This window comes from Pseudomonas sp. TE3786, assembly GCF_054057335.1.
The window spans coordinates 113,301-159,346 of the sequence record NZ_JBSRZF010000011.1 but is presented as its reverse complement, the minus strand read 5'-3'; the positions used below and the strand labels follow the sequence as shown (position 1 = coordinate 159,346).

The window sequence follows — 46,046 nt, the reverse complement described above, 5'->3', positions numbered from 1 at the left end:
CGCGTTGTGGGCGGGGCCGCGCCGGGTTTTTTTAAAACACCACCGCCCCGGGGGCCCCCCCCCGCTCCTACGGGGTCTGCCAGTGCCGGTTAACCGAGGTTCTTGCCCAGCAGCGCGTGATACAGCTCCGTGTCACCGAGTACCCCAACCACCCGATTCTCATCGTGCAGCACCAGCTTGTGGCCGGTCTGGTAACGGATCTGCAGCGCATCACGCATGCCGATGTTGGAGTCCACCAGGGTTGGGCGGCGGGTCAGGCCTTCCACCGCATCACCGGGTGCCCAGTTCTGCAGGGTGATGGCTTGCGCGCCCTGGCGGGCACCTTTGAACAGGTTGCCGTCGGCCAGGCCCAACCAGGAGTCGTTGCCGGGGTCCAGGCACACTTCGCCATTTACCCGCGTGCATTTATCCAGGGTGCGCATCAGGCTGCGGCCACACAACACGTTGAGCGGGTTGGTGTGGGCGACGAAGGTGCGCACGTATTCATCGGCCGGGTTGAGCACGATCTCTTCGGGCTTGCTGTACTGGATGATGCGGCCGTCTTTCATGATCGCAATGCGGCTACCCAGCTTCAGCGCTTCGTCGAGGTCGTGGCTGACGAACACGATGGTTTTGCTCAGCTTGCGTTGCAGCTCCAGCAGCTCGTCCTGCAGGCCCTGGCGGATCAGCGGGTCGAGGGCCGAGAAGGGTTCGTCCATCAGCAGAATGTCGGCGTCCATCGCCAGTGCGCGGGCCAGGCCCACACGCTGCTGCATGCCGCCGGAAAGCTCGTCCGGGCGTTTGTTGCGCCATTGGGTAAGGCCCACCAATTCGATCTTGTCGTTGACCAGCTTGGTGCGCTCGGCACTTGGGCGGCCCTGCATTTCCAGGCCGAAGCTGATGTTTTCGCGCACGGTCAGCCAGGGCATCAGGGCGAATTTCTGGAACACCATGGCAATGCGTTTGGTGCGCATGGCCTTGAGGGTCGCCGCCGAGCAGTTGGCGATATCCACTTCCTGGCCTTCATGTTCGATCAGCAGTCGCCCCCGGCTTACCGTGTTGAGGCCATTGATGCAGCGCAGCAGGCTGGATTTGCCTGAGCCGGAGAGGCCCATCATCACGCAGATCTCGCCGCGCTCGATGTCCAGGCTGGCTTTTTCCACGCCGACCACCAGACCGGTCTTTTTCAGAATCTGGTCGCGGGTCAGGCCCTGGTCCAGTAGCGCCAAGGCTTCCTTGGGGTACTTGGAGAAGATCACGTCGACATTTTCGAAACGAATCATGCTCATTGTTCAACCCTCACTTTCGCTTCGGGTTGTTTGCACACCCGGTCGAGGATGATGGCCAACAGCACAATGGCCAGGCCGGCTTCGAAGCCGAGTGCGATGTCGGCGGTGTTCAGTGCGTTGACCACCGGTTTGCCCAGGCCATCGGCGCCCACCAGCGCAGCGATCACCACCATCGACAGCGACAGCATGATGCACTGGGTGATACCGGCGGCAATGCTCGGCATGGCGTATGGCAGTTCGATGCGCGTCAGCAGTTGTCGGCGCGAGCAGCCAAAGGCCTTGCCGGCGTCCAGCAGTTCATTGGGTACATCGCGGATGCCCAGGTAGGTCAGGCGAATCGGCGCAGCCACCGCGAACACCACGGTGGAGATCAGCCCCGGCACAACGCCCAGGCCGAACAGGGTCAGGGTAGGAATCAGGTACACGAAGGTCGGTACGGTTTGCATCAGGTCGAGGATCGGTTGCATCACCGTGTAAAAGTGCGGGCGGTGCGCAGCCATGATGCCCAGCGGCACGCCAATCAACACGCAGATAAAGGTGGCGAACAGCACCTGCGCCAGGGTTTCCATGGTTTCCTGCCAGTAGCCCAGGTTGAGGATCAGCAGAAACGACAGCACGCAGAACAGGGTCAGGCCCCACTTGCGTTGAATCAGGTGAGTGAGCAAACCGAACAGGCCGATCAGTACCAGCGGATTGAAAAAGGTCAGGCCATTGGTCACCCCATGGATCATGAATTCCAGGGCCGAGGCGATGGCATCGAAGTACGCGGCGCCATGCTGGGTCAGCCACTCTACGAATTCGGCGATCTTCTCGCCCAGAGGGAGTTTTTCAAAAGTCGGCATGGTAGTGAATGTCCACATGCGAGGGGATAGGTACAGCCTGCCGGGCGCACCGCAGGCTTGGCTGCAGGCACCCGGTTACTGCTTGAACGGGCTTACTTGGCGAGGGCGGCTTTGGCAGTGTCGACGCCTGGTTTGCCGTCGATGCTGGTGACCCCGGCCAGCCAGGTGTCGAGCACTTGCGGGTTGGCTTTCAGCCAGGCTTTGGCGGCATCACGCGGCTTCTGGTTTTCGTTGAGCACGGCGTCCATCAGGTGGTTTTCCATCTCCAGAGTGAAGGAGAGGTTGGTCAACAACTTGCCGACGTTGCTGCATTCCTGCACATAGCCTTTGCGCACGTTGGTGAGCACGGTGGCCTGGCCGTAGTTGGGGCCGAAGTACTCGTCGCCGCCGGTCAGGTACTTCATTTTGTTGCGGGTGTTCATCGGGTGCGGTTCCCAGCCGAGGAACACCATAAATTCATTTTTGCGGCTGGAGCGTTTCAGCTGCGAGAGCATCGCCGCTTCACTGGACTCGACCACTTTGAAACCCTTCAGGCCGAAGGCGTCCTTGTCGATCATGCTCTGGATCAGGCGGTTGCCGTCGTTGCCGGGCTCGATGCCGTAGATCTTGCCGTCGAGCTTGTCTTTGAATTTGGCGATGTCGGCGAAGTCTTTCAGGCCGGCGTCATAGGCGTAGTCCGGTACCGCCAGGGTGTACTTGGCACCTTCGAGGTTGGCGCGCACGGTTTCCACGGTGCCGGCATCACGGTAGGCCTTGATGTCGTTTTCCATGGTCGGCATCCAGTTGCCGAGGAATACGTCGAGGTCTTTGCCAGCGGCCAGGGATTTGTAGGTCACCGGTACCGAGATCATGGTGGTCTTGGTTTTGTACCCCAGCGACTCCAGCACTTCGCTGGTGACGGCGGTGGTGACGGTGATGTCGGTCCAACCCACATCGGAGAAACGCACGGTGCTGCAAGAGGCTGGTTCGGCCGCGTTCGCCAGCAGCGGGAGGCCCAGCGACGCGACCAACAGCAAGGGGGTGAAAACTTTCATGGGACTGACTCCTTATGATTTTGTTTTGGCAGTGCAGTGCTGAACGAGAGTTGCCGCTTCTTGTGGTGCCCTTGGCGTGCAGCCCCGGTTGAGCGCGCTATACAGCGCTGCCGGTAGAGAGCCTAGCGGTCGTGTCGAGAACGATCATGGAACAGGGCAAAACAAACGAATACAGGGGGCGTCGCAACCAGTGCAGAGGGCGTCGTATCTGGCACCAGTGAGGTCGTTTACGACCTACCCGACGCTTTTCGTTGCCCCCTGCTGACCCCCCTATGGCATTGACGACACCCTGCACAGGTTCCCAGCTGGGTTTTCCTATCACAGGTCTAGCTTGCTTTTGACGATGGCCAGCGCCGGCTGCCCTTCGTGGGTGGTCACCCCCTGCAGCCAGGCGTCGAGCAACTGCGGGTGCGCCTGGATCCAGTTCTTCGCGGTCTGGCGCGGGTTGAGGCTCTGGTTGAGCACGCCATCCATGAGTTCGTTTTCCATCGACAGTTGGAACTCCAGGTTGCCCAGCAGCTTGCCGACGTTGCCGCATTCCTGGGCGTAGCCTTTGCGCGTATTGGTATAGACGGTGGCACCGCCGTAGTCGGGGCCGAAGTAATCGTCGCCGCCTTCCAGGTATTTCATTTTGTAGTGGGTGTTCATCGGGTGCGGTTCCCAGCCGAGGAACACGATCCACTGATTGAGGTGGCCGGCACGCTCGACGCTGGCGAGCATCTTCGCCTCGTTGCTTTCCACCAACTTGAATTTGCCGATGCCGTAGGCGTTCTCTTTGATCATCTTGTTGATCAGCGCATTTCCGTCGTTGCCCGGTTCGATGCCGTAGATCCTGCCGTCCAGCTTGTCCTGGAACTTGGCCAGGTCCTTAAAGCTTTTCAGGCCGCTGTCGTACACATAGTCCGGCACCGCCAGGGTGTATTTGGCACCATGCAGGTTGGCCCGCAGGGTTTCCACACTGCCGGATTCGCGGTACGCCTTGATGTCGTTTTCCATACTCGGCATCCAGTTGCCGAGGAACACATCGAGCTGCTTGTCCTGCAGCGACTTGTAGGTTTGCGGCACGGACATACGCTTCACGCTGGTCACATAACCGAGGTTGCCCAACAGCAGGCGAGTGACGGCGGTGGTCACGGTGATATCGGTCCAGCCGACATCGGCGAAGCGCACCAGCTTGCAGCTTTCCGGTTCTGCGGCAGTGGCCAATACCGGCGTTGTCAGGCTCAGGGCCAGGCAAACAGAGGTCACGAGTTTCATCAAGACGCGTTCCTTAGCTGAGAGGTCAGCGCTGGGCTGCAGCGCTTAGAGAGTCAGTAGCCATGTAGGCAGCCCATACACTCGCAGGAAGCATGCCGGGCGCGGCGACTATGCGCGTGGAGCGTGATAGCAACCACGCCGGAGGTCGTGTTTGGCGTTGCCGAGGTCGTATTCAGCGCACTCCGGTCGCGTGCGGATGTGAGGGGCTGCAAGGGCGACGTTGGTGGATATGACCGGGTCGGTGTGGGACCCCGTGCGGGCCGCTAAAAGGCTGATCATCCGCGCATTCGCGGGGGCTCTCCCGCCCTGTACCGGATGAGGAAAACAACATGGCCATCAGCGTCTTCGACCTATTCAAAATAGGCATCGGCCCGTCCAGCTCACACACCGTCGGCCCCATGCGCGCCGCGGCGCTGTTCGTTCAGGGGCTGCGGGAACGCGGCGAGTTGCAACAGGTACGCCGTGTGGAAGTGCGCCTGTACGGCTCGCTGTCGGCCACCGGTATCGGGCACGGCAGCGACAGCGCGGTGATCATGGGCCTGATGGGCAATTGGCCGGACGCCATCGACCCGGCGCACATCGCCCCGCGTATCGCCGCTCTGCATGACAGCCAGTGCCTGCTGCTTGATGGGCATTTCGAAGTGCCGTTCCAGTGGCAGCGCGACATGCTGCTGCTGGAGGAAAACCTGCCTTACCACCCCAACGCCATGACCCTGATAGCCGAGGGTGAGAGCGGGGAGCTGCACCGCGATACCTACTACTCGGTCGGCGGTGGTTTTGTGGTGGATGCCGAGCAAGCGGCCAGTGGGGTGCTGGACCAGGATCACACCCAGTTGCCCTACGACTTTTCCAGCGCCGAAGAACTGCTGAGCCTGTGCAAGACGCACAACCTGCGGGTGTCGGAACTGATGATGGCCAACGAAAAGGCCTGGCGCAGTGAGGCCGAGATTCGCCAGGGCCTGATGCGCCTGTGGCAGGCGATGCGCGACTGCGTCGACAACGGCCTCAAGCACGAAGGCATTCTGCCTGGCGGGCTTAACGTCAAACGCCGAGCCGCCAAGCTGCACCGCAGTCTGCAGGAACTGGGCAAACCCAATGTGATCGGCTCGACCCTCAGCGGCATGGAATGGGTCAACCTGTTTGCCCTGGCAGTGAACGAAGAAAACGCTGCCGGCGGACGCATGGTTACCGCGCCCACCAATGGCGCGGCCGGCATCATTCCTGCGGTATTGCATTACTACGTGCGCTTCAGCCCGGCGGTGACCGAAGCGGACGTCTGCGAATACTTTCTGGCTGCTGCGGCCATCGGCATTCTGTGCAAGAAAAACGCCTCTATCTCCGGTGCCGAAGTGGGCTGCCAGGGCGAAGTCGGTTCGGCCTGCGCCATGGCGGCGGCGGGCCTGGCGGAGATTCTAGGTGCCACTCCGGGGCAGCTGGAAAACGCCGCAGAAATCGGCCTGGAACATAACCTCGGCCTGACCTGCGACCCGGTGGGCGGCCTGGTGCAGGTGCCGTGTATCGAGCGCAACGCGATTGCCGCGGTGAAGGCCATCAACGCCGCGCAGATGGCCCTGCGCGGCGACGGCGAACACTTTATTTCGCTGGACCGGGTGATCCGCACCATGCGTGACACCGGCGCGGATATGCACGACAAGTACAAAGAAACTTCGCGCGGTGGCTTGGCGGTCAGCGCTATCGAATGTTGAGGTCTCAACGGTCCTCATTCCTGTAGGACCGAGGTGAAGCTGCACAGTTTTTGATCGCTACCGACGACGCGCGCCATCTTTTGGCGCGGCCTGTTCTACCAGTGACAGTTTCCGAAAGCGCCGCCGGAGCGCTCTTCAAAGTGCTACGAAACTGCTCAGTCACTCCAGGCTACGGGCCTTGGCACTTCCGTTCTGACCTTATAAGCGGTGGCGATTTAGAGCCTTAGCGACGTCGTTTTTGGTTTTTTTTGAATGCGCGTTCAATTTAGGCATGGGCTTTGCGTTAGCCCCTGCCATAGCCCGGCGCTGTGATTCACAGGTGGGCGATAAAAATAAAGAGCTTCGACTGAAGCCACACCTGCGTGAGGAGATACCGTGATGTCGCCGTTCAACCAAGGGGCTCAACCCCAGAACCGTGCTCCACAATCCATTGGCTTTCTGCTGCTGGATAATTTCACTCTGATTTCCCTGGCTTCGGCCGTCGAGCCGCTGCGCATGGCCAACCAGCTGTCGGGCCGCGAACTCTATCGTTGGACCACCATGACCCTGGACGGCAACCAGGTATGGGCCAGCGATGGTCTGCAGATCACCCCGGATTGCGCCGCCGCGAAAGCGCCGGCCCTGGATATGGTGATTGTCTGCGGCGGCATCGGCATTCAGCGCAGTGTTACCCGCGAACACGTTCTGTGGCTGCAAACCCAGGCGCGCCAGTCGCGCAAGCTGGGTGCCGTGTGTACCGGTAGCTGGGCCCTGGCCTGTGCCGGTTTGCTCGATGGTTTCGATTGCAGCGTGCACTGGGAATGCCTGGCGGCGATGCAGGAAGCCTTCCCGCGGGTGGTGATGAGCACCCGCCTGTTCACCCTCGACCGTAACCGTTTCACCAGCTCCGGCGGCACCGCGCCCCTGGACATGATGCTGCACGTTATTTCCCGCGAGCATGGCCGCGAGCTGTCGGCGGCGATTTCGGAAATGTTCGTCTACGAGCGCATCCGCAATGAGCAGGATCACCAGCGCGTGCCGCTCAAGCACATGCTTGGCACCAACCAGCCGAAGCTGCAGGAAATCGTGGTGTTGATGGAGGCCAATCTGGAAGAGCCGATCGACCTCGACGAGCTGGCGGTATACGTCAACGTGTCCCGTCGTCAGCTGGAGCGGCTGTTCCAGAAATACCTGCACTGCTCGCCATCGCGCTACTACCTGAAACTGCGCCTGGTGCGGGCACGGCAGCTGCTCAAGCAGACGCCGATGTCGATCATCGAAGTGGCCTCGGTGTGCGGTTTTGTGTCCACCCCGCACTTCTCCAAGTGCTACCGCGAGTACTTCGGCATTCCACCGCGTGATGAGCGCATGGGCTCCAACACGGCCCAGCAAGTGGCCCTGATGCCGATTCCGCAGGCGTTGGTATTGGCTTCTACGCCGGGGGCGATGTCGGCGTTGAGTCAGGCGCGCAGCGAATCCACTTTCGCCAGCGTTCGGCTTTAAGGGCTATCGCGGCTAAAGCCGCTCCTACGGACTGCACTGCCCGTAGGAGCGGCTTTAGCCGCGAAGTGCTTTATCAACCGCCATGGCTCTCGTTGTACTGCGCCAGCGCCGGCAGCAAATGCCGCGAAATGGCTTCACGCACGGCCGGCAACATCACCGCGCCGCTGGCGAGCATCTGTTCCACCATCTTGCGTAACGCCAACGCCCGCAGGGCATCGAGCCCCAGCACGGCCTGCTCGCACGCCTGTTCCGGCGAGGCGTCAGGGGCCACGACAAAACCCAGGGTTTGCAGGCGTTCGCGCAGGTCGTCCTGGTCGATCAGGTCAGCGTGCATCATGGCCGTGGTCCTTGTACGGGGGAGAGGTGAATCGATTCTGGGGAGGGCTGAGGGCGGCGACAAGCGACATGGCTGTTATATGCATGAGCAGGTCGTTTTCAAGCAATTATCGGTCGTTCGCAATCGGCACAATGGCCGCCAGAGCGTCAGCCTTGATTGGCACTTGTCGAGCTGTTTGGTTGGGTTTGGTCACCCGGGCAAAGTAGTCGGTTCGGCTTGGACTCTCCCTGTTAGAAGCATATTGCCCCTCCACGCTGTGTCGGCTTTGCGGAGGGGCTTTTTTTTGCGTGTAAGAAAGCGACCGGCTGCGCGTCGGCGTTGCTCTAGCTCGCTCGATCTGGATCTTTGGTGCGGCTGAAATCAAAAAGCTCGCGGCTAAAGCCCCTCCCACTGGGAATTGCGATCCATTGTGGGAGGGGCTTTAGCCGCGAAGCTTTTTGATCTTCTTCCCCCGACACCGCTGCTTTGACGCTTTCGACAATTCCCCTGTCGTTTTTGCGCGATAGCGGCAAACCCCCAAGGAATATGCTGGCTCAAAGCGCCGGCAAACGATTCGGCGCGACTCGCTACGAGAAGGGGACAGCCTGATGAGCCCAGCCGAATTGCACGCCGACAGCATCGTTATCGACGGTCTGATCATCGCCAAGTGGAACCGTGAGCTGTTCGAGGACATGCGCAAAGGCGGCCTGACCATGGCCAACTGCACCGTCTCGGTATGGGAAGGCTTCCAGGCCACGGTCAACAGCATCGCTTCCAGCCAGAAGCTGATGCGCGAAAACGCCGACCTGGTAATGCCGGTGCGCACCACCGCCGACATCCGTAAAGCCAAGGAGCAGGGCAAGACCGGCATCCTCTTCGGCTTCCAGAATGCCCATGCCTTCGAAGACCAGATCGGCTACGTGGAGATCTTCAAGCAGCTGGGCGTGGGCATTGTGCAGATGTGCTACAACACCCAGAACCTGGTGGGCACCGGTTGCTACGAGCGTGACGGTGGCCTGTCGGGTTTCGGTCGCGAGATCGTTGCCGAAATGAACCGCGTCGGCATCATGTGCGACCTCTCCCATGTCGGTTCCAAAACCTCCGAAGAAGTCATCCTCGAATCGAAAAAACCGGTGTGCTACTCCCACTGCCTGCCGTCCGGGCTCAAAGAGCACCCGCGCAACAAGTCCGATGACGAACTCAAGTTCATTGCCGACCATGGCGGGTTCGTTGGCGTGACCATGTTTGCGCCGTTCCTGGCCAAGGGCATCGACTCCACCATCGACGACTACGCCGAAGCCATCGAATACGTGATGAACATCGTTGGCGAAGACGCCATCGGTATTGGCACCGACTTCACCCAGGGCCATGGCCAGGACTTCTTCGAATACCTGACCCACGACAAGGGCTACGCCCGCCGCCTCACCAGCTTCGGCAAGATCATCAACCCACTGGGCATCCGCACCGTGGGCGAATTTCCCAACCTCACCGAAACCCTGCTCAAGCGCGGCCATAGCGAGCGCGTGGTGCGCAAGATCATGGGCGAGAACTGGGTAAGTGTTCTCGCCGACGTCTGGGGCGAATGATGAATACCTCCGCAGCCTACTGCGCCCGCCGATAGCTGCGGCGTGTCCTCGCGTTAAGCGAGCCGTACCTCGGTACTGTCTCGCTTAACGCTCCGGGCCTCCTTGCTCTCGACGTGCTCGCTACGGCTGCGAAGGCATTCATCGCGACTTTTTATCAGGGCAAAACCTGGCGGTTTTGCAGAAGCGAATCACGTTATTTCTGGAGCTTTACCCATGGCCAAAATCGCGCCCCAACTGCCTATCGAAGTCGACAGTGAAACCGGTGTCTGGACCAGCGATGCGTTGCCGATGCTGTATGTGCCGCGGCACTTCTTTGTCAACAACCATATGGGCATCGAGGAGGTGCTGGGCGCCGACGCCTATGCCGAGATTCTCTACAAGGCCGGCTACAAATCGGCCTGGCACTGGTGCGAGAAAGAGGCCGAATGCCACGGCATCGAAGGCGTGGCGGTGTTCGAACACTATATGAAGCGCTTGAGCCAACGCGGCTGGGGGCTGTTCAAGATCCAGGACATCGACCTGGGAAAAGGCACCGCCAGCGTCAAGCTCGAACACTCCTGTTTTGTGTACGTGTACGGCAAGGTTGGCCGCAAGGTGGATTACATGTTCACCGGCTGGTTTGCCGGTGCCATGGACCAGATTCTTGCCGCCAGCGGCAGCAGCCTGCGTACCGTCGCCGAGCAGCTGTATGGCGGCTCGGAAGAGGGGCATGACGATGGGTTGTTCATCGTAAAACCGCTGTAAGTCGCAAAAAAAGAATCTACCCGTTTACCTGTTTTACCCGTCCAGCCGTTTATCCCGTAGGAGCGGCTTTAGCCGCGATGCTGTTGATCTTCAACGATCGCCTAAAGGCTATCGCGGCTGAAGCCGCTCCTACGGTTAGACGGTACGGGGTCCGGGGAACGCATAAAAAGGTCGCCCTTCCGTGAGGTTGCCGTAATGGCTTTTGAATCCATGTTCCAGCCGATCCAGATCGGCAAACTGACCATCCGCAACCGCGTGCTCAGCACTGCGCACGCCGAGGTGTATGCCACCGACGGCGGCATGACCACCGAGCGCTATATCAAGTACTACGAAGAGAAAGCCAAGGGCGGTATCGGCCTGGCGATCTGTGGTGGCTCTTCCGTGGTGGCGATCGACAGCCCGCAGGAGTGGTGGAGTTCGGTGAACCTCTCCACCGACCGCATCATTCCGCACTTCCAGAATCTGGCCGATGCCATGCACAAGCATGGTGCCAAGATCATGATCCAGATTACCCACATGGGCCGCCGCTCGCGCTGGGACGGCTTCAACTGGCCGACCCTGATGTCGCCGTCGGGCATCCGTGAACCGGTACACCGCGCCACCTGCAAGACCATCGAGGTGGAGGAAATCTGGCGTGTCATTGGCAACTACGCACAAGCTGCCAGACGCGCAAAGGAAGGCGGTCTGGACGGTATCGAACTGTCGGCCGTGCACCAGCATATGGTCGACCAGTTCTGGAGCCCGCGGGTCAACAAACGCACCGATGAATGGGGTGGCACCTTCGAAGGGCGGATGAAGTTCGGCCTGGAAGTGCTCAAGGCGATTCGCCAGGAAGTCGGCCCGGACTTTTGCGTGGGCATGCGTATCTGTGGTGACGAATTTCACCCGGATGGCTTGAGCCACGAGGACATGAAGCAGATCGCCAAGTACTACGACGACACCGGGATGATCGACTTTATCGGTGTGGTGGGATCGGGTTGCGACACCCACAACACCCTGGCCAACGTGATCCCCAATATGAGCTACCCGCCGGAGCCATTCCTGCACCTGGCGGCGGGCATCAAGGAAGTGGTCAAGGTACCGGTGCTGCACGCGCAGAACATCAAGGACCCGAACCAGGCCACGCGGATTCTCGACGGCGGCTATGTGGATATGGTCGGCATGACCCGCGCCCATATCGCCGACCCGCATTTCATCGCCAAGATCAAAATGGGCCAGGTCGACCAGATCAAGCAGTGCGTCGGCGCCAACTATTGCATCGACCGCCAGTATCAAGGGCTGGACGTGCTGTGTATCCAGAATGCCGCCACCTCCCGTGAATATATGGGCGTGCCGCATATCATCGAAAAAACCACCGGCGTGAAGCGCAAAGTGGTGGTGGTCGGTGGTGGTCCGGCCGGGATGGAGGCTGCTCGGGTTGCCGCCGAGCGTGGCCACGACGTGACCTTGTTCGAGAAAAAAGATGCATTGGGCGGGCAGATCACCACTGCCTCAAAAGCGCCGCAGCGCGACCAGATTGCCGGTATCACCCGCTGGTATCAGCTGGAACTGGCCCGTCTGAAAATCGACCTGCGCCTGGGCACCGGTGCCGATGTGGCGACCATCCAGGACCTGCGCCCGGACGTGATCGTGCTGGCCAACGGCGGTCATCCGTTCCTGGAGCAAAACGAACACTGGGGCGCGGCTGAAGGCCTGGTGGTCAGCAGTTGGGATGTGCTCGACGGCAAAGTGGCACCGGCGAAAAACGTGCTGGTGTACGACACCATCTGCGAATTCACCGGTATGTCGGTGGCCGACTTTATGGCCGACAAAGGCTCGCAGGTGGAAATCGTCACCGACGACACCAAGCCCGGCGTGGCCATGGGCGGTACCTCCTTCCCCACCTACTACCGCAGCATGTACCCCAAAGAAGTGATCATGACCGGCGACATGATGCTGGAGAAGGTCTACCGCGAAGGCGACAAGTTGGTGGCCGTGCTGGAGAACGAATACACCGGTGCCAAAGAAGAGCGGGTGGTCGATCAGGTGGTGGTGGAGAACGGCGTACGCCCGGATGAAAGCCTGTACTACGCGTTGAAAGAAGGTTCGCGCAACAAGGGCCAGATCGATGTCGAGGCGTTGTTTGCGATCAAGCCGCAGCCCTGCCTGAGCGAAGCCGGTGCGGGTTACCTGCTGTTTCGCATCGGCGACTGCGTGGCCCAGCGCAATACCCACGCGGCGATCTACGACGCCTTGCGCCTGTGCAAAGACTTCTGATGTAGCTCAGCACCCGCCCTGGAAACCGGGCGGGTTGGCGCCGTTTTCCGGTCCCGCGAAGGAGACCAACGATGTTGAACACCTTGTTGCCCATTCTGTTGTTCGCGGCACTGCTGTTGGCCGTTATCGGCGCGGGCAAACGCTTTTTTATGTGGCGTCGCGGGCGTCCGGCCCAGGTCGATTGGCTGGGTGGTCTGCTGGCCATGCCCAAGCGTTATATGGTCGATCTGCACCATGTGGTGGCCCGCGACAAATACATCGCCAACACCCACGTGGCCACCGCCGGCGGCTTTGTGCTGGCCGCGGTGCTGGCGGTGCTGGTGCATGGTTTCGGCCTGCATAACCGCATTCTTGGTTTTGCCTTGCTGGGTGCCAGTGCGCTGATGTTTGTCGGTGCGCTGTTTGTCGCCAAGCGCCGCCTCGACCCGCCGTCACGGCTATCGAAAGGCCCGTGGATGCGCCTGCCGAAAAGCTTGCTGATGTTCTCCGCCAGCTTCTTTATCGCCACTCTGCCGGTGGCCGGAATTCTTCCTGAAGGCTTTGGTGGCTGGGTTCTGGCGCTGGTGCTGGGTATCGGCGTGGCCTGGGGCGTGTCCGAGTTGTTCTTCGGCATGACCTGGGGCGGGCCAATGAAGCACGCCTTTGCCGGTGCCCTGCACCTGGCCTGGCACCGCCGCGCTGAACGGTTTGGCGGTGGCCGCTCCACGGGCCTCAAGGCCCTGGACCTGAGCAACCCCAATGCGCCACTGGGCGTGGAAAAACCCAGCGACTTTACCTGGAACCAACTGCTCGGCTTCGACGCCTGCGTGCAGTGCGGTAAATGCGAGGCCGCGTGCCCGGCCTTTGCCGCCGGCCAGCCGCTGAACCCGAAAAAGTTGATTCAGGACATGGTGGTCGGTCTGGCCGGCGGCACCGATGCCAAGTTTGCTGGTAGCCCCTACCCATCCCTTGACGGCGGCGGAAAACCGCTCGGCGAACACCGCGGCGGCCCGCACCAGCCTATCGTCAACGGCCTGGTGGACGCTGAAACCCTGTGGTCCTGCACCACCTGCCGCGCCTGCGTGGAGGAGTGCCCGATGATGATCGAGCACGTCGATGCCATCGTCGATATGCGCCGCCACCTGACCCTGGAAAAAGGCGCTACGCCAAACAAGGGCGCGGAGGTGCTGGATAACCTGATCGCCACCGACAACCCCGGCGGCTTCAACCCAGGCGGTCGGTTGAACTGGGCGGCGGATTTGAACCTCCCGCTGCTCAATGAAAAGAACACCACCGACCTGCTGTTCTGGGTCGGCGACGGTGCCTTCGATATGCGCAACCAGCGCACCCTGCGCGCCTTTGTCAAAGTGCTGAAAGCGGCGAATGTCGACTTCGCCGTTCTGGGCCTGGAAGAGCGCGACAGCGGCGACGTGGCGCGCCGTCTGGGCGATGAAGCGACCTTCCAGAGCCTGGCCACCCGCAATATCGCCACCCTCGGCAAATACAGCTTCAACCGCATCGTCAGCTGCGACCCGCACAGCTTCCACGTGCTGAAAAACGAATACGGTGCCTTGGGCGGCAACTATGAGGTGCTGCACCACAGCACTTTTATTGCCGAGCTGATTGCCGCAAACAAACTCAACCTCGGCCAGCACAAAGGCGCTTCGGTGACCTACCACGACCCGTGCTACCTCGGTCGCTACAACGGCGAGTACGAAGCGCCGCGCGAGGTGCTGCGCGCCCTCGGCATCGAGGTGAAAGAGATGCAGCGTTCGGGCTTTCGCTCGCGCTGCTGTGGCGGTGGCGGCGGCGCGCCGATCACCGATATTCCCGGCAAACAGCGGATTCCGGATATGCGCATGGTCGACATCAAAGAGACCGGAGCCGAGCTGGTGGCCGTCGGTTGCCCACAGTGCACGGCGATGCTCGAAGGGGTTGTCGAGCCGCGCCCGCAGATCAAGGACATCGCCGAGCTGGTGGCCGACGTATTGCTGGAATCCCCAGCCGCCGCGCCCCTCAGACTGCTGGCCGAGGAGGTGCACTGATGAGCGACATTATCCGCCGCGACCCCCGCGCCGAACGTATCGCCCGCAATCGTCTGCATCCCTTGCACGGCACCCTGCAACGCAGCGAAAGCAGCTGGATGGGCCCCAACGGCATCATGCGCAAGAACCCCCATGCCGTCGGTTTTATCGGTCCCAACGGCATCAAGCGCATCGACCGCAGCGGTGCTCAGCAAGGCGGCACGGCCAAGCGTTCCGCCCAGACCGCTGCTGTGCAGTTGCCACTGCATGTGGTGGCCGCGCCGAGTTTCTACATTGTGGTGGTGCCGGATCTGGTCGGTGGCCGCCTGACCAGCCATGACCGCGACCTGCTCGGCCTGGCGAACCAGCTGGTCGGCAGCCAGGGTGCGGTGCTGGCCGTGGTGTTTGGCGAACATAAGGAGAGCAGCTTCGACAGCGCTGGCGTCGACCGCCTGCTGCAATTCGAGGGCGCGCTGTATAGCGGCTATGCCCCGGAGCAGCAGGTGCAGGCGCTGGCCGCCGTCGAGCGGCAATTCCAGCCGCGACACTGGTTGCTGCCGGACAGCCGCAGCGGTGGCGGCGAACTGGGCCGGCGCTTGGCCGCGCAGTTGGGCGAGCGCCCGGCTACTAGAGTGTGGCAGGTCACCGACGAACACTGCATCGGCCGCGCCGGTGCGGGCCAACAGGATCTGCAACGCCCCTTGGCGCGGGTGATTTTGGCCGCCAGCGAATGCGCCGAGCCGGTCAGCGAAACCCGTCACGAAGCCTTGGCGGTAACGCTGGATAACGAAGTCGCCCGTTGCCTGCCGCGTATCGAAGACCTCGGCGCGGTGGCGGTAGACCCGGGTGCGACGCCGATGGCCGAGGCGGAATTTATTCTCTCCGGCGGCAATGGCGTCAAGGATTGGCACCTGTTCCACCGCACCGCCCAGGCTCTGGGCGCCACCGAAGGCGCTTCACGGGTCGCCGTGGACGACGGCCATATGGCGCGCAATCGCCAGGTCGGTGCCACCGGTACCTGGGTCACCGCAAGGGTTTACCTGGCCGTCGGTATATCCGGTGCCATCCAGCATCTGCAAGGCATCGGTGCCTGCGACAAGGTGGTGGCGGTCAACCTGGACGCCGGCTGTGACATGATCAAACGCGCCGACCTTTCCGTGATCGGCGACTCGGCGGCGATTCTCGCCGCGCTTATCGAACGCATGGCCGCGCACCGCGCCGGAGGCAATCGCGATGCAGCCTAAGCCATTCAATGTGTTGTGCCTGGTGTCCATCGGTGCCCACCCGACTTCCGGCCGTGCCCGGCGTGCCGAACAAGATGCCCGCGCCGTCGAGTTGGGCCTGCGTCTGGCCGGTGAGCAACTGCAAGTGCTGCATGCCGGCGATGCTCAGGAAGAGGCATTGCGTGCCTACCTCGGCATGGGCCTGAGCGAACTCAGCGTCTTGCAGCAACCCAACGGTGCCGATGCGCTGCCGGCGCTTTTCGACTATCTACAGGAAAGCGGCGCGCAACTGGTGCTGACCGGCAGCCAGGCGGAAACCGGCGAAGGCTCCGGCATGCTGCCGTACCTGCTGGCCGAGCAACTGGGCTGGCCGTTGGTGGTGGGGTTGGCCGAAGTGGAAACGGTCGAAAACGGCGTGGCGCAGGTGCTGCAAGCACTGCCTCGCGGTCAGCGGCGTCGCTTGCAGGTGCGCTTACCGTTTCTTGCCAGCGTCGACAACGCCGCACCTACTGCACGGCAGAGCGCGTTTGGCCCGGCGCGGCGCGGTACGTTGTGGGCTGATGAGGTGGAAGTGCTGGACGACGATCTGCTCGCCAACGCCAGCTTCCAACCCGCACGGCCACGGCCCAAACGCTTGAAAGTGATCAAAGCCAAAACCGGTGCCGAGCGGATGAAAGCCGCCACGGCCAAAGCGGCGGGCGGCGGCGGGCAGGTGCTCAAGGATGTCAGCGCCGCGCAAGGCGCTGAGGCGATCTTCAAGCTGCTGCTGGAAGAGGGGGTAATCCGCTAGAGAACTGCCAACACCGTCATCCCGGCACCGGCTGGGATCCAGCGTCTCGCGGCGGACTCAATACCTCGGCAAATCCGAAATTCTGGATCCCAGCCTGCGCTGGGATGACGGTTGTCAGGTTGTCAGGTTGTCAGGTTGTCAGGTTGTCAGGTTGTCAGGATGCCAGGATGCCAGGATGCCAGGATGCCAGTGCCGAGGGGCGGCCCGACTAAACCCTCCGATGGTTTGTCCATTTGCAACTATGTTTTCCATACGGCCTTTGCTCGCAAACGCAGGCCTTACCTGGATACGCAAGGACATTCCCCATGTTGCGACAAATCGATATCGGCCCCCGCACCACCCTGGGTTTCAGCCTGATCGCGTTGATGGTGATGGTGCTCGGTGCCAGCGCCTTGTTGAAGATCTCCGATATGCGCCGCGACTCCCAGGAGGTCAGTGAAAACTGGCTGCCGAGCATTCTGGCCCTGGATGCCGTGGCGCAAAATACCCTGCGCCTGCGGGCGATCACCTTGCGCCTGGTGGTCAACCGCAAGCCCGAGGACCAAGCCAGCAATGGCGAGCGGGCGCAACAGCTGAAGGCCTCGCTAGCGGACAATCAGCGCCGTTATGAGGGCCTGATTTCCAGCCCGGATGAGCGGGCCAGTTATGAGCGCTTTAGGGCGGCGTTGAGCGGCTACCTGCAGGAACAGGAAAAACTGACCCGCTTTGCTCAGCAACAACAGTTCGATCAAGCCGTGGAAGTGGCCTCAGGGGCCATGGTGCAACTCACCGACACCATGGCCAAAGAGATTGGCCAGATGACGGCGATCAATACCGACGGTGCCAATCTGGCCAGGACGCACTCGGAGGAGGTGTTTGTGGCTGCGCGTAACAGCATGATCATCACCATGATCCTGGCGGGCATTGCCACGGCGATCCTGGCCATGCTGCTTTCCCGCAGCATCGTCCGCCCCCTGTTGCGCGCAGTGGGCGTCGCCCAGGTGGTGGCCTTGGGCGATCTGACCGAGCGTATCGAAGTGGAAGGTACTGACGAGCCGGCACGCTTGATGAGCGCGCTGCACACCATGCAACAGAACCTGCGCAGCACCATCCAGAGCATCGCCGACTCGTCCAATCAGCTGGCCTCCGCCTCGGAAGAACTCAGTGCGGTCACCGAGGACTCCACCCGCGGTCTGCATCAGCAGAACGACGAAATCGAACAGGCCGCCACCGCCGTCAACGAGATGACCACTGCGGTGGAAGAGGTGGCGCGTAATGCGGTGATTACCTCCGAAGCCTCACGGGAATCCGACCGCACCACCCAGCGTGGCCGCGAGCAGGTGCAGCAGACGGTGAACTCGATTTCCAGCCTGGCCGACGATGTCACCACCTCGTCCAGCCAGGTGGAGCAACTGGCCGACAAGGTGCGTGATATCAGCAAGGTGCTGGATGTGATCCGCTCCATTGCCGACCAGACCAATCTCCTGGCCTTGAACGCAGCCATCGAGGCGGCGCGGGCCGGTGAAGCCGGACGGGGTTTTGCCGTGGTGGCCGATGAAGTGCGGGCCCTGGCCCATCGCACTCAGCAGTCGACCCAGGAAATCGAACTGATGGTCGGCGGCATCCGCCAAGGTACCGATCAGGCGGTGAGCGCCATGCAGAACAGCAACCAGCGGGCGCGCTCGACGCTGGAGGTGGCCAAGGCGGCGGGTGGTGCCCTGGACGAGATCGCCGTGGCGATTTCCGCCATCAACGAACGCAACCTGGTGATCGCCAGCGCCTCGGAAGAGCAAGCGCAGGTGGCGCGGGAAGTGGACCGCAATCTGACCAATATCCGCGACCTGTCGCTGCAGTCATCGGCGGGAGCCAATGAGACGGCGGCGGCCAGTCAGGATCTGTCGCGCTTGGCGGTGGAGTTGAACAGCATGGTGGCGCGGTTCAAGGTTTAACGCGGGAGCCTGTAGGAGCGGCTTCAGCCGCGAGTTTTTGATCCTCGCCGATAGGGGCCGTCGACGGGTATTCGCCCTACTGGGTTTTGATGCCGTACAGGTAGGGCGCCGGTGCCGCACCGAGGTTGCTCAATAACCGCTCGCTGTACCAGTCAATAAAATTCACCACACCAAACTCATAGGTCTTCGAGTACGGCCCTGGCTGGTACGCGGTGGAGTTGATCCCGCGCTGGTTTTCTTCGGCCAAACGCCGGTCCTGGTCGTTGGTGGCATCCCACACTTCGCGCATGCGCGCCGGGTCGTAGTCGACACCCTCTACGGCATCTTTGTGCACGATCCATTTGGTGGTGACCATGGTTTCCTGAGCACTGATCGGCCACACGGTGAACACGATGATATGGTCGCCCATGCAGTGGTTCCACGAATGCGGCAGGTGCAGGATGCGCATGGAGCCGAGGTCGGGGTTTTTGATCCGCCCCATCAGCTTCTGACAGCCTTGTTTGCCGTCCAGGGTCATCGATACGGTGCCCTTCAACAGCGGCATACGCACGATGCGGTTACGCAGGCCGAAGCTGGCGTGGGCATAGGGAATCTTCTCGGCATCCCAGGCGGCAGCGGAGGCGGCGACGTGGTCTTTGAAGGCCTGGTCGGCGCGCGGGTCGGTGACGTCGTCCCACTCCAGCAGGGTTTTCAGCAGCTCGGGGTGGGAACCGTTGCAGTGGTAGCACTCGCGGTTGTTCTCGATCACCAGCTTCCAGTTGGCCTTTTCCATCAAGGTGGTTTGCACCGCCACCTTGGTGTTCTCCATGTCGTAGGGCTCCATGTAATGGGCCAGGGTGGAGAGGAATTCGTCGATGGCCGGCGGATTTTCTGCCAGGGAAATAAAGATGTAGCCGCCGGCCACTTTCACGTTTACCGGCTTCAGGCCGAACTTCTTCATATCGAAGTCGTCGCCCATTTCGGTGCCGGCGTACAGCAGGCGACCGTCCAGTTCGTAGGTCCACTGGTGGTATGGGCAGACCAGCTTGGCGACCTTGCCTTTCTCGCCAGTACACAGGCGCGAGCCACGGTGGCGGCAGACGTTATGGAAGGCGTTGATCGCACCATCGGCACCGCGGATCACCACAATCGGGTTTTTGCCCAACTGGAAGGTGAGGTAGTTGCCCTTGGTCGGGATCTCGCAGGTCATGCCGGCGATCAGCCATTCCTTGTGGAAGATCTCCTGCATATCGATATCGAACAGGCGCTCGTCGCTGTAAAACGGCTGCGGCAGCGAATAGGTGCGCTCGCGGTTCTGCAGCATAGCGGCGGTGGCCTTGCGTGCCGGCTCCAGCGGGTCGCCCAAACTCAAGGTAGTGGTGTCCATCTATCTGTCCTCATGGCTGATCGCGGGGTGCGCGCAGCGGAAAATGGCGGTTGGGGTTCACGCAAGGCGCTTGACTAGCGCTCTCTGGATTGAGGTGGAGTGTGGGGTCGAGCGGGTTGCTGACCTTATCCATGGGCGACACGGCCAATTCCGTTTCCGACGCGCCAGCCCCGATGGTTGGGGGGCTGGTCGCGGTGAGCATGCCGATGTCGCAGATAGGTAAGTGGCCCACTAGGCGCGTGCCCACAATCGGCCCCATAGTCCTTGGCCATTAGTCCTTGGCAATAGTAGGCAGCAGCGCGGGAGCGAACATGTCCAACACCTTCCTCAATCCGGTCAACACCCAGACCTGGGCCAATGGCCGTCATCTGGTGCGTTGCGTCAAGGTGATCCAGGAAACCTGGGATGTGCGCACCTTCTGCTTTATGGCCGACCAACCGATCATGTTCTTCTTCAAGCCGGGGCAGTTCGTCACCCTGGAGCTGGAGATCGACGGCCAGCCGATCATGCGCTCGTACACCATTTCCAGCTCGCCCTCGGTGCCCTACAGCTTCTCCCTGACCATCAAGCGTGTGCCCGGCGGCAGGGTGTCGAACTGGCTGCACGACAATATGAAAGAGGGCGACGAGCTGCCCGTGCACGGCCCGGTCGGCCTGTTCAACGCCATCGATTTTCCCAACGACAAAGTGCTGTATCTGAGCGGCGGCGTGGGCATCACCCCGGTGATGTCGATGGCGCGCTGGTACTTCGACACCAACGCCAATGTCGACATGGTGTTTGTCCATAGCGCGCGTTCGCCCCGTGATGTGATCTACCGCCGCGAGCTGGATCATATGGCCTCGCGCATCCGCAACTTTGCGCTGCACATCATCTGCGAGAAGCACGGCGAAGGGGAGCCGTGGGCCGGTTACCGCGGTTACCTGAACCAGCCGATGCTGGAGCTGATTGCCCCGGATTTCCGCGAGCGGGAAATCTTCTGCTGCGGCCCCACGCCCTATATGAGCGCGGTGAAGCGGCTGTTGGAAGCCAACGGCTTCGACATGAGCCGCTACCACGAGGAGTCCTTCGGCGCGACGCCGGCCGAAGACAAGGCCGACGCCATCGTCCACGCCGAACAGGCTGCCGATGCGCCGGCACCGGATGCCGCCGACCTCAATCAGGTGGAATTCACCGCCACCGGCAAAAGCATTCGCGTGGCCCCCGGCGAAACCGTGCATGCGGCGGCGGCCAAGCTTGGCCTGCATATTCCCAAGGCCTGTGGCATGGGCATTTGCGGCACCTGCAAGGTGATGAAAACAGCGGGTGAGGTGGAGATGGAGCACAACGGCGGGATCACCGATGAAGACGTGGATGAGGGCTATATCCTGTCGTGCTGCAGTGTGCCGAAAGGGGATGTGGTCATCGACTACTAGGATTACACCATCCTTGTAGGAGCGGCTTCAGCCGCGATGCTTTTGACCTCTGACGTTTGCAGGGATCGCGGCTGAAGCCGCTCCTACGACCCCTCTTCTTGTCTGGCCAGCAACTCCGCATCCTTCGCCACCGCCCGCTTGTACGCCGGGCGGCTGGTGACGCGGTCGATATAGGCTTTGAACGCTGGCAATAACGGCACCACACCAAAGTGGGTGGTCCAGTTCAACGCCGAGGCCCACAACACGTCCGCCGCGCTAAAACGCTCGCCCAGCAGATACGGCCCTTTGGCCAACTGCGCCGCGACTACCGCCAACACCTCGTCATAGCTGCCATAGGGCGAGCGCCGCTTGGGTGCGGGTTCGCGCTGCAGCGAGTGGTCCACCACGGCGGGTTCGAAGCACGACCCATAGAACACCATCCAGCGCAGGTACGGCCCGCGCAACGGATCGTCGATGGCAGGAGCCAGGGCCGCCTGGGCGAACAGGTCGGCGAGGTAGATAAAGATCGCGGCTTGCTCGGTAATCAGCGCGCCGTCGTGAACGATGGCGGGCACCTTGCCCATCGGGTTGATGGCCAGGTAGGCCGGCTGGCGCTGGTCGCCGTCGTTCAAGCTCATGACATGCAGGTCATAGGGGGCACCGAGTTCTTCCAGCAACACCAGGGAACCCAGCGAGCGGCTTTGCGGGGCGTAATGGAGAATAAGGCTGGCCATGCGGGTGCTCCGGCTGAGGTTCAGGAGCAACAACATAGTTCAGATGGTGGGGGCGGCCAGGTATTTGGTCAGGTTCTGCCGTTTGCAGAAATCGCGGCTGAAGCCGCTCCTACGGACAGCGCAACTCTGTAGGAGCGGTTTCAGCCGCGATGCGCTTGCAACCGCCACGCACCTTGTTCGAGGCTGGCATGCTGCTGCCGATAAAACAGCCGCCAATCACCGTCGCGCTGCGCAAACTCATAGGCCAACTCAGGCACCGGGGCGGACTCTTCGAATTGGCTTTCCCGCTCGGGATTGCCCTGGCCGGGCCCGGTAATCGGCACATACCGATTGCGCCCCAGCAAGCGCAGCAGGTGCAGTTGGCCGTGGATAAAACCCTGCAGATGAACGTCGAGAATATCGTCGGCCAGCCAATGCAGACTCTCGCTGCGCGGCTCGGCAATTGCCACGCGGTGTAGCACCGCCGGGGCATCGGCGAAGGCGATCAGGGCGATAAAGTGGCCGCAGTCGGAAACGCGATGTTCCAGCACCCATTCGCCCGGCACCTGCCAGGTTCCGATCTGGCACTGGTAGGCGCGCAAGTCGCCCTTTTTGCTGTCGCGCAGTGCTTGCCAGGTCATGCGTTCGCCGCTTTTCAAGGGCGCGCTTTGCAGTAGCAGTGGTGCGTCGTTCAGCGGCAATAGCAGGTCCACTTCGGGCATGCCGGTATAACCCAGCTGCGGTTTGCCGCGCCGCTTCTGGCCGATTTCCAGTTCAAGCTGGCTGTAGGTGTAGGAGGTCAGCGGGCCGTGGTCGCCATATTCCAGGCACGGTTGCGCCCATTCCAGGCGCAGGCGCACGTGTTCGGCTTCCAGGGCGATCAGCTTTGGGGTGGTGCTGTGGGGTTCGCGCTCGCTGGCTTGCCAGGCACCATCGAGCAAGCGCCACCCGCCGTTGCGCTGCCAGAGCCAATAGCCGCTCTGCTCGTCGCGCGAGCCGGCGCAAACGAGCGCCGAGCCGTCGGCGTTAAACACCATCTCGGGTTCAGGCTGACGCAGCATCAGGCCGCTCGCCTGGCCGTCCAGCCACAGCTCGCCGATGGGGTAACGCAGCGGTGCCAGAGGGTCGTCCAGTGGCATCAGGCTGGTGGGTAGGCGCGTGTGCAGTTCCAACTGCGGCGCACCTGTCGGGGCAGGCAAGGTGCGGGAGTGGTGGTCGGGTTGCAGCTGTTGCCAGAACGCGTCGGGTAGCCACAGGTCCTGCACGGCCACCATTGTTTGCACCTGGGCATTGGCCAGCAGGTCGCTTATAGACAGGCGATACGCCGCGTCCGAGGTCAGCGGGCTGACCCGGCCGACCACTTCGGTATCGGTGACCTTATCCAGCTCCCAGAACTGGTCGATGTTGCAGTGATGCAGCAGACGTTGCTGGCGGTCGTAAATCAGCAAACCCCAGCGGCCACGACTCGGCATCGGCGAGACGAAGTAGCGACCGTCGGTGGAAAACTGCGCCGAGGGGTTGGCGTTGAAAATCACGCTGCCATCGGGCAGCAGGTAGTCGCAAATCAGCGGGCCGCCCATGGCGATTTCCCATACATCCAGCAAGCGGATCGGCTCGCCCTCGGGTGTCAGCTCGGGCTCGCCGCCGCCCCAGGCACTGGCACCGCGCCGTTCGCTAGTGGTGGGAGTGGGTACTGCGCAAGCGGGTGACGAAGGGCTTTGTTCTTCCAGCGTCCAGCCCAGGCGTTTGGGCAGTCTGATCAGCAGCACCAGGCCGCCCATCATCACCGCTGCGCCCACGCAGAAGGCCAGCCAGAACACCGGGATGGCACGACCGATGCCGATGCCCAGGCCGATCAGCCAGAAGAACTGCAGTTGTTGCAGGCGGTAGGGCACCTGGCTGCGCAAGCGGTTGAAGAGGGCGCAGGTGGGGAATAGGGCCAGCCAGAAGAGCACGCCCAGGCTCAGGGGCAGGAAGACGGGAGAGAGCAGGGTGAGGACAATCCAGCTGAGTTCCAGGGGGAGCAACATAAGTAGCTGGGGGAGGGATTTGCTTGCCAGTCGGTCGTCCATGAATGGCCCGGTAGGTGTGTTCAGTTCGAGATTCTGGGTCCCAGCCTACGCTGGGACGACAGAGGTTTTTGCCAAGACTCCCGTCGTCCCAGCGTAGGCTGGGACCCAGGTGCAAGCTTCTTGCAGGCTTACCCCTGCATCACCAAGCGAATATCCGCCGCCAACTCACGCACTCGTTCTTCCTCGGTATCCCACGAGCACATAAACCGCGCCCCACCCGCCCCGATAAAGGTATAGAAGCGCCAATCCCGCGCCCGCAGCGCCTCAATGGCCGGCTCGGAAAGCTGCAGAAATACGCCGTTGGCTTCTACCGGAAACATCAGGCTCACCCCCGGAATATCGCTGACCAGTTCAGCCAGCAGGCGCGCGCAATGGTTGGCGTGGCGGGCGTATTTCAGCCAGGCGTCGTTTTCCAGCAAGCCGACCCAGGGGGCGGAGAGGAAACGCATTTTCGAGGCCAGTTGGCCGGCCTGTTTGCAGCGGTAGTCGAAGTCCTCGGCCAGCTGTTTGTTGAAGAACAGAATCGCCTCGCCCACCGCCATGCCGTTTTTGGTGCCGCCAAAACACAGCACATCGATACCGGCTTTCCAGGTCAGTTCGGCCGGGGAGCAGTCGAGAAACGCGCAGGCGTTGGCAAAGCGGGCACCGTCCATATGCAGGTTCAGGCCCAGCTCGTGGCAGGTGTCGCTAATGGCTTTGAGCTCTTCGGGGCGGTACACGCTGCCGATCTCGGTGGCCTGGGTGAGGGTTACCACGCGTGGTTTGGGGTAGTGGATGTCTTGGCGTTTGAGGGCGATTTCACGGATGGTCGCCGGAGTCAGCTTGCCGTTTTCAGTGCGTGCAGTAAGTAGTTTGGAACCGTTGGAAAAGAACTCCGGCGCGCCACATTCGTCGGTTTCGACGTGGGCGGTCTCCGAGCAGATCACGCTGTGGTAGCTCTGGCACAGCTGCGACAGGGCCAGGGAGTTGGCGGCGGTGCCGTTGAAGGCGAAGTACACCTCGCAGTCGGTTTCGAACAGGCGGCGGAAGTGGTCGGAGGCGCGGGCGGTCCACTGGTCTTCGCCATAGGCGCGCTCATGGCCCTGGTTGGCTTGCGCCATAGCGGCCCAGGCTTCCGGGCAGATACCGGAGTAGTTGTCGCTGGCGAATTGCTGGGTGTTGTCGGTCATGGCAATAAGGTCTCTTTACGGCAATGGGCAACACTGTAGCGCGGCGGGCGATTTCTGTCGTATTGCGGCGCCTGGTTGAAGAGCTCGCGGCTAAAGCCCCTCCCACAATGAATCGAGGTTCCTTGTGGGAGGGGCTTTAGCCGCGAGCTTTTGATCTATGTTGGGGGCATGTCCGCGTGTTGGTCGGAATGAGCATTTTGACGTCGCAAACAGGCATATGGCTGCGCCGGCTATTTCGCAGAATCGCTAACAACGCAGAACCGCTCCGCACGTGGGGGTGGGCGCTCTAACAATGATGCGGCAAGCGCTGTCGCTGGAGACCGAGATGTTCAGCAAAAACGACCAGATCAAAGGCTACGACGATGAGTTGCTGGCGGCCATGGATGCCGAGGAAACCCGTCAAGAGCATCACATCGAGTTGATCGCCTCGGAGAACTACACCAGCAAACGCGTGATGCAGGCCCAGGGCAGCGGGCTGACCAACAAGTACGCCGAAGGCTATCCAGGCAAGCGCTACTACGGCGGTTGCGAGCATGTGGATAAGGTCGAGCAGTTGGCCATCGACCGCGCTAAGGAACTGTTCGGCGCTGATTACGCCAACGTGCAGCCGCATTCGGGCAGCCAGGCCAACGCCGCTGTGTATCTGGCGTTGCTGCAGGCTGGCGATACCGTTCTGGGTATGAGCCTGGCCCACGGCGGGCACCTGACCCACGGTGCCAAGGTGAGTTTCTCCGGCAAGCTCTATAACGCTGTGCAGTACGGCATCGACACCACCACCGGCTTGATCGATTACGACGAAGTCGAGCGTCTGGCGCTGGAGCACAAGCCGAAGATGATCATTGCCGGCTTCTCGGCCTACTCGAAAACCCTCGACTTCCCACGCTTCCGTGAGATCGCCGATAAGGTGGGCGCCTACTTCTTCGTCGATATGGCCCACGTTGCCGGTCTGGTGGCTGCCGGTTTGTACCCGAATCCGCTGCCCTATGCCGACGTGGTTACCACCACTACCCACAAGACTCTGCGCGGCCCGCGGGGTGGTCTGATTCTGGCCAAGGCCAACCCGGATCTGGAGAAGAAATTCCAGGCCGCGGTATTCCCCGGTGGCCAGGGTGGCCCGCTGATGCATGTGATCGCGGCCAAGGCGGTGTGCTTCAAGGAAGCCCTGGAGCCTGGCTTCAAGGCCTATCAGCAGCAGGTGATCGATAACGCCCAGGCCATGGCCAAAGTGTTTATCGAGCGCGGCTACGATGTGGTCTCCGGCGGTACCGACAACCACCTGTTCCTGGTCAGCCTGATCCGGCAGGGCCTCACCGGCAAAGATGCCGACGCGGCCCTCGGTCGTGCCGGTATCACCGTGAACAAGAACGCGGTGCCCAACGACCCGCAGTCGCCGTTCGTGACCTCGGGCCTGCGCATCGGCACTCCAGCCATCACCACCCGGGGTTTCAAGGTGGCGCAGAGCGTCGAGCTGGCCGGCTGGATCTGCGACATCCTCGACCACCTTGGCGATGCCGATGTCGAGGCGCAGGTGGCCAGGCAGGCCGCCGCCCTGTGTGCGGATTTCCCGGTTTACCCATGATCTGATTTCACCCGCCCCGTGCCAGCAGTCGGCGCGGGGAAGCCGCGAGGAGCACCTCTGATGCAACGTTATTCCGGCTTCGGCCTGTTCAAGCACTCGCTCAGCCATAACGAAAACTGGCAGCGCATGTGGCGTAACCCGACGCCGAAACCGGTGTACGACGTGATTATCGTCGGCGGTGGCGGCCATGGTCTGGCCACGGCGTATTACCTGGCCAAGGTGCACGGCATCAGCAATGTGGCGGTGATTGAAAAGGGCTACCTGGGCGGCGGCAACACCGCGCGCAACACCACCATCGTGCGCTCCAACTACCTGTGGGATGAATCTGCCCATCTGTACGAGCACGCGATGAAACTCTGGGAAGGCCTGTCGCAGGACATCAACTACAACGTGATGTTCTCGCCGCGCGGCGTCTACAACCTGTGCCACACCCTGCAGGACATGCGCGATTCCGAGCGCCGGGTAAGCGCCAACCGCCTCAACGGCATCGACGGCGAACTGCTGGATGCCAAGCAGACCGCGGCAGAAATTCCGTACCTCGATTGCTCGAAAAACACCCGCTACCCGGTGATGGGTGCCACCGTGCAACGCCGCGGCGGCGTGGCCCGTCACGATGCCGTGGCCTGGGGCTATGCCCGCGCCGCCGATGCCCTGGGTGTGGACCTGATTCAGCAGACCGAAGTGATCGGCTTCCGTAAGGAAAACGGCGTAGTCATAGGCGTGGAAACCAGCAAGGGCTTTATCGGCGGCAAGCGCGTAGGCGTGGTCACCGCCGGTAACTCCGGGCATATGGCCAAGCTGGCGGGCTTTCGTTTGCCGCTGGAATCCCATCCGTTGCAGGCGCTGGTCTCCGAGCCGATCAAGCCGATTATCGACAGCGTGATCATGTCCAACGCTGTGCACGGCTATATCAGCCAGTCCGACAAGGGCGACCTGGTGATCGGTGCCGGTATCGACGGTTATGTCGGCTACGGCCAGCGCGGTTCCTACCCGACCATCGAGCACACCCTGCAGGCCATCGTCGAGATGTTCCCGGTGCTCAGCCGGGTGCGCATGAACCGCCAGTGGGGCGGCATCGTCGACACCTCGCCGGACGCCTGCCCGATCATCAGCAAAACCCCGGTGCCGAACCTGTTCTTCAACTGCGGTTGGGGCACCGGTGGCTTCAAGGCCACCCCCGGTTCGGGTCATGTATTCGCCGCCAGCCTGGCCACTGGCGAGATGCACCCGCTGGCCAAACCGTTCTCGATGGAGCGCTTCCACAGCGGTGCGTTGATCGATGAACACGGTGCCGCAGCGGTGGCGCACTAATCAGCTGATGCCTTGCGTCACTGGCGCAAGGCTGTAAAGAATTCTGGAGGTACGGCCATGCTGCAAATTTTCTGCCCTCACTGTGGCGAGTTACGCGCTGAAGAGGAATTCCACGCGGCCGGCCAGGCCCACATTCCTCGCCCGCTCGACCCGAATGCCTGCACCGATCAAGAGTGGGGCGATTACCTGTTCTTCCGTGACAACCCCCGTGGCCTGCACCACGAGCTGTGGATTCACGCCGCCGGCTGCCGTCAGTACTTCAACGCCACCCGCGACACCATCAGCTACGAGATTTTCGAAACTTACAAAATTGGCGAGAAGCCCTCGGTGACCGCCAAACCGAAAGCGGCCGCTGCAGGAGAACAGGCATGAGCCAGATCAACCGCCTGAGCAATGGTGGCCGGATCAACCGTAACCAGCCGCTGACCTTCACCTTCAACGGCACCACCTACCAGGGTTTTGCCGGCGACACCCTGGCCGCCGCCTTGCTGGCCAATGGTGTGGACATTATCGGCCGCAGCTTCAAGTACTCGCGCCCACGCGGCATCGTTGCCGCCGGTGCCGAAGAGCCGAATGCGGTGTTGCAGATCGGTTCCCGTGAAGCCACGCAGATCCCTAACGTGCGGGCCACTCAGCAGGCGCTGTACAGCGGTCTGGTCGCCACCAGTACCAACGGCTGGCCGAGTGTGAACAACGACATCATGGGTATTTTGGGTAAGGTCGGCGGCGACATGATGGCGCCCGGCTTTTACTACAAGACCTTTATGTATCCACAGTCGATGTGGATGACCTACGAGAAGTACATTCGTAAAGCCGCTGGCCTGGGTCGCGCGCCGAAAGAAAACGACCCGGACCGTTACGACCATATGAACCAGCACTGCGACGTGCTGGTGGTCGGCGGCGGTGCTGCCGGTCTGGCCGCCGCCTTGGCTGCCGGCCGTGCCGGTGCGCGAGTGATTCTGGCCGACGAGCAGGAAGAATTCGGCGGCCAGCTGCTGGACAGCCGTGAAAGCCTCGACGGTCGCCCGGCGGCCGATTGGGTGGCCAAGGCCTTGGTGGAACTGAAGAGCATGCCGCAGGTGCTGCTATTGCCGCGTGCCACCGTCAACGGCTACCACGACCATAACTTCCTCACCATTCACGAGCGCCGTTTCGACCACCTGGGTGAAACCGCGCCCATGGGCGAGACGCGCCAACGTATGCACCGCGTGCGTGCCAAACGGGTGGTACTGGCCACCGGCGCTCACGAGCGGCCATTGGTGTACGGCAACAACGATGTGCCGGGCAATATGCTCGCTGGTGCCATCTCTACCTACCTGCGCCGTTATGGCGTGGCACCGGGCAAACAGCTGGTGCTGTCCACCACCAATGACTTCGCTTACCGCGTGGCGCTGGACTGGCTGGAAGCCGGCCTGAAAGTGGTGGCCATTGCCGATGCCCGCTCTAACCCACGCGGCGCCTGGGTGGAAGAAGCCCGCGCCAAGGGCGTGCGCGTTCTCACCAGCAGCGCCGTGATCGAAACCCGTGGCAGCAAACGCGTTAGCGCGGCCCGCGTGGCAGCTATCGACCCGGTTGCGCATACCGTCACCAGCCCGGGCGAGTGGCTGGACTGCGACACCGTGGCCACCTCCGGTGGCTATAGCCCGGTGGTGCACCTGGCCTCGCACCTGGGCGGCAAGCCGACCTGGCGGGAAGACCTGCTGGCCTTTGTGCCCGGCGAAGGGTTCCAGAAACGCGTGTGTGCCGGTGCCGTGAACGGTGTGTTCCAGCTTGGCGATGTATTGGCCGATGGTTTTGAAGCCGGCGTAAAAGCCGCTGGCGAAGCCGGTTTTGCCCCGGTCAGCGGCGAAGTGCCAAGCGTGGCCGCACGCAGCGAAGAGGCCAGCATTGCGCTGTTTCAGGTACCCCACGAGAAATCCACCGCCCGTGGCCCGAAACAATTCGTCGACCTGCAGAACGACGTGACCAGCGCCGGTATCGAGCTGGCCACCCGCGAAGGTTTCGAGTCGGTCGAGCACGTCAAACGCTACACCGCCCTCGGTTTCGGTACCGACCAGGGCAAGCTCGGCAATATCAACGGCCTGGCGATTGCCGCCCGCTCGCTGAACATCAGCATCGCGCAGATGGGCACCACCATGTTCCGCCCCAACTACACGCCAGTGACCTTCGGGTCGGTAGCCGGGCGTAACTGCGGCGCGTTGTTCGACCCGGTGCGCTACACCGCGCTGCACGCCTGGCATTTGCAGCAAGGTGCCGAGTTCGAAGATGTCGGCCAGTGGAAGCGCCCATGGTATTTCCCGAAAGCCGGTGAAGACCTGCACGCCGCCGTCGGCCGTGAGTGCAAAGCGGTGCGCGACAGCGTCGGCCTGCTGGATGCCTCCACCCTCGGCAAGATCGATATCCAGGGCCCGGATGCCCGCGAATTCCTCAACCGCGTGTACACCAACGCCTGGACCAAGCTGGACGTGGGCAAGGCCCGTTACGGCCTGATGTGCAAAGAAGACGGCATGGTCTTCGACGACGGCGTGACCGCGTGCCTGGCCGACAACCACTTTCTGATGACCACCACCACGGGCGGCGCAGCCCGTGTGATGCAGTGGCTGGAGATCTACCACCAGACCGAGTGGCCGGAGCTGAAGGTGTACTTCACCTCGGTTACCGACCACTGGGCGACCATGACCCTGTCCGGCCCCAACAGCCGCAAGCTGCTGGCCGAGGTCACCGACATCGACCTGGACCGTGAAGGCTTCCCCTTTATGACCTGGAAAGAAGGTCTGGTGGGCGGCGTGCCGGCGCGGGTGTTCCGCATCTCCTTTACCGGCGAGCTGTCGTACGAAGTCAACGTACAGGCCGACTACGCCATGGGCGTGCTGGAAAAAATCGTCGAGGCCGGCAAGCAGTACAACCTCACCCCGTACGGCACCGAAACCATGCACGTACTGCGGGCCGAGAAGGGCTTCATCATCGTTGGCCAGGACACCGATGGTTCGGTGACCCCGGACGACCTGAACATGGGCTGGTGCGTTGGCCGCACCAAAGCGTTCTCGTGGATCGGCTGGCGCGGCATGAACCGCGAAGATTGTGTGCGGGAAAACCGCAAGCAGCTGGTTGGCCTCAAGCCGGTGGACCCGAACGTGGTGCTGCCTGAGGGCGCGCAGCTGGTGTTCGACACCCAGCAGCAGATTCCCATGGCCATGGTGGGTCACGTCACCTCCAGCTACTACAGCGCCAGCCTCGGTTACAGCTTTGCCTTGGCGATGGTCAAAGGCGGCCTGAAGCGCATGGGCGAGAAGGTGTTTGCACCGCTGGCCGATGGTCGTTTTGTTGAGGCTGAGATTTGCAGCTCGGTGTTCTTCGATCCAAAAGGGGAGCAGCAGAATGTTTAAGTGCAATCGCGTTTTCCTGAACCATCACCGCGCCTGGATCCCCGCCTTCGCGGGGATGACGGATGTTTTGTTTGATTGCTCGTTTGCGAGGTCCGTATGACTGCTATCAACGTTTACAAGCAGCGCCCGGACGCCGCCCACGCCGAGTCGCCGCTGTTCCATGCCGGCCTGGCGGATGCCGCCGGCAAAGGCAAAGCCAGCGCCGGTATCCAACTGCGCGAACGCAAACTGCTCGGCCATCTGACCATTCGTGGCGATGGCCATGACGCTGCATTTGCCGCTGCCATTCACAAAGCCACCGGCCTGGAACTGCCGGGCGCATTGGCGCTGATCAGCTCGGGCGAAAGCTCGCTGCAATGGATGGGCCCGGATGAGTGGCTGCTGGTGGTACCCGGTGGCACGGAATTCGAAGCCGAGAAAAAACTGCGTGAAGCCCTGGATGGCCAGCACATTCAGGTGGTGAACGTCAGCGGCGGGCAGACCATCCTCGAGCTGACCGGCAGCAAGGTGCGTGAGCTGCTAATGAAGTCCACCAGCTATGACGTGCACCCGAACAACTTCCCGGTGGGCAAGGCGGTGGGAACCACCTTCGCCAAGTCGCAGCTGGTGATCCGCCACACCAGCGAGGACACCTGGGAGCTGCTGGTACGCCGCAGCTTCTCCGACTACTTCTGGCTGTGGCTGCAGGATGCCAGCCAGGAATATGGGCTGGCGGTAAAAGCCTAAGCGCTCAAGGCCCGCTTTTGTGGGAGGGGCTTTAGCCGCGATGCTTTTACGATCAACAGCTCGCGGCTGAAGCCCCTCCCACAAGGGTCCCCCAACTCTTTGTGGAGTACCCCATGAGCCGCACCCCCGATACCTGGATTCTCACCGCCTCCTGCCCAAGCATTCTCGGCACGGTGGATGCGGTGACGCGTTATCTGTTCGAGCAGGGCTGTTACGTCACCGAGCACCACAGCTTCGATGATCGGCTGTCGGCGCGGTTTTTTATCCGCATCGAATTCCGCCAGCCCGAGACCTTTGCCGAGCTGGATTTCCGTGACGGTCTGGCCGCCCGTGTGGCGAGCTTCGGCATGGACTTCGAGCTGACCCCGCCGAACTACCGCAGCAAGGTGGTGATCATGGTCTCCAAGGCCGACCACTGCCTGAACGACTTGCTCTACCGCCAGCGCATCGGCCAGCTGCCGATGGATGTGGTGGCCGTAGTGTCCAACCATCCGGACCTGGAACCGTTGGCGCGCTGGCACGAGATTCCCTACTACCACTTTCCCCTGGACCCGGCCGACAAGCCTGCGCAGGAGCGCAAGGTGATGCAGGTGATTGCCGACACGGGTGCCGAACTGGTGATTCTTGCCCGCTATATGCAAGTGCTGTCGCCCGAGCTGTGCCGCAAGCTGGATGGCTGGGCGATCAATATTCACCACTCCCTGCTGCCCGGTTTCAAAGGTGCCAAGCCCTATCACCAGGCCTACGAAAAAGGCGTGAAGCTGGTCGGCGCCACCGCCCACTACATCAACAACGACCTCGACGAAGGCCCGATCATTGCCCAGGGCGTCGAGCCGGTAGACCACAGCCACTACCCCGAAGACCTGATCGCCAAAGGTCGCGACATCGAATGCCTGACCCTGGCCAAGGCCGTGGGTTACCACATCGAACGCCGGGTGTTCCTCAACGCCAGCCGTACTGTGGTGCTTTAAACCTTTTGATCTTGCTCTATGTGGGAGGGGCTTCAGCCGCGAGCTGTTGATCTTAAAAGCATCGCGGCTAAAGCCCCTCCCACAAGGATTGAGTTTCACCCCGAAGAGGGTATTGCGCTCTGCCATTAAGCGGCCTCTTCCGTTCCACACATAACTCCAGTGCAAAACCGCGCAGTGCCGTCTGGCTGCGCTTTTGTAATCACAAAAACAAACGGAGAATCACCTATGTCTGGTAATCGTGGCGTCGTTTATCTCGGCGCTGGCAAGGTCGAAGTACAGAAGATCGACTATCCGAAAATGCAGGACCCGCGCGGGCGCAAGATCGAGCACGGGGTCATTCTCAAAGTGGTATCCACCAATATCTGCGGCTCCGACCAGCATATGGTCCGTGGCCGCACCACCGCCCAGGTCGGCCTGGTGCTGGGGCATGAAATCACCGGTGAAGTGATCGAGAAGGGCAGCGATGTCGAGCACCTGAAAATCGGTGACCTGGTGTCGGTACCGTTCAACGTCGCCTGCGGTCGCTGCCGCTCCTGCAAGGAGCAACACACCGGCGTATGCCTGACGGTAAACCCGGCGCGTGCCGGCGGTGCCTACGGCTATGTGGACATGGGCGACTGGGTCGGCGGCCAGGCCGAATACGTGCTGGTGCCCTATGCCGACTTCAACCTGCTGAAGCTGCCGGACCGCGACAAGGCCATGGAGAAAATCCGCGACCTGACCTGCCTCTCCGACATCCTGCCCACCGGCTACCACGGTGCGGTAACGGCCGGGGTTGGCCCTGGCAGTACGGTGTATGTGGCCGGTGCGGGTCCGGTGGGTCTGGCTGCTGCGGCCTCGGCACGTTTGCTCGGCGCTGCCGTAGTGATCATTGGCGACGTAAACCCGGTGCGTCTGGCCCACGCCAAGGCACAGGGCTTCGAGATTGCCGACCTGTCCACCGACACCCCGTTGCACGAACAGATCGCCGCACTCCTGGGCGAGCCGGAAGTGGACTGCGCAGTGGATGCAGTGGGCTTCGAAGCCCGTGGTCATGGCCATGCCGGGGCGCAGCATGAAGCGCCGGCCACCGTGCTCAACTCGCTGATGGGCGTGGTGCGGGTGGCGGGCAAGATCGGTATTCCCGGCTTGTACGTCACCGAAGACCCGGGTGCGGTGGATGCCGCAGCGAAGATGGGCAGCCTGAGCATCCGCTTTGGGCTGGGCTGGGCCAAGTCGCACAGTTTCCATACCGGGCAGACGCCGACCATGAAGTACAACCGCCAGCTGATGCAGGCGATCATGTGGGACCGCATCAACATCGCCGAGGTGGTGGGGGTGCAGGTGATCAGCCTGGACGACGCGCCGCGGGGGTATGGCGAGTTCGATGCCGGGGTGCCGAAGAAATTCGTTATCGACCCGCACAAAACCTTCAGCGCCGCATAGGCAGCGGCAGAGTCAACGAGGCAGCCTGCGGGCTGCCTTTTTTGTCTCCACACACTCTCCATATTTCCCCCATAACCGCTCCACCCACACTGCCCAGACTTGCTCCATCCCAACCATATGGAGCGCGTCGTGATGAATCGCAGTCTGGGCATCAAACTCGGGGCCATCGCCCTGCTGATCGTACTGTTGTTAATTCCCCTGTTGATGATCGATGGCCTGATCAGTGAGCGGCAGTCGGCGCGCGATGGCGTACTTGAAAACATCGCCCGCAGTTCCAGCTACAGCCAGCAGATCACCGGGCCGATTCTGGTGGTGCCGTACCGGCAGAAAATTCGCGAATGGAAAGTCGCGGAGAAAACCGGGGTGCGCTATCAGGAAGAACACGTGGTCAGCAGCCGCTTCTACGTGTTGCCGGAAAGCTTCAACCTCAATGGCGAAGTGGGCACCGAGCTGCGCGCCCGGGGCATCTATCAGGCGCGGCTGTTCAAAAGCGACAGCCAGATCAGCGGCCACTTCGAAGTGCCGGCCAACTATGGCATCACTGAAGACCTCGCCGACTACCAGTTCGATGAGCCGTTTCTGGCTGTTGGCATCAGCGATATCCGCGGCATCAACAACGCCCTCAAGCTCGACCTCAATGGCCAGACGCGCGACTTCGAACCGGGCTTTGGCGACGACATGCTGGCCAACGGCGTGCATGCACCGTTGGGCAAAGTCGACAGCAGCAAGCTGATGAAGCTGAACTACGCCTTCAACCTGAAACTGCAGGGCACCTCCAGTTTCAGCGTGGTGCCGGTGGGCCGTGACAGCCAGGTGCAACTGCACTCCGACTGGCCGCACCCGAGCTTTATGGGCGAGTTTCTGCCCAGCGAACGTGAGATCGACGCCCAGGGCTTTAACGCCACCTGGCAGACCAGTTTCTTTGCCACCAATATGGAGCAGGTGCTGCGTGAGTGCGTGAACAACGCCGGCTGCAGCAGCTTCGATGCCCGCAGCTTTGGCGTGAGCTTCGTCGATCCGGTGGACCAGTACCTGAAGACCGACCGCGCGATCAAATACGCCCTGCTGTTTATCGCCCTGACCTTTGCCGGTTTCTTCCTGGTGGAAGTGCTTAAACGCCTGAGCGTGCACCCCGTGCAATACGCCCTGGTGGGCCTGGCGCTGGCGCTGTTCTACCTGCTGTTGCTGTCGCTTTCCGAACACTTGGATTTCGCCCTGGCCTATGGCGCATCGGCGACGGCCTGTGTGGCGCTGGTGGGTTTCTACGTTTGCCATGTGCTGCACAGCTGGTTGCGTGGCGGCGGTTTTACCCTGGGCCTGGCCGCCTTGTACGGCGTGCTTTATGTACTGCTCAGCGCCGAGGATTACGCCCTGTTGATGGGCTCGCTGCTGGTGTTCGGCCTGCTCGCCTGCGTGATGCTGCTGACCCGCAAACTGGACTGGTATGGCGTGGGCAAGTCGCCTGCCCCCGAGCCGCACCTGACCCTTGAACCCGGTTTGCTGGGGGAGTGACGGCCATGCGTATGGTTGTGCAACTGGGTGCGTGCCTGGCCCTGGGGATGTTTGTGGCGTTATTGATTCTGGTGGGCCTGATGTTCGCCCAGCAGTTCGAGGTGATCAAACTGATCATGGTCACCGGCAAACCCCTGGCGCACCTCGCGCTGGTGGTGTTGCCGGAAGGCTTCTGGATCAGCCTGACCGGGGCCCCGGATGCCCTCGATAACCCGTCGGTGCGCTCGTTTCTACAGATGTGCGCCGCCCTGGGGCAGATCGCCCTGCTGGTGGGCGGCGGGCTGTTTCGCATGAGCAAGGCGCAATGAGCGGGCATGTGGGGTTGCGGGAGGACGCGCGGGTTGGCCACGAGCTGGCGCGGCAGATCGCGATGCTTTTTGCCGGTCGGGTGGAGCCGAAGGCGAAGCCCAACGACGGGGGAGTACCGTTGCGCTTCGCTGCGCTCAACCCAACCTACCTCAGGCCGGCGGCTGAGTTGCGAGCATCGACGGCCGCTGGCTGACCTCGGCATACCAGGCCGCCAACGCCGGGCAGGTTTGCCGCCAGCCCAGATCGGGTTGGCGGAAATCCAGATAACCCAGGGCACAGGCAACCCCAATCGAGGCCACATCGAAACGGCTGGGCAGCTCCGCGCTGGCCGCCGCTTCGAACTCGGCCAGGGCGCGGGTGATTTTCGCCTGTTGGCCATCGAGCCAGTCGGCCCAGTGTTTTTCCTCGGGACGCATCGCCGTTTCATAGCGAATCAGCAGCGCCGCATCGAGCAGCGCATCGGCCAGCGAGGCCAGGGTCAGACGCCGCCAGCGGCTGGCCCCGTCACGGGGAATCAGCGGTTCGCCCACATGCTGGTGATCGATGTAATCGACTATCACCCGGCTGTCATGCAACAGCGACCCATCGTTCAGGCGCAGCGCCGGAATCTTGCCCGCCGGATTGTGCGCGTTTACCGCGTCGCTGGGGTTGGTGGGGCTAAGCAACACCGACTGCAGCTCGACCCGATCCTGCTGGCCGGTTTCATGAAGAAACACCAGCACCTTGCGCACATAGGGTGAGGCGGGGTTGTGGAATAGCGTCATGGTGGCGGTGGACATGGGGCAGCTTCTCGGGTGAGTGGGCGATGGGCGTAACCCTACAGGGCCAGGTTGGGAAGGCAAAGCCTGTGGGGCTTTAGCCGCGATGCCGTTGATTTTGCCTCTTCCAGGGATCGCGGCTGAAGCCCCTCCCACAAACAACAAAGCCGCCTCGTGGGGCGGCTTTGTCGGGGGCTGAGCCTGGCGGCTTAGAACTCCAGTTGCGCAGAGAAAGTCAGGGTGCGCGGGTCGCCCAGGTAGTAGCTGTTCAGCCAGTATTCCTTGTTGGCCAGGTTGCTGACGTTGGCGCGAACGGTGAGGGTATTTTCTTCACTTACCTTGGTGCGGTAGCGAGCACCTGCATCAAATGTGGTGAACGACGGCAGGCTGTAGTTGTTGCTTTCATCGGTGTATTGCTTGCCGGTGTAGTAAGCGCCGCCTGTGAGTGCGAAGCCAGGTAGTGCCGACACATCCTGTTCCACGTATAGCTTGGCCAGTTGCGACGCAACGTTGGTTGGCTTTTGGCCGTCGTTCTCTGGGAGATTGGTTTTCTTCACCTCAGGGTCAAGCAGCGTAAGACCCCCAACAACGGTCAGCCCCGGAACCACTTTGCCGGTGACGCCCAGCTCCAGCCCTTTGTTCACCTGACGACCGTTAGGGGTGTAAGCGAAGTTGCTGATGTAGTTAGGCTTGTCGATTTTGAACAGGGCAGCGGTAAACAGGGTTTCGCCCCAGGTGGCTTTGGCACCGAGTTCATACTGCTCACTGACTTCCGGGGGCAATGCGGTTACCGGGAAGCCTGGGCGAGTCGAGGCGGAGCCACCTGGCTCCAGGCCCTCGATATAGGTGGCATAGGTGGTCAGCCAGGGCATCGGCTTATAAATAAGCGAGTAGTTCGGCGAGGTCTTGCTCTCGTCGTACTTGGTTACGGTTTCTGCGTAGCCGAACGCGTTGGCGTAGACGAAGTCGTTGGACGAAGATTTGATCTTGCTGTGGGTGACGCCAACGATGCTCGACCATTGATCGTTGAAGGTGATCACATCACCAATCAGGACGTTCTGGGATTCGCTGGTGCCCGACAGGCGCTGGTCACCGTGGCCGATGGAGTAGTCCGGCTTGTCGACCTGTGGCGTTTGGCTCAGCGCTAAGTTACCGACCGGCGAGGTGTACTGCGGGCCCGGGTATGGGATTGCGTCTTCATATTCGCGAGAGCGCAGCACATTGCCTTGATAGCCGAGCGTCACCTTGTGGCCGATGCTGGCGGTGTCGAAGGTCGAATCAAGGAACAGGTGGCCGGAGGTTTCCTCTTTGTCGGTTGGCGCAAATGCATACAGCGGCTGCGAGTAAGACGTGGACGAGTACATGGTTGGGCCGGTGTAAACGTACTCTTCGGTGTACTCGGTGTAGCCGAGGGCACCGCGCAGGGTAAAGATGTCGTTCAAGCGCCAGTTGAAGCGCGAGCCCACACGGTCATGCTCGGAGTCGGAAAAGGACCACTTCTGGCTGTACAGCGTGTCGTTGCTCAGATCTTTGGCATCCGGGCGATCAGCGCCGTTGTTGATATACCAGTAGCTGGTCAGGCCACGAGTTTCGGTCTTTTTGTGCGACGCATCGAACTGAACCAACAGGTCATCGCTGACGTTCCAGTCCAGCGCCAGGCTGATCATTTCGCGGCGGCGCTTCTGCATGTCGATCGCAGTCTCGCCATCCTGGGTTAGCACGTTGAGGCGGTAGGCGAAGACACCGGCATCATCAATCGGACCGCCGAAGTCGCCGTGCAGGTAGTAGTTCTCGCCGCCGGCGTTACCCAGGGTGACGCTGTTGTAGCGCTCGGCAGTCGGACGCTTGAGCACATAGTTGACTAGTCCGCCGGGGTTGCCTGGACCGTAGAGGAAGCCACTCAGGCCGGTGAGGATTTCGATCTGCTCCATTTCCTCAACGTAGTTGCCGGCATCGTAGCCGGTGCTGTAGCGCAGGCCGTCGTTAGCGATGCTCAGGTTGCCGGCGGCGCTGAAACCACGAATAGCCACAGCCGATGCATAACCCGCGTTCTTCGGCGAATACAGTTGGGTGAACGGGTTGCGCTTGAACACGTCGTCGGTGGAGGTGGTCTGGGTGTTCTGCAGCATCTCTTTGGAGGCCACGCTGATGGAGTACGGCGTGTCCTGCAGACTCATGCCGCCCAGCGCTCCGACGTTTCTGATCGACTCGGTGCGGTAGCCCGAATCGGCACTGCCATCCAGCACGCTTGTCGCGTTGATGTCGGTAGTCGGCAGGGTGAGTTCATCGCTCGAAACCGGGGCCAGGCTGTAAGTGCCAGCGCTGTTCTGCACCAGATCCAGACCACTGCCGCGCAACGCTTGTCGCAAGGCGGTCTGGGCGTCGTATTGGCCTTGCACCGGCTGCGCGGTTTTCCCGGTAGTCAGGCTGGGGTCGATGCTCAGTACTACGCCGGCCTGGCTGGCGATCTGGTTGAGGGTGCTGGCCAGGGGCGCTGCCGGCAACTGGTAACTGCGCACGGCGGTGTTGTCTGCGGCGAGGGCCGGCAGGCTGGCAAAGGCCATGGCGGCAGCCAATAGCGTAGGGCGGAACAGGTTGATGGCGGACTTCGACATTGCGAGCGGCTCCCAAGCAGGAATTAATCTCAATGCCCCTATGCCGAAGCAAAATCGAAAAGTGATAGAGCGGCTGAAAGTTTTTTTCGGCAGCCGTTTTCTCAGGGTTTTTCCGCCACTGGCGCAGGCACTACGCGCACCCACCAGGCGGCGCGGCGCTGGATTTGCACCGGCAGGCTGGGCGGCAAGGCGGCCAGAGCCAGGTCGGTGTTGTTCAGCGGGAAGCTGCCGCTGATGCGCAGGTCGGCTACCTGTGGATCGACGTTGAGGAAGCCGCGGCGGTAGTCGCCCAGTTGTTCCAGCAACTCGGCCAGACGGATGTTTTCCACCACCAGCATGCCGTGGGCCCAGGCATCCGCCGTGGGCGAGGCGGGGCGCACATCGCCGAGGGCGCGTTGCGCCATCAACACCTGCTGGCCTTCGCTGATGATGCGTTCGCCTTCGACGTCGGCGGGGTGCGCCGCCACGGCCGATTGCAGCACGATCAAGCGGGTGCCGGCCGTTTCATGGCGCACCAGGAAGCGTGTGCCGAGGGCGCGCAGCTCGCCATCGTCGGTGGCGACGATAAAAGGCCGGGCGTCGCCATGGGCGGTTTCCACGAGGATTTCGCCGCTGCGCAGGAAGATCCGCCGCTGCTGCGGGTTGAAGTCGATATCCAGGGCGCTGCGGCTGTTCAGGCGCACCTTGGTGTGGTCGGGCAGCTCCAGGTCACGCTGTTCGCCGGGGGCGGTGCGTGCATCCGCCAGCCAGTCGCCGAGGGGCCGCTGTTGTTGCGCCAGACCCAGGCCCAGCGCGGCCGCCAGCAGCAGGCCAAGCATGCCGCCGCTGCGCAAGCGGCTTTTACCGGTGCCCGCGGCACTGACCAGCGCGCGGCGGGCTGGCGGGCTGCTGACCTTGGCGAAATGCTGGTCCAGGCCGTTGAGCTGGGCCCAGGCGCGGGCATGTTCGCCATTGGCGGCGTGCCAGAGGTGGAATTCGGCTTTTTCCAGGTCGTTGGCTTCACCGGAGCCCAGGCACAGCTGCCAGCTGATGGCTTCGTCGAGCACCTTGGCGCAAACGCTGCTGCGGTTCATGTTGGCTCGCCATACAGGGCGATGTAGCACTGGCGCAGGCCCTGGGCCAGGTATTGGCGCACGCGTGGCACCGATACGCCCAGGCGTTCGGCGATTTCGGCGTGGCCCAGGTTGTCGATGCGGCTGTGCAGAAACGCGGCGCGGGCGTTGCTGGACAGGGTGCCGAGCATGCGGTCGATGGCGCGCAGCGATTCCAGCACCAGCGCCTGTTCTTCGATATCGGGGTGAACGTGTTCCGGCAGCGCCGACAGTTCGTCGAGGTAGGTGCGTTCCAGCGCGCTGCGGCGGAAGTAGTCGATCAGCAGACCTTTGGCGATGGTGGTCAACAGCGCACGGGGTTCGCGCAGGCTGAGGGGGTCGGATTTGCTCAGAATCCGCACAAAGGTGTCCTGGCTGAGGTCTTCTGCGCGGTGCGGGCAGCTCAGGCTTTTGCGCAGCCAGCCGAGCAGCCAATCGCGATGATCGCGATACAGCACGCCCGCCAACTCGTGGTTTGTGGAGTCCCCAACCGACACAGCAATCTCCGCCATTCAGCGAATAATGTTAGAAACATATCGAGAATTATTCGCATATGATTGCAGAGAGTGGCATATCGCCGCAATTGCAGACTGTCGGTTTATTGCGGCGATGGCCGGGTTTGCCTCAAAACCCCGGGCGTTGCTGCCGGCGCTGCCAGCGCGACAGGGCGTCGGCCAGCAATGCCGGGCTATCCAAACCTTGTTTGCGCGCCCGGCTGAAGAGGATCAAGGCCAGTTCGGCAGTCACCAGGGCATCGGCGCTGGCGTGGTGGCGTTGCTGCACCTGCAGACCGAAATGCGCGGTCCAGTCGTCCAGGCCGGCCTGGCGCAGGGTGATTTCCGGGCACAGCAGCGGTGCCAGATCGGCCACATCGAGAAAGCGGTGTTGCAGGCTGTAGCCCAGGTCGTCCTTCAGCGCCTTGCCGAGCATGTGCTGGTCGAACGGGGCGTGAAAGGCCAGTAGCGGGCTGTCCCCGACAAACTGCATAAACGCCAGCAGCGCCTCGCCGGGCGCTTGCCCGGCAGCGGACTCACTGGGCGCGATGCCATGGATCAGCACGCTGGCGCTGAGTTTTGGCGTGCTGCGCTGCAAGGTGCATTCGAATTGCTGGGCCAGGTCGATGGCAGCGTCGTCGATCACCACCGCGCCGATGGACAGCAACTGATCGCGCTGCATATTCAGCCCGCTGGTTTCCAGGTCGAGCACCACAAAGCGCTGTTGGCGCAGCGCCAGTTCGCTCCACGGAGCGGGCCCGGGCAACTGCTCGCAGGCCTCGCGCAGTGGCCCGTCGATGGGCGTGGCGGGGCGGCGGCGTAGCCAGTCAAATGGCTTCAAGCGCGGTCCTCATAGTTGATAGCGCAGCGCCAGGCTGCTTTGCAGGCGCTGCGCCTGGCGGAACGACTCGCGCAGAATGCGTCGGTCGAGGTGGTTGAGGCTGTCCGGGTCGAGGCGGTTGGAGTAGCGCTGTTGCTGGCGGGCCTGCTGCTGGTGCTGCTGCATACGGGTTTGCTGAATAAAATGGTAGGCCTCTTCATAGGCGGCGCCATCCAGCGGGTCGATCACCTCTTTGGCGATCAGCTCGCGCAGGCGCTGCAAGGTGTTGCCGGCGCTGATGCCATGGGCCAGGGCCAGCAGGCGAGCACCGTCGACGAAGGGCGTGAGGCCCTGCACTTTCAGGTCCAGGGTGTGTTTTTCGCTGCCGCTGCGGGCCACCACAAAGTCGCGAAAGCGCCCCACCGGCGGGCGGTTGCGCAGGGCATTGGCGGCCATCAGGCGTTGGAAGATCTGGTTGTCAGCGACCTCGACGAGAATCTGCTGACGCAAATGCTCGCAGCCTTCCACCGGTCCCCACACCGCCCGCAGGTCGAAGTAGATGCTCGAGCCCAGCAGGTTTTCCGGGCTCGCATCGCGGATAAAACTGCTGAAGCGCCGCGACCATTCCAGCCGCGACAAGCACAACTGCGGGTTGCTGGCCATGATCCCGCCTTTGCACAGGCTGAAGCCGCATTTATCCAAACTGTGGTTGATGCGTTCGGCCAGGGGCAACAGCTTGCCGCGCTTCAGCGCTGCGTCGGCGGCATCGCTGGCTTCGAACAGCATGCCGTTGTCCTGGTCGGTATGCAGGGTTTGCTCGCGGCGGCCTTCGCTGCCAAAGCACAGCCAGGTAAAGGCCACGCCGGGGTCGCCAAGCTGCTCGATGCTCAGCTCGATCACCCGGCTGACGGTGTGGTCGTTGAGCAGGGTGATGATCTGGGTGATCTGCGTCGACGAGGCACCATGGGCCAGCATGCGTTCCACCAGCTGGTGGATGTCGTTGCGCAGCGCCACCAGGGTTTCCAGTTTGTTGGCGTGGCTGATGGTGCGCGCCAGGTGTACCAGATCGACGCGCTGCAGGGAAAACAGATCGCGCTCGGACACCACCCCACGCAGCTGGCCGTCTTCCACCAGGCAGACATGGGCGATATGCCGCTCGGTCATGGCGATGGCGGCATCGAAGGCGCTGGCCTTGCAGGGCAGATGGAATGGATTGGCGATCATCACGCTGGCAATCGGCGCGTTGAGGTTGTCACCGCCCTCGGCCACCACCGAACGCAGATCGCGCAGGGTGAAAATGCCGGTGGGTCGCTGAGCGTCATCGACGATGACGATGCTACCCACCTGTTGCTCATGCATCAGGCGCACGGCGGCGCTGATCGGCGTGGCGGCGCTACAGGTCACCGGTTGGCGCATGGCCAGTTCGCGCAGCGGGGTGTCCAGGGAATACTGCGCCCCGAGGGTCGCCACGGCCTGGCGCTGCACCTGTTGGTTGACCTGATCGAGCAGGCTGCTGACCCCACGCAAGGCGAAGTCGCGAAATGGCGGCGAGAGGGCGAACACCTTGATAAAAGCTTCTTTGGCCAGCAGCAGGCAGAAGGTGTCTTCGCCGGCCAGGTGTTCGGTGCGGGTGGCGCGCTCGCCCAGCAGGGCGGCGAGGGGGAAGCATTCGCCGGTGGTGATTTCGAAGGTGGTTTCCGTGCCGCGTCGCGCCGTGTGCGGCCGCTCGCCGACCACCAGGCCCTGCTTGACGATATAGAAGTGCTGCACCGGCCCGCCGCTGGGTTTGAGAATGCTCTCGCCGGCGCTGTAAAAGCGCAGCTGGCAGTTCTCCAACAGGTAGCCCAGGTGGGCGTTTTCCATTTGATTGAAGGGCGGAAATTTTTGCAGAAACTCCATCAGGCCATGGATATTCTGCTGCACCGCCACCTTGCCCGCCTGGGCGAATTCATTGGCCTTGCTCATTACGCTGCGTCCGGAGCTGGGTCGAAAGCCCATAGTCCGGGGAATCGGCGGTAGGGCACATACGACCTAAGTGTAGGTTTCAGGTGCCGCCGTTGCCCACGCCGATAAATTTCTTCTTGGCATCGCTGGTGCCCCAGCTGGCACCAATGGACCAGGTGGAATCAAAACGCTCTTCAATCTCCCCGCTCTCGAAGGTTTCAGCTTGTGCCGGCAGGGCTGCGGCGAACGCTAAGACCGGTGCCAAGGCATGTTGATGTGCGGCGTTCTGCCGCGAAATTCTGGATTCCAGCCTTCGCTGGAATGACGATGACCTGGCCAAAAACCTCCGTCATTCCAGCGCAGGCTGGAATCCAGAATCTTGAGTGGACTGCTATATCCCCACAGCCCCCATCACCGGGGCATCTCAGGGATTTGCCACGGCCAAAACAAACTTCGTCAATCAAGCAGATTTAGTGGTGCAATTTCAGCAATAAAATGCCAATTCGCTGTGATCGTGTTTGCCTGTTTTTTGCCTTTGGCGGTCATTTCCGGTAGGGTAGCCCGCTGCCTGACCCCCGTATGACCCCTGATTCTGCTTTTGGGCGCGCCCCTCTTTTGCGCCCTTTTCCTGGTGTGGCCCTGCCCACGCTGCTGCGAGTCGCCCTGCGCGACTCATCTTGTGGAGCCTGCTTGGCTCTTGATGTATGGAGACTGACGATGAAGTCCATCACCACCCTGGCGGGTGTCGTGAGCCTTGGCTTATGCACCTTGTCGCTACCGGCACTGGCCGCACCGAAATGCGAGCTGGACCGGCCAGTAAAATTCGGCGGGATGAATTGGGAGACCAACCTGATCATCACCGAGATCGAACGGTTCATCATCACCGAAGGCTACGGCTGCAAAACCGAAGTCGAGTCCGGTGAAACCCTGACCATGCTTGCTGCCATGCAGCGTGGCGATGTCGATGTAAACGCCGAGATCTGGGCCACCACCATCGGTGTGCCATGGGAAAAAGCCGTTGCCGGCGGCAAGGTCAAAGCCCTCGGAACGGTGTTTGAAGGCACTGAAGGTTGGTATATCCCGCGCTATGTGGCCGAACGCTTTCCCGAGCTGAAAAGCGCCGCCGACCTGCCCAAATTCAAAGACCAGTTCGCCGATGCCGAAGAGCCCGAGAAGGGCCGTTTCTACAACTGTCCGGCCGGCTGGAGCTGTGGCGTAAGCACTGCCAATCTGTTCAAGGCGTTGAAGCTGGACGACAGCTTCACCCTGTTCGGTCCCGGCACCGGTGCCGCGCAAAAAGCCGCGATCACCTCGGCCTACAAACGCAAACGCAATATCGTTTTCTACTACTGGCAACCGACCACCGTGGTCGGCCAACTGGACCTGGTCAAACTCGACCTGCCGCCAGTGGATGCTGAGGCTGCCGCGTGCAACACGCTGCCCACCTGCGCCAATCCCAAGCCCACCGGCTACCCGCCGACCCAAGTGCTCACCGGCGTGAACACCCGGTTCAGTGAACAAGCGCCACAGTTGGCGAGTTTTCTGAGCAAGGTGGCGATCTCCCCCGACCAGCTCAACGCCTTGCTGTCCTGGTACGAGGAAGAAGGCGCGGAGCCTGAAGAAGCCGCCCAGCGCTTTCTCACTCAGCATCCGGAAGTCTGGAGCCAATGGCTGCCGCCGGCCGTTGCCGAGCAGGTCAAGCAAGCCTTGTAGTCGTCCAGTCGGCCCAGCCGCTCTGGAGTGACTGGGCCGCTTAGAAAACGGTGATTTATGTTTCCCGAGTTATTTCCCGCGCGTGATATGCGCCAGGCCATCGATGCCTTTGTCGAGCAGTTGGTGGTGCGTTACGCCGATGTTCTCGAATCCCTTTCCAAACCGTTTCTGCAGCTGCTGGTGTGGCTGGAACACCTGCTACGCGTGGCACCCTGGTGGTCCATCGTGCTGGCGGTGTTTGTGCTG

Annotated in this window: 36 protein-coding genes and 2 pseudogenes (1 of these 38 only partly in view); 22 read left to right on the top strand and 16 right to left on the bottom strand. The window is 61.9% G+C overall.

What is annotated here, in order from left to right:
* Nucleotides 1–89: 89 nt before the first annotated feature.
* The 4 genes from choV to ACVW0Y_RS14140 form a co-directional block, all read right to left on the bottom strand.
* A complete protein-coding gene (choV, locus tag ACVW0Y_RS14155) occupies nt 90–1,268 on the bottom strand; it encodes a choline ABC transporter ATP-binding protein (protein ID WP_457438961.1) in 1,179 nt (392 codons plus the stop codon).
* Nucleotides 1,265–2,110 carry a choline ABC transporter permease subunit gene (gene choW / locus ACVW0Y_RS14150; protein WP_457438960.1) on the bottom strand — a complete coding sequence of 282 codons (846 nt, stop codon included), beginning with the start codon at nt 2,108–2,110 and terminating at the stop codon, nt 1,265–1,267. The genes choV and choW overlap by 4 nt, the downstream gene beginning before the upstream one ends.
* A gap of 92 nt (nt 2,111–2,202) precedes the next feature.
* Nucleotides 2,203–3,144 (bottom strand): choline ABC transporter substrate-binding protein, encoded by a 942-nt coding sequence (locus ACVW0Y_RS14145; RefSeq protein WP_457438959.1) that lies wholly within the window; start codon nt 3,142–3,144, stop codon nt 2,203–2,205.
* A 318-nt stretch (nt 3,145–3,462) separates the two neighbouring features.
* Nucleotides 3,463–4,401, bottom strand: a complete 939-nt coding sequence (locus ACVW0Y_RS14140) for a choline ABC transporter substrate-binding protein (protein ID WP_457438958.1) — start codon at nt 4,399–4,401, stop codon at nt 3,463–3,465.
* A gap of 329 nt (nt 4,402–4,730) precedes the next feature.
* Here ACVW0Y_RS14140 and ACVW0Y_RS14135 point away from each other — a divergent pair, with 329 nt between their 5' ends.
* Complete coding sequence (locus ACVW0Y_RS14135) at nt 4,731–6,107, top strand: L-serine ammonia-lyase (protein WP_457438957.1); 1,377 nt, start codon at nt 4,731–4,733, stop codon at nt 6,105–6,107.
* Between the two features lie 378 nt (nt 6,108–6,485).
* Nucleotides 6,486–7,589, top strand: coding sequence for a choline metabolism transcriptional regulator GbdR (gene gbdR, locus ACVW0Y_RS14130; protein WP_108094928.1), 1,104 nt, complete (start codon nt 6,486–6,488; stop codon nt 7,587–7,589).
* Between the two features lie 73 nt (nt 7,590–7,662).
* On the opposite strand, the gene ACVW0Y_RS14125 is transcribed toward gbdR, so the two are convergent.
* A complete protein-coding gene (locus tag ACVW0Y_RS14125; RefSeq protein WP_457438956.1) occupies nt 7,663–7,926 on the bottom strand; it encodes a hypothetical protein in 264 nt (87 codons plus the stop codon).
* A 587-nt stretch (nt 7,927–8,513) separates the two neighbouring features.
* Between ACVW0Y_RS14125 and ACVW0Y_RS14120 the strand changes: the two genes are divergently transcribed.
* From ACVW0Y_RS14120 to ACVW0Y_RS14085, 8 genes and pseudogenes are all read left to right on the top strand, one after another.
* On the top strand, nt 8,514–9,491 hold the full coding sequence (locus tag ACVW0Y_RS14120; RefSeq protein ID WP_457438955.1) for a dipeptidase: 978 nt from the start codon (nt 8,514–8,516) through the stop codon (nt 9,489–9,491).
* Between the two features lie 213 nt (nt 9,492–9,704).
* Nucleotides 9,705–10,235: a DUF5943 domain-containing protein gene (locus tag ACVW0Y_RS14115; RefSeq protein ID WP_457438954.1), complete on the top strand. Its 531-nt coding sequence runs from the start codon at nt 9,705–9,707 to the stop codon at nt 10,233–10,235.
* A 195-nt stretch (nt 10,236–10,430) separates the two neighbouring features.
* A complete protein-coding gene (gene dgcA, locus ACVW0Y_RS14110) occupies nt 10,431–12,491 on the top strand; it encodes a dimethylglycine demethylation protein DgcA (RefSeq protein ID WP_457438953.1) in 2,061 nt (686 codons plus the stop codon).
* Between the two features lie 71 nt (nt 12,492–12,562).
* Nucleotides 12,563–14,515, top strand: coding sequence for a dimethylglycine demethylation protein DgcB (gene dgcB, locus ACVW0Y_RS14105; protein WP_457438952.1), 1,953 nt, complete (start codon nt 12,563–12,565; stop codon nt 14,513–14,515).
* Complete coding sequence (gene etfA, locus ACVW0Y_RS14100) at nt 14,515–15,738, top strand: electron transfer flavoprotein subunit alpha (protein ID WP_457438951.1); 1,224 nt, start codon at nt 14,515–14,517, stop codon at nt 15,736–15,738. The genes dgcB and etfA overlap by 1 nt, the downstream gene beginning before the upstream one ends.
* Nucleotides 15,728–16,507, top strand: coding sequence for an electron transfer flavoprotein subunit beta (etfB, locus tag ACVW0Y_RS14095; protein WP_457438950.1), 780 nt, complete (start codon nt 15,728–15,730; stop codon nt 16,505–16,507). The genes etfA and etfB overlap by 11 nt, the downstream gene beginning before the upstream one ends.
* A 305-nt stretch (nt 16,508–16,812) precedes the next feature.
* Nucleotides 16,813–17,295: pseudogene (locus ACVW0Y_RS14090) on the top strand (MCP four helix bundle domain-containing protein); the annotation flags it as partial.
* A gap of 30 nt (nt 17,296–17,325) precedes the next feature.
* A pseudogene (locus ACVW0Y_RS14085) lies at nt 17,326–18,435 on the top strand (methyl-accepting chemotaxis protein); the annotation flags it as partial.
* Nucleotides 18,436–18,511: 76 nt separating this feature from the next.
* Here ACVW0Y_RS14085 and gbcA read toward each other — a convergent pair.
* Entirely contained in the window at nt 18,512–19,801 is a 1,290-nt protein-coding gene (gbcA, locus tag ACVW0Y_RS14080; RefSeq protein ID WP_457438949.1) for a glycine-betaine demethylase subunit GbcA, read from the bottom strand.
* Between the two features lie 311 nt (nt 19,802–20,112).
* On the opposite strand from gbcA, the gene gbcB reads away from it, so the two are divergent.
* Complete coding sequence (gene gbcB, locus ACVW0Y_RS14075) at nt 20,113–21,213, top strand: glycine-betaine demethylase subunit GbcB (protein ID WP_457438948.1); 1,101 nt, start codon at nt 20,113–20,115, stop codon at nt 21,211–21,213.
* 83 nt (nt 21,214–21,296) lie between these two features.
* On the opposite strand, the gene ACVW0Y_RS14070 is transcribed toward gbcB, so the two are convergent.
* From ACVW0Y_RS14070 to ACVW0Y_RS14060, 3 genes are all read right to left on the bottom strand, one after another.
* Nucleotides 21,297–21,926 carry a glutathione S-transferase family protein gene (locus tag ACVW0Y_RS14070; RefSeq protein WP_457438947.1) on the bottom strand — a complete coding sequence of 210 codons (630 nt, stop codon included), beginning with the start codon at nt 21,924–21,926 and terminating at the stop codon, nt 21,297–21,299.
* Between the two features lie 140 nt (nt 21,927–22,066).
* Nucleotides 22,067–23,935: a ferredoxin gene (locus ACVW0Y_RS14065; RefSeq protein ID WP_457438946.1), complete on the bottom strand. Its 1,869-nt coding sequence runs from the start codon at nt 23,933–23,935 to the stop codon at nt 22,067–22,069.
* A gap of 170 nt (nt 23,936–24,105) precedes the next feature.
* The gene (locus ACVW0Y_RS14060; protein WP_457438945.1) at nt 24,106–25,146 is read right to left on the bottom strand and encodes a threonine aldolase family protein; all 1,041 of its coding nucleotides are present in this window, start codon (nt 25,144–25,146) and stop codon (nt 24,106–24,108) included.
* A 325-nt stretch (nt 25,147–25,471) separates the two neighbouring features.
* Between ACVW0Y_RS14060 and glyA the strand changes: the two genes are divergently transcribed.
* The 9 genes from glyA (at nt 25,472) to ACVW0Y_RS14015 (ending at nt 36,364) form a co-directional block, all read left to right on the top strand.
* Complete coding sequence (gene glyA / locus ACVW0Y_RS14055) at nt 25,472–26,725, top strand: serine hydroxymethyltransferase (protein ID WP_457438944.1); 1,254 nt, start codon at nt 25,472–25,474, stop codon at nt 26,723–26,725.
* A gap of 60 nt (nt 26,726–26,785) precedes the next feature.
* Nucleotides 26,786–28,036, top strand: a complete 1,251-nt coding sequence (locus tag ACVW0Y_RS14050; protein WP_457438943.1) for a sarcosine oxidase subunit beta family protein — start codon at nt 26,786–26,788, stop codon at nt 28,034–28,036.
* A 57-nt stretch (nt 28,037–28,093) separates the two neighbouring features.
* On the top strand, nt 28,094–28,408 hold the full coding sequence (locus tag ACVW0Y_RS14045) for a sarcosine oxidase subunit delta (RefSeq protein ID WP_457438942.1): 315 nt from the start codon (nt 28,094–28,096) through the stop codon (nt 28,406–28,408).
* Complete coding sequence (locus ACVW0Y_RS14040) at nt 28,405–31,422, top strand: sarcosine oxidase subunit alpha (protein WP_457438941.1); 3,018 nt, start codon at nt 28,405–28,407, stop codon at nt 31,420–31,422. Before ACVW0Y_RS14045 ends, ACVW0Y_RS14040 begins: the two co-directional genes overlap by 4 nt.
* Before the next feature lie 96 nt (nt 31,423–31,518).
* Nucleotides 31,519–32,148, top strand: a complete 630-nt coding sequence (locus tag ACVW0Y_RS14035) for a sarcosine oxidase subunit gamma (RefSeq protein WP_457438940.1) — start codon at nt 31,519–31,521, stop codon at nt 32,146–32,148.
* A gap of 113 nt (nt 32,149–32,261) precedes the next feature.
* Nucleotides 32,262–33,119 (top strand): formyltetrahydrofolate deformylase, encoded by an 858-nt coding sequence (gene purU, locus ACVW0Y_RS14030; protein WP_457438939.1) that lies wholly within the window; start codon nt 32,262–32,264, stop codon nt 33,117–33,119.
* Nucleotides 33,120–33,344: 225 nt separating this feature from the next.
* Complete coding sequence (gene fdhA, locus ACVW0Y_RS14025; protein ID WP_457438938.1) at nt 33,345–34,544, top strand: formaldehyde dehydrogenase, glutathione-independent; 1,200 nt, start codon at nt 33,345–33,347, stop codon at nt 34,542–34,544.
* A 132-nt stretch (nt 34,545–34,676) separates the two neighbouring features.
* Nucleotides 34,677–36,056: a cell envelope integrity protein CreD gene (creD, locus tag ACVW0Y_RS14020; RefSeq protein WP_457438937.1), complete on the top strand. Its 1,380-nt coding sequence runs from the start codon at nt 34,677–34,679 to the stop codon at nt 36,054–36,056.
* A 5-nt stretch (nt 36,057–36,061) separates the two neighbouring features.
* On the top strand, nt 36,062–36,364 hold the full coding sequence (locus ACVW0Y_RS14015) for a hypothetical protein (protein WP_457438936.1): 303 nt from the start codon (nt 36,062–36,064) through the stop codon (nt 36,362–36,364).
* Between the two features lie 150 nt (nt 36,365–36,514).
* Here the strand turns inward: ACVW0Y_RS14015 and ACVW0Y_RS14010 are convergent, their stop codons facing one another.
* From ACVW0Y_RS14010 to ACVW0Y_RS13980, 7 genes are all read right to left on the bottom strand, one after another.
* Nucleotides 36,515–37,144: a glutathione S-transferase gene (locus ACVW0Y_RS14010; RefSeq protein ID WP_457438935.1), complete on the bottom strand. Its 630-nt coding sequence runs from the start codon at nt 37,142–37,144 to the stop codon at nt 36,515–36,517.
* 188 nt (nt 37,145–37,332) lie between these two features.
* Nucleotides 37,333–39,738, bottom strand: coding sequence for a TonB-dependent siderophore receptor (locus tag ACVW0Y_RS14005; protein ID WP_457438934.1), 2,406 nt, complete (start codon nt 39,736–39,738; stop codon nt 37,333–37,335).
* A 101-nt stretch (nt 39,739–39,839) separates the two neighbouring features.
* A complete protein-coding gene (locus tag ACVW0Y_RS14000; RefSeq protein ID WP_457438933.1) occupies nt 39,840–40,811 on the bottom strand; it encodes a FecR domain-containing protein in 972 nt (323 codons plus the stop codon).
* Nucleotides 40,808–41,341 carry an RNA polymerase sigma factor gene (locus tag ACVW0Y_RS13995; protein WP_457438932.1) on the bottom strand — a complete coding sequence of 178 codons (534 nt, stop codon included), beginning with the start codon at nt 41,339–41,341 and terminating at the stop codon, nt 40,808–40,810. Before ACVW0Y_RS13995 ends, ACVW0Y_RS14000 begins: the two co-directional genes overlap by 4 nt.
* Nucleotides 41,342–41,453: 112 nt before the next feature.
* A complete protein-coding gene (locus tag ACVW0Y_RS13990) occupies nt 41,454–42,164 on the bottom strand; it encodes a 3'-5' exonuclease (RefSeq protein WP_457438931.1) in 711 nt (236 codons plus the stop codon).
* Nucleotides 42,165–42,173: 9 nt separating this feature from the next.
* Nucleotides 42,174–44,108, bottom strand: coding sequence for a putative nucleotidyltransferase substrate binding domain-containing protein (locus ACVW0Y_RS13985; protein WP_457438930.1), 1,935 nt, complete (start codon nt 44,106–44,108; stop codon nt 42,174–42,176).
* Nucleotides 44,109–44,187: 79 nt separating this feature from the next.
* Complete coding sequence (locus ACVW0Y_RS13980; RefSeq protein ID WP_457438929.1) at nt 44,188–44,352, bottom strand: DUF1302 family protein; 165 nt, start codon at nt 44,350–44,352, stop codon at nt 44,188–44,190.
* 452 nt (nt 44,353–44,804) lie between these two features.
* On the opposite strand from ACVW0Y_RS13980, the gene ACVW0Y_RS13975 reads away from it, so the two are divergent.
* On the top strand, nt 44,805–45,800 hold the full coding sequence (locus ACVW0Y_RS13975; RefSeq protein ID WP_457438928.1) for an ABC transporter substrate-binding protein: 996 nt from the start codon (nt 44,805–44,807) through the stop codon (nt 45,798–45,800).
* A gap of 57 nt (nt 45,801–45,857) precedes the next feature.
* A protein-coding gene (locus ACVW0Y_RS13970) for an ABC transporter permease (RefSeq protein ID WP_457438927.1) crosses the window boundary here: on the top strand, nt 45,858–46,046 show its 5' portion. The gene runs 666 nt beyond the window's last position; 189 of the gene's 855 nt are visible here — the first part of the coding sequence; the start codon lies at nt 45,858–45,860; the stop codon falls past the right edge of the window.

Excerpts from the sequence above, each read along its gene's own strand:
- creD (WP_457438937.1), top strand. The coding sequence starts at position 34,677 with ATGAATCGCAGTCTGGGCATCAAACTCGGGGCCATCGCCCTGCTGATC.
- ACVW0Y_RS14060 (WP_457438945.1), bottom strand. The coding sequence starts at position 25,146 with ATGACCGACAACACCCAGCAATTCGCCAGCGACAACTACTCCGGTATC.
- ACVW0Y_RS14015 (WP_457438936.1), top strand. The coding sequence starts at position 36,062 with ATGCGTATGGTTGTGCAACTGGGTGCGTGCCTGGCCCTGGGGATGTTT.
- gbdR (WP_108094928.1), top strand. The coding sequence starts at position 6,486 with ATGTCGCCGTTCAACCAAGGGGCTCAACCCCAGAACCGTGCTCCACAA.
- dgcA (WP_457438953.1), top strand. The coding sequence starts at position 10,431 with ATGGCTTTTGAATCCATGTTCCAGCCGATCCAGATCGGCAAACTGACC.
- ACVW0Y_RS14070 (WP_457438947.1), bottom strand. The coding sequence starts at position 21,926 with ATGGCCAGCCTTATTCTCCATTACGCCCCGCAAAGCCGCTCGCTGGGT.
- ACVW0Y_RS14000 (WP_457438933.1), bottom strand. The coding sequence starts at position 40,811 with ATGAACCGCAGCAGCGTTTGCGCCAAGGTGCTCGACGAAGCCATCAGC.
- choV (WP_457438961.1), bottom strand. The coding sequence starts at position 1,268 with ATGAGCATGATTCGTTTCGAAAATGTCGACGTGATCTTCTCCAAGTAC.
- ACVW0Y_RS14005 (WP_457438934.1), bottom strand. The coding sequence starts at position 39,738 with ATGTCGAAGTCCGCCATCAACCTGTTCCGCCCTACGCTATTGGCTGCC.
- ACVW0Y_RS13975 (WP_457438928.1), top strand. The coding sequence starts at position 44,805 with ATGAAGTCCATCACCACCCTGGCGGGTGTCGTGAGCCTTGGCTTATGC.
- ACVW0Y_RS14040 (WP_457438941.1), top strand. The coding sequence starts at position 28,405 with ATGAGCCAGATCAACCGCCTGAGCAATGGTGGCCGGATCAACCGTAAC.
- ACVW0Y_RS14035 (WP_457438940.1), top strand. The coding sequence starts at position 31,519 with ATGACTGCTATCAACGTTTACAAGCAGCGCCCGGACGCCGCCCACGCC.
- ACVW0Y_RS14050 (WP_457438943.1), top strand. The coding sequence starts at position 26,786 with ATGCAACGTTATTCCGGCTTCGGCCTGTTCAAGCACTCGCTCAGCCAT.
- fdhA (WP_457438938.1), top strand. The coding sequence starts at position 33,345 with ATGTCTGGTAATCGTGGCGTCGTTTATCTCGGCGCTGGCAAGGTCGAA.
- ACVW0Y_RS14120 (WP_457438955.1), top strand. The coding sequence starts at position 8,514 with ATGAGCCCAGCCGAATTGCACGCCGACAGCATCGTTATCGACGGTCTG.
- ACVW0Y_RS14115 (WP_457438954.1), top strand. The coding sequence starts at position 9,705 with ATGGCCAAAATCGCGCCCCAACTGCCTATCGAAGTCGACAGTGAAACC.
- dgcB (WP_457438952.1), top strand. The coding sequence starts at position 12,563 with ATGTTGAACACCTTGTTGCCCATTCTGTTGTTCGCGGCACTGCTGTTG.
- ACVW0Y_RS14135 (WP_457438957.1), top strand. The coding sequence starts at position 4,731 with ATGGCCATCAGCGTCTTCGACCTATTCAAAATAGGCATCGGCCCGTCC.
- gbcA (WP_457438949.1), bottom strand. The coding sequence starts at position 19,801 with ATGGACACCACTACCTTGAGTTTGGGCGACCCGCTGGAGCCGGCACGC.
- glyA (WP_457438944.1), top strand. The coding sequence starts at position 25,472 with ATGTTCAGCAAAAACGACCAGATCAAAGGCTACGACGATGAGTTGCTG.
- etfB (WP_457438950.1), top strand. The coding sequence starts at position 15,728 with ATGCAGCCTAAGCCATTCAATGTGTTGTGCCTGGTGTCCATCGGTGCC.
- ACVW0Y_RS14010 (WP_457438935.1), bottom strand. The coding sequence starts at position 37,144 with ATGTCCACCGCCACCATGACGCTATTCCACAACCCCGCCTCACCCTAT.
- ACVW0Y_RS14045 (WP_457438942.1), top strand. The coding sequence starts at position 28,094 with ATGCTGCAAATTTTCTGCCCTCACTGTGGCGAGTTACGCGCTGAAGAG.
- ACVW0Y_RS14145 (WP_457438959.1), bottom strand. The coding sequence starts at position 3,144 with ATGAAAGTTTTCACCCCCTTGCTGTTGGTCGCGTCGCTGGGCCTCCCG.
- etfA (WP_457438951.1), top strand. The coding sequence starts at position 14,515 with ATGAGCGACATTATCCGCCGCGACCCCCGCGCCGAACGTATCGCCCGC.
- choW (WP_457438960.1), bottom strand. The coding sequence starts at position 2,110 with ATGCCGACTTTTGAAAAACTCCCTCTGGGCGAGAAGATCGCCGAATTC.
- ACVW0Y_RS14140 (WP_457438958.1), bottom strand. The coding sequence starts at position 4,401 with ATGAAACTCGTGACCTCTGTTTGCCTGGCCCTGAGCCTGACAACGCCG.
- ACVW0Y_RS13985 (WP_457438930.1), bottom strand. The coding sequence starts at position 44,108 with ATGAGCAAGGCCAATGAATTCGCCCAGGCGGGCAAGGTGGCGGTGCAG.
- ACVW0Y_RS13995 (WP_457438932.1), bottom strand. The coding sequence starts at position 41,341 with ATGGCGGAGATTGCTGTGTCGGTTGGGGACTCCACAAACCACGAGTTG.
- ACVW0Y_RS14125 (WP_457438956.1), bottom strand. The coding sequence starts at position 7,926 with ATGATGCACGCTGACCTGATCGACCAGGACGACCTGCGCGAACGCCTG.
- gbcB (WP_457438948.1), top strand. The coding sequence starts at position 20,113 with ATGTCCAACACCTTCCTCAATCCGGTCAACACCCAGACCTGGGCCAAT.
- purU (WP_457438939.1), top strand. The coding sequence starts at position 32,262 with ATGAGCCGCACCCCCGATACCTGGATTCTCACCGCCTCCTGCCCAAGC.
- ACVW0Y_RS14065 (WP_457438946.1), bottom strand. The coding sequence starts at position 23,935 with ATGTTGCTCCCCCTGGAACTCAGCTGGATTGTCCTCACCCTGCTCTCT.